Below are 57,671 nucleotides of genomic sequence, written 5' to 3'. Positions count from 1 at the left end.
CTCGCTTCATAGTTTGCAGGTTTCATCAGCCAACCATGTACGTCAAAGCCTCCAGCGCCTTCTAATTGAATGGCTTCTGGCTGTACTAATAGTGTGTCTGCTACATAGTTTTCATTGAATGTTGTATATGCTTTGCGTTCCCCCGTTAAAATGTCAAGACGATACAATTCGCCTGGGTTCACCGGAGTACTTACGGCTACGATTGCGAACTGTCCATTTTTAGCCACATCATAATCGTAGACATGCTCCGACTCAGGGGATGCAGGATACAAGCTGCCTTCCAAATCTGCGAAATACAGTCGGACATCCCCCATCGTCGTCACTTGGAAGTACAAGTAATTGCCTTCCGTCCAAACCGCTTCTGGTGGATTCGACCCTTGCTGATGATCCGCGACTACCGCATCCCCAAGAGGCGCATCGAGTGCTTCTGTTAGATTAAGTGTCGTCTTGTTTTCACAGTCATAGACATACAGGTCAGAGTGAGTCGCGTTCTCAAACGTCCGATCCGAACCGCCATAGGCAATATAGCGATCATCTTCTGAAAATGAAGCACCACCAAAATAGCCTTGTTCGTCGACAAGAACCGTTTCTTCTTTCGTTTCAACGTCAACAAGTATTAATGGCTGGCGGAAGTCGAAATCTTTGTTTTCCGCGCGATTCACGCCCACAACGAGTTTCTTTCCGCAATGCGACACCGCTTGCAAAGAATGATGGAATGGATCTTCTGTGAACGCTGTAATTTCTCCGCTTTCAAGATTGAGACAACCGATCTGCGAATGACGATCCTCTTTCACAAATCCTGCCCCGTCCGCTTTATATTTCATCGTTGTGACGCGAAGCGCTTCAGGTTGTTTCTTTTCGTCTTTCTCTTCTTTATCTGTAAACGTCTTTCCGTCTTCCAATGTGCTGGTTAGCCAGACTTTCGTTCCGCAGGGTGCCCATAAAAAGCTATTCACACCCGTCTCATAGTCCGTCAAACGGCGGGCTTCTCCTCCAGCAACTTGCATAACAAACAGCTGGTTCTTTTCATCACGCGTCGATAAAAATGCGACACGCTTCCCGTCAGGTGACCATTGTGGTTGAGAAACCCGCTCTTTCCCATACGTCCACTGCATCGCACTACCAGACTCCACATCAAGATGATGCAAATGCGCATGATACGCATTCTCTTCTTTATCGATCTGCGTCACAATAAACACCGCTTCAGAAGCATCCGGAGACAACACCGGATTCGTCACCGACTTCAATTCAAACAAATCCTCTTGCCGAACCATCTGTCTACCTGTCATCTTCATTCCTCCCTAATGCCATCTATTTCGACACCCGGAAGACTTTCCCTCTTAATCTAAAAACTTTTTCTGAGAGTTTTTCGGGTTTGGGTTTGGGTTTCTCTTTTTTCTTCCTCCCCACCTGTTTGAGTTGGAAACCCATTTCCAACAACAACCGTTGATTGAAACGCAATGCGGCGACTCCGGAGGGACAAGCGAAGATTGAAGACCCCGCAGGGAGCAAAGCGAACCGAGGAGGCTGAAATCGAGCCCCTCGGAAAGCGTCCGCATGAAGTTTAAATCAACATCTGTCTACTATCAACTATCTACTTTCCTATCTCCCAGTTTCCAACTCAAACACATCAATCATCGTCTTCAGCGACTCCGCCATATCACTCAACACATGCGCACTAGCCGAAATTTCCTCCATCGTCGCATTCTGTTCCTCAGCCGCTGCCACAATATTTTGCGCACTGCCCTCAGACCGCTCCGACAACTCCTCCACTTGACCAACAAGCGACTTCATCGAATGCGTACTTGCATTGATCTCCTCACTAATCGCAGACACTTCCTCCGTCTGGGCTGACACCTCACCAATCATCTTCGCGATCTCATGGAAACGCTCGCCTGAACGATTCGCCATCGACAACCCTTCTTCGACATTCGACTTTGTCACTGTCGTCGCCTGTTGTACGCTCTTCACTTCCATTTGGATTTCTCCGATCAGACGGTTGATTTCACTCGCCGCTTGCGCAGACTCCGACGCCAAATTCCCGACTTCCCCCGCAACAACAGCGAATCCCTTCCCATGCTCTCCTGCGCGAGCCGCTTCAATTGAAGCATTCAAAGCTAGCAAATTCGTCTGCCCCGCAATCTTTGTAATGAGTTCAACGATACTCCCAATCTTCTCAGATCTCTTGGAGAGTTCATGCACCACACTTGCCGTATGATTCGTGGATGCTTGAACTTCCTCAATTTTTCGAACGGTTTGCTCCATGAACGCTGTACCATTTTGCGTTTCTTCCGTTGTGGAAATTGCAAGGTCCGATACTGTATGAATCGCCGTTGCGGTTTGATCCATACCTTGAGTAATTTCAGAAACGATTGTCGTCGTTGAATGTGTGTATTCCAATTGTTCGGATGAACCTTCCGATATGCCGACAATCTCTTCCGTAATTTGTGTCGAAGCTTGCGCAGTTTCATCTGCACTTGCTGTTAATTCACTAGATGTCGAAGCTATTGTAGCAATCGTCGTCTGTAGTTCTGCAATGATTCGATATAAGTTGTCGGATAGCGTGTTGGCATCCCGTGTCAATTGTCCAATTTCGTCTGGATCTCCTACTTCCAGAGGTTCCGGCGTCAATTTACCTTCCGCCATTGCATTCATCCGATTCGTGATGCTTGTGATCGGTTTTTGGATTTTACTTTGCAAATAGCGAATGCCAAATCCTGCAATGACGATGCCTAGGATCGCACCGACAATCATTGTAATAAGAACACTTAAGTATAAAACTTGTCCTTCTTCTTCGATTGCTGTTAATTCATCTTTATGTGCCTGTTCAAGCGCAAGTAAGTCACTTCTCAAGGCATCGATAGTAGCGCCAGTTTCATAGGAGTTTTGGATAGCTTTCTGTTTATTTCCAGCTTTGCTTGTTTGCAATAATTCTTTGATTTGATTGTTATAGGTATCTAGTTGACCTTGCACCGCATTGTAAGTTTGTTGTTCGTTTGATGATAACGCTTTCTTATAAGCGGTTTCTGTCGCTTGCAATTGTTCTTGGTTGGATGCAATTTCTTCCTCATATTTCTCTTCAAAAGGTCGATCTTTCGACACGAGATGACGCTGCGTAGCACTTAGCATTTGTTGCACCGTTTGCTCGAGTTCGTTGTTGTATTGAATCTTCGGCAGAACCCCTTCATCGATAGCCTTTGTGTTCTCATTCAACCTGTACGAACTAACCACACCAATACTTCCAAGCACTAGGATCAAGACCAAAATAGTTCCGAAAACAGCATTCAATTTTCCTCTAACCGACTTTTTCATAAGGCACCCCCTTTTGATACTTTTAGTATATAGCGTATATATCGACCAAAGCTTATAGAGTTTCGACATACGTGTGAATTTTTAATATATTCGCAAGGGTGTGCGTGGAACCTTAAAATGAGGTTTGAAGTTCTGTTTAAAAACAGGTAAGTTGCATGGCGTAATGAGCGGGTTTCTCATGGGAACGGGCGGGTTTCGCGCCGAAACGATCGGGTTCATCACGAGAACGGGCGGGTCCCAAGCTGAAATGAGCGGGTTCACCATGGAAACGAGCGGGTTCATCTCGGGAACGGGCGGATAGCCCCAGTCTTTCTGAACACAAAAAAGAGGACGCAAATGCGCGCCCCTTGCATTTAACCAACTAGCCGTCAAACTTTCACGTAATCTTTCAAAGAACGGCGCAAGATTTTGCCGGTTGTATTCTTCGGTAGTTCATCCAAAAATTCGATATGCTTTGGCACTTTGTACTTTGCGAGACGTTTCTCGCAAAATGCGATCAGCTGCTCTTCAGTCACATCTGCACCTTCTTTTGCGACCACATATGCAAGAACTTCTTCACCGAAATCGGGATCTGGTACGCCGAGCACTGCTGCTTCGACGAGGTCACGATGGGTGAACAATACTTCTTCTACTTCGCGCGGATAGACATTATACCCACCAACAATGATCAAGTCTTTCTTGCGATCGACTATGTAAAAGTAGCCATTTTCGTCTTTCCGTGCGAGATCGCCTGTGTACAACCACCCGTCACGAAGGGCAGCTGCTGTTTCTTCAGGCATCTTGTAATAGCCTTTCATGACATTGTCACCTTGGACAATGAGTTCGCCCACTTGTCCAACAGGTACTTCATCTCCAAGCTCATCCACCACTTTGTTCTTCACATTCAAGATCGTTGTTCCGATTGAACCCGGAACGCGTTCACGATGTAGTGGATTAAAACATGTCACTGGCGACGCTTCCGACAAACCGTATCCTTCCGACACTTTCACTTGGAACTTCTCTTCGAAATTTTCAAGGAGTGCAACTGGAAGGGACGCCCCACCTGAAATTGCGAGTCGAATCGACGAAAAGTCTTCTCGCGTCGCTTCCGGATATTGCACCATGAAGTTGTACATCGTCGGCACACCCGCAAAGATTGTCGCTTGCTGTTCTTTCACTGCCTTGAACACTTCAGCCGGGCTGAATCTTGGCATCAGGACAATCGTTGCTCCTTTGACGAGAGGTGCATTGACAACAACAGTCAGTGCGAACACGTGAAACACTGGCAACGTTGCGATGACGCGGTCTTCAGACGAAAATCCGAGGTACTCTCCAACGTCACTAGCGTTTGAATACAAATTTTGGTGGGTCAACATAGCCCCTTTTGGACGCCCTGTCGTACCAGATGTATACAAAATGATAGCGGTTTCATTTTCATCGACAGCAACTGGCTCCATATCAGGATTTCCACTTCTAAGCACTTGGCTGAACAAGTGTGTTTTCGCTTTTGCTCCAGCAGATAATGCACTGACTTTTTCACTTGTCTCCCCAGTTGTCTCACACACAATATAATGTTCAATTGCTGGGAGGTGAACAGATGCTGCTTCAACGAGTGGAAGTAGTTGTTCAAGCGCAATGACTACTTTTGTATCGCTATCTTGCAGAATGTACGAGATTTCATCTGGTGAATAGATGGGATTTACCGGAATTGCTGTTGCGCCTAATCGCATGGTTGCATATAGCGATATAAGAAAATGTGGTGTATTGCCGAGTAACAAAGCGACGTGATCACCTTTGTTCACTCCTAGGTCTTTTAAAGCGGATGCAAATAGTGCGACCGATTGGTCAAATTCTGCGTACGATGTATCCTTACCTGTAAAGTGATAAGCTGTTTTTCCAGGCTGTGATTTAGCGGTTGCCCGGACTCTTTCTACTAAATTCATCGTAGTACCACCCTTCATAGTTGAATGAATAATCATTCATTATCATCAACTATTAGTATATAAGAAAAATTTAAATAATTCAATAGCCTATATTTTTAGATACTTTATCATCAAACTACTTTTTCACAATATTAAAAGACACCGGAAATTATTCCGGTGTCCGAATGTGAGATAGGTACCGCCATCGAATCAGGTAGAAATAAGAGATTTGTAAGACTGCAAATCCCCCCAATACAAGGGTCAGCTCTTTTACAATTGAAATTTCTGCGAGTGCATCCCAAATGACTTGAAGGGCCAAGAATGCGAACGCACTATGCACAAACGCCACTCCCCACGGTATGAAGAACTGTGGCAGCAACTGTCGATTCACAATCTTCTTTAACTCGTTATCCGTTATTCCCATACGTCGCAGCACATCAAACTGTCTGCGGTCACGGTCCAAGGTGGTATACAAACGGAAATAAACGAAACTACCTGCAGCAAGGAACAACACAGCCGCGAGCATTAATCCCAAAAACAGCAATAAGGAAAATGTTGTGCGGATGATGGAATAATTCAGTCCTGGATTGCCAAACGAAAATAGTGTTCCCGATTCGCCACCTAGTAAAATGGACTGCAATTCGTCTTCATGTAGCGCACGACCAACGTTTTTCGTCTCTTGCCAGTCTGCTATATTGAACGCGTAATAACGGAATAACGATGAATCCGAACCGCCCTCCCCTATAAGTACCCGCTCAAAGTCTGCGTCCGTCAATATGATGGCATTCGCACCAATTGCGTTCGGTGGAAATAGCTGATGCGAATACGCTCCAGAAATCTCAATATCGAGACCACTTTTTTCTAGTGATGTGTTGACTGTGCGATCTTTCAATTGGTGGTAGGATGATTCGGACTGTGGCAAGAAGAGCGCATTCCCATCCTCTATGTCAACAGCAGGATAGCCAAACGTGTAGCCGAGTGCGTTGATACTCGACAGTCGAACAATCGACACGCTCATATCAGTAAAGGATGACTTCTGTTCAAGCACTTGAAATTCAACGAGATTATAGTCGATTTTCTTCTCGTTCAACTCGTCCGTGAGCTCCCTGACATGAATCTGCTCCAGCACATTGCCTGGGTAGCTCTTGTAGACGAGTCCTAAGGGGTTAATTTCCCGGTATTGGTTGGCAAAAGAAGTGAGGGATGCGAGCAATCCGACAGACATGAACGCAAGCGTAGATACCATCGTGACGATGAAAAACATGCGCGCATTTTCTTTCAATCGGACAACACCTTCTGAGAGCGATAATAGCCAAAACGGCCGCCAATAAATGCGTTTTCGTGTCCGTAATAGCTGAATCAGATAAGGCAAGGAGTCGCTAAAGAAGAAATACGTTCCAATTACAGCCGCTGCCGGTAACATAAAAATAACCCGGATGACATACGTATGTGTTGCGTAGACAGCCATTACATACGTCAATACAAGCATTGCGATTCCAGCGAACGCACGCCATTTTGACGTCGAATACGCATCTTGCTCTGCTGCTTCTCCTTGCAGCAAATCGTACACTTCCCCCGTGCGGATGAACATCGGAGCAAGCAGTGAAATAATGATGAATAAACTCGCGAAACAACCGACTGTCAACACAAAGGGATGCCAAGTGAAATAAAGGGGCAGCTTCGGAACTTGGATGAGTTCTTTTACAATCATTAAGAAAAATTTCGAGAAGACAAATCCAAGAAACGTTCCGGCAACAATTGCAACACCTCCTATCAACATCGTTTCAAGGAAGATGAGTCGTTGGAGCTGCCGCCTTGCCATCCCGATCAATAACAAAATACCGAACTCTTTCGTCCGAGCTTGTAAAAACGCGCGCATCGAATAGAACAAGAAAAATAGTGTGAAGATGAATAACACAAATTCCGCAGTAATCATGCCACTCGTCGCAATTTCTTGAACAAAGCCCTCGTTCATCGCCGGATGGAACAACAGCATAGAGTACAGGAAAAACACCATCACCGAAAACGCACTCGCCATGAAGAAGGCTGCATAAATGCGTCGATTCCGGACGACGTTACGGTAGGCGAACTGACGAAAGGTCATTGACGTTCCCTCCGAGCAACGACAGCACGTTTAAAATCTGCTGGAAAAATGTCCGGCGCTGTTCATCTTTGTACAATTCATTGAAAAACTCACCATCTTTGATGAACAACACACGATCACAATAACTTGCTGCAAGCGGATCATGTGTCACCATAATAATCGTAGTGCCGGCGGTTTGGTTGATTTTCGATAGTAGTTCCAATACATCCCGAGCTGATTTCGAGTCGAGATTTCCTGTAGGTTCATCCGCCAGAATAAGTTCAGGCTCATGGATAAGCGCCCGTCCGACTGCTGTGCGTTGCGCTTGTCCACCAGATAATTCGTCTGGCCTTCTGGATAAAATCTCATTCAACGACAGCTTGTCGGCAAGAGCTGCAATTCTTTGTTTCATCTCCGGCACTGGCACGCGATCGAGTGTCAGCGGGAGGACCAAGTTTTCCTCAACAGTCAGCATTTGTAACAAGTTGATCGTCTGAAAGACAAATCCTAAGTGCCGTCTTCTGAATAACGCAAGGTCGTTCTGATTGAGGGTTTCGGGTTCAATCCCATTCACCGCAATCCTTCCATACGTTGGCAAGTCAATTGTTGAAATAAGATTGAGCAATGTCGTTTTACCGCTTCCAGATGGCCCCATAATCGCAATGAACTCGCCTTCTTCCGCTTCAAAATCGAGACGATTCAACGCTCGATGCATCACTTTGCCTTCATAGATTTTCGTCACTTCCGATAACTCGACGATTTTGCGTGCCATCGTTCTCTACCGCCTCTCCATTTGAAAACAACACAGACACCGCTGTCCCTTCGCCCAGTTTCGACTCAATTGTCAACGCGTGTCCAAGTCGTCCGCATACTTCAGATGCGATATACAATCCCATCCCTGTCGATTCTCCAGTTTTCCGACCGTTTTCTCCAGTGAAAAACGCACGAGTCACTCGCTTCACATCCGTTTCAGGTATACCAATTCCTTCATCCTTTACGGTCAACTGGATGCCTTGCTCCGTTCTATCAGCGGTCACGTACACTTTTTTCCCTTTTTCAAACGTATACTTCACCGAATTTGTTATAAATTGTCCAAGTATGACTTTTATCCATTTCGGGTCGGTGGCGACGACAAATTCCGGATCCACACGAATTTCAGGAAACACTCCATTTGTGATGAACAGCCGCTTATGCTCTGTCACCACTTGTCGAACTAGGTCCTCCAATACAATCCGCTCAATTCTCATATCATCTTCAAATGTCTCGAGTCTTGCATTGACGAGCACCGCATCTAGCCCATCCTGTAATCTGTCGAGCTCTTCATGGAAACTTTTCCGGTCGATTTCCTCTTCTTGCAAGAGCAAGCCAAGAACTGAAATCGGTGTTTTCATCTGATGGACCCATTGGTTAATGAAATGCAATTGCCGTTGTTGCGCAGCGTCAAGCTTTTGAACATCACTATGATAGAGTCTATACAATTTACGCATATATTGTGCCGTCAACCGGTGTTCCGGCGTTTGTGGTCGACCGATTAACGCATCTTCCATACGCCCCGGGTCTCGCTCAAACACTTCATAAAACGATCGTCGTGTAATGAATTTCGCGAGTAAGTAGCCAATGGACAACATAATCCCCATCAATATTGCATACACGGCTGTGCTCCAGTCGCGAGCACCATCGAGCCAAAAAAGGAGGACGATAAATAGCAGCAAGACAAGCTGAAACAATAAAAATGAGGCATGTTCTTTTATAAATAATTTGTACTTATTCATACATCGTCAGTCGCTAGTACAAATCGGTAACCAGCTCCGCGAACTGTATCGATTGTTGAAAGAATATCAAAATCCGCCAGTTTTTTTCGAACACGAGCAATGTTGACATTCAATGTATTTTCATCTACAAACGACTGATCGTCCCAAAGTTCTTCGAGTAAAGTCTCTCGGGATACCACTTTCGGTGCCGCCTCCATCAACAACTCCAGAATAATGCATTCCTTTTTCTGAAGTGGAACAATGGTGTCACCCGACTGGAGTTCCATTCTCTCTGCAAACAGCGTCAACGCCCCTGCTTTTACAATTCGTTCCGACTGCGCAGGAGCATATTCGCCGAACGATCGACGTAGGTGACTTCTGATTTTTGCTAAGACGACGTCATAGTGAAAAGGTTTAGTGATGAAATCGTCTCCGCCATTTTCAAGTGCAAACACTTGGTCCATATCACCCGAGCGCGCGGAAATAAAAAGAATTGGACATGTCGTTTGAGTCCGCAACTGACGGCACCAATAATAGCCGTCGTATGTTGGCAAGTTGATGTCGAGTAATATTAGGTGCGGATCGAACGACAGACACTCATCTGAGATTTGATCGAAATCCTCCGCAACGGCTACGTCATACTGGTATTTCCGCAGTGTGTCTGCAAGCAATTCGGCGATTTTACGATCATCTTCCACGATAAAAATACGATGTTTCTCCATAGATCCGCGCCCCCTTTACAAGTAGTTTCAGTATACCGTAAATCCTCTCCATTCGCCTTTCTCACACATATGAAAAACAGGCTCCTCTCCCCGATTGGGCAGAAGGAACCTGTTTGGATATCAGTAAATCAAATTCACGAATTCTTCTTGTGTAATACCACCGAGTAACTTCGGAATATCGAGATTGCTGACTGCAGTTGTAATCGACTCGCGATCATACTGACAATTGACGAGACGATCTTCAATCTCTGTGACACTGCCAATTCCGAAGAAGTCACCAAAAATATGTACTTCGTGGATTGTCCCTTTTTCAACTTGCAGTCGAACATCGATGCTACCTACCGGGAAGCGATGTGAGTGCTGTACGTTACATTTCGGAGAACGCCCATAGTTCCAATCCCAGTTGCCATAACGCTCTTTGGACAATTGGTGAATGTTCTTCCAGTCTTCTTCGGTTAATTCTTTGTACTGAATTTTTTCTTCCCCGCCAAAGATTGAATTTAAGATCTCCATACGGAATTGTTCAATGGTCATCGGCTTATCCATGTGCTCAGAAATATTCGTGACACGACTGCGAATCGATTTAATCCCCTTGGACTCGATCTTATCTTTCTTCACACGTAATGAATTGACGACTTCTTCGATTTCAGTGTCAAACATGAGCGTCCCATGGCTGAACATGCGGCCTTGAGTTGCAAACTGTGCATTTCCTGAAACCTTTTTACCGTCGACGAGTAAGTCGTTGCGACCAAGTAACTCTGCTTTCACACCCATTTTAGCGAGTGCTTCCACTACAGGCTCCGTAAACTTTTTAAAGTTACGGAACGATTGGCCATCATCTTTTGTGATGAAGCTAAAGTTCAAGTTCCCTTTGTCATGGTACACTGCGCCACCACCAGAAAGTCTGCGAACGACATGAATCCCGTTTGCATCGACGTACTCTGTATCAATTTCTTCAATTGTGTTTTGGTTTTTCCCGATAATGATGGAGGGTTCATTGATATAGAACAGAAGATAAGAATCCTCATCAGTATCCATTGTATTGAGTACGTATTCCTCAATCGCTAAGTTAATACGCGGATCCGTAATGCCTTGGTTATCTACAAAACGCATGCTAGTCTCTCCTTTTTATGAATCTTATAGTGCCATTTTAACATAACTTGTATTGTGAGAGACAGGAGTAGCCTACATCTGTTCGTGAATAAATAGACTGAGCAACACATGTGAAAATGGAACCATTTTTCTAAATTGTTCAAAAATTATTGACAGACCGACATCTGTTATAATACACTATTACTAACAAGTCGAAGTGCTAGTACAAAGGAGCTGAAGAGCAAATTTTTTTGTCGCCTCTGTTGCATAACACTCGTCACTGGACAAGGTAGTACTACTACAAATTGAATGGAGCGGATGAGAAATGATTGAAAACGTTGTGGAATTTTTTAAGAATTTGCCTCCGAAACAGTGTGTTACTTGCGGTGAACAGATGGAAGAACAACATGAGTGCTATCAAACAAAATGCCCATCGTGCTCAGAATAACGAGCTGCTGTTATAGGTGAGATTGATTGGCTGCTACAGAACGTCAGTACAGACTGGCTTCTGTAGCAGTTTTTTTGTGCGATTAGGCGTAGGAAAGATTAGACGGTGTTGATTTCTGCTTCGGATGGACGCTTTCCGAGGGGCTTGAACTCAGCCGCTTCCTTCGCTTTGCTCAGTCCAGGGTCTTCAATCTTCGCTGATCCCTCCGGAGTCGCCATCCTGCGCTGAAATCAACGTATCATTGTTAACTTTAGTTGTTCCCATTGTCATAATGAGTACATGAGGATACTCCCTCCATATCACTCCCTCACAAAAATCAAGCGAAGCGCTACCAATTAAATCCTTAAAGTCGGTGAATTGTGTCCCGTTATCGAGAAACTCTGCTAAGTGATGAAGAAACATGTTCTTATGTCGGAGAAACCACTCAAAGTGTCGGGGAATCACTACATACTGTCGGAGAATACAAAAAGGATGACGTGCGATGGAATAGCCTTCACTAAAACAAGCGAAGCGCTACCAATTAATCCCTTAAAGTCGGTGAATTGTGTCCCGTTATCGAGAAACTCTGCTAAGTGTCGGAGAAATTACTCGAAGTGTCGAAGAAGTTCATAACTTTGATCGAGAAATCCCCATAAGTGATCGACAACCACTGCTGAGTGTCCGACAACGTCCAAAACCTCCCTTTCTACCTGATGAGCAAACAAAAAATCCCTCACACATGCCAAAATCGGCTGTGTGAGGGGTTTCAAACAAATCAATTCAAGCGAGTCAATCGCTGCATGACGCTTTCTGCAGCTGATTTTCCTTGGTCGATGCAGTCTGGTAAGCCGACGCCTTCGTACGATGCGCCTGCTAGCTCAACATCTGGAAATTCTGCGCGTAATTGTTCTTTGGCGTCAGCGATGAGTTTTTTATGACCGACCCGGTATTGCGGTCGATCATCTTTCCAGCGTGTGACGATGGAGAACTCAGGGGCTTCATTAATTTCGAAGATTTTCCGCAAATCCGCAAGAACGATTTGTTCGATTTCATCGTCTGGCAAATCGACGATAGCTTCTTCACCGATTCGTCCAACAAATGCGCGCAACAGTACTTTTCCATCCGGTGTCGTTGTCGGCCATTTACGGTTCAACCACGTGCATGCGGTAATGGAATAGTCGCCACTGCGTGAGACAAGGAAGCCAGTTCCTTCCTTATCTTGGACAACAGCACTTTCCGGGAATGCGAGTGTAATCGTCGCAACGGATGACGTTTTAATCTCTTCCAGTTCCTGCAAAATGCCATGCGGCTCGAATAATTGACGAGCGACTGCATGCCCCGTAGTGAGGACAACTGCATCCGCTTCGATTACAGAACCTTCGTTGAGCGTAACGAAGGTCCGACCTTCTTCTTTTTCGATTTTCTCGATTCGGACACCTTTGATGAAATTCACTTCAGGCAATTGTTCCTCCAGCGCCTCCACAATTGTTTCAAGTCCATTACGGAATGTATGGAACGCCCCTTCTTTCTTTGCAGCATGCCCTTTGTTCGGCAACTGTTCAGGCTTCGGTTGCGTTTTCTTCATGCCTAGGATGAGACTTCTGTGTTTTTCTTCCACACTGACAAATTGCGGGAACGTTGACTCCATGCTCATGTGGTCAATGTCACCTGCATAGACTCCAGAGAGTAACGGTTCAATCAGGTTATTCACGACCTCATTTCCGAAACGACGGCGGAAAAAGGCACCTAGTGACTGATCGCCTTTAATATCGGAGCGCGGTAAGAAAATATCCCCCGCTGCACGCAGTTTACCTGTCAATGAAAACAGGTTACTTTTGAGAAAAGGTCCGATTTCTGTCGGAACACCCATTATCGAACCACCCGGAATCGGATGCAATTCATCGTTCAGTAATACATACGATTGTCCCGTTGCATTTTTTACGAGCTGATCAGCGATGCCGAGCTCTTGCGCAAGTCGGTCCATACTTTTTTTTCGTATCAAAAAGGAATCTGGACCGCGTTCTATAATATAGCCGTTGCGTCGGACAGTCTGGATCTTACCACCAAGTCGGTTGGTTGCTTCGACAAGAATAATATCGATGGGAAGATTCTGCTCCCGGATTTGTTGCTGCATGTAGAATGCCGCAGATAGACCCGTGATGCCGCCCCCCGCAATGACAACTTTTTTACGCTGTTCGTCCATTGCCTTCACACGTCCTTTTCAAAACTTACTTGTTACTTTTTCAATCACTGCGTCCGCAACTGCTCCGATAAAGAGTGGATCTGTATTTGGCATCGCAGGTCTGTGGTACGCTGCGCCGATTTCGTCACAAACCACTTTACATTCATAGTCATTATCAAAGAGTACTTCGAGGTGATCTGAAACAAAACCTACTGGTGTATAGACAAATGACGTATACCCTTTTTTCTCGTTTAATTCACGTGTTAAGTCTTGTACATCTGGCCCAAGCCATGGCTCGCCTGTCTGTCCTTCACTTTGCCAGCCGACAGCGTATTCTTTAACATCTGCTGCTTCTGCAAGGAGTTTAGCCGTTTCTTCCAGCTGATCGGGATATGGATCGCCAGCTTCACGGATTTTTTGTGGAAGTGAGTGTGCTGAGACTACAAGAACCGACTTTTCGCGTTCTGCATCGCTCATGCTGTCGAATGTTTCACGAATCTTCTCTTCCCAATACTTCAAGAACTTCGGCTGTTTGTACCAGCTTTCAACAGAAGTGACGGAAATTCCGTATTTGTCTGCTTCTTCTTTCGCACGTGTATTGTATGATTTCACAGAGAATGTTGAATAGTGAGGAGCTAGTACAACAGTTACCGCTTCTTTGATTCCGTCTTTATCCATCTGTGCCACGGCTTCTTCAATGAATGGCGTAATGTGTTTTAGACCAATATATAGTTTGAACTCAATCTCATCTTGAGCTTGGTTCAACGCATCACAAAGTGCTTGTGCCTGACCTTCTGTGATGTGAGCAAGTGGAGAAATTCCACCAATGGCTTCATAACGATTCTTCAAATCTTCAAGTTGCTCCGGTGCAGGTTTACGTCCGTGGCGGATATGTGTGTAGTATGGCTCGATATCCTCTTCCTTGTAAGGCGTTCCGTAAGCCATTACTAAAAGTCCCATTGTGCGTTTTCCCATGTCATTCACCTCAAGATTAGTTTTTATGTGCTCGTAGTTCTGCACTGTACGTGTGAACCAGTTCAGTTAGTTTCTTCAGCTTGGCAGGTTCGATTTCTGGGAATACTCCATGCCCCAAGTTAAAGATGTGGCTGCCGTGTGCAACCCCTTGTTCAATAATCGTTTTTGCACGTTCTTCAATGACGGACCAATCCGCGAGCAACAATGTAGGGTCAAGATTTCCTTGTAGTGGTTTTGTTAATCCGCGTTGACCCGCTTCTTCTATCGAGAGTCTCCAATCCAAACCTACGACATCGACAGGAAGGTCATGCCACTCGTTTGCTAGGTGACTTGCACCTACTCCAAACGTGATCAATGGAACATTTAATTTGCGTAGTTCTGTGAAAATACGCTCCATGACAGGCTTGATGAAAATACGGTAGTCCGATACATTCAGCGCACCTACCCAAGAATCGAACAGTTGAATCGCAGACGCACCTGCTTTAACTTGTGCAGTGACATAGGTAATCATTGTGTCCGCAAGTTTGTCCATGAGTGCGAACCAAGCTTGAGGCTCTGATACCATAAGTGCTTTTGTACGTGCATAGTTTCTTGAAGGACCGCCTTCAATCATGTAGCTCGCAAGTGTGAATGGTGCTCCTGCAAAACCGATGAGAGGTACATCCAATTGTTCTTCCGTTAGGATGCGAATCGTTTCAAGAACAAATGGAATATCATCTTCCGGATGCATTGCTGTCAATTTCTCGATATCTGCGACTGATTTAATCGGATTCGAGATAACAGGCCCTACTCCAGCTTTAATCTGAACGTCGACGCCCATTCCCGGAAGTGGTGTGACAATATCTTTATATAAAATTGCAGCGTCGACTCCATATTGGTCGACAGGTAATTTTGTAACGTAGGCACACAATTCAGGTTGGTGCGTAATCTCTTCAAGTGAGTACTTTTCCTTGATTTTCCGATATTCTGGCTGTGATCTTCCTGCCTGACGCATATACCAAACTGGTGTGTGATCAATATGTTCTCCACGGGCAGCTCTCAGAAGCGTATCATTTACTATAGACATGAACAAATTCCCCCATTCTCTGTTTACCGAACTGAATTATGCATTTCACGAGTAGCTTATCGTTTTCAATATAGACGTAAACTGTTGGGATGTATAGCAATACACACCCATTGTCATAAATTTGTGCCACATTCCGTCATTGTTTTGACATGGTTTGTTTTAGGAGCAGGATTCGGGGAAATAACTGAAGAAGAGTATAATTTGATTAGACTAGCCAAGGAGGGTATCAATAATGAAAAATTTATACATTACACGAGGTACTCCAGAATTCATGGAGAAGGTCAAAGAGAAATACGCCGGAGAAAACATGATTCTAATGCATGGTAATGGGTCTTCTCAACTCCTACACGAAACAACAGGAAAAACGGTTTTCCAAACACCACAGCGATATGAAGTCATTGAAGAAATGGGGCAGCTCCAGGAACATGGATTTTTTGCACTAAACAACATATCCGTTTCCGACGAAGGGAAACCCATTTTTGAAGAACGTTTCAAAAGAGATCATTTAGCTATGAAGGACACTTCAGGTTTTATCGCTTTTCGATTACTAAGATCTATCGATTCAGATACGTACATCATTTTAACAGAGTGGGAAGATAGCCAATCATTCGATTTGCATAAGAACACCCCTGCCTTTTCAGCTGCATATGATACTACAAAAAGGGATATCGTCGCTGGTCCTTCAGTTCATATCTTCTCAAGCGCACCTTATATTACATTATTTAGTTCACTCCAAACTCATGATACGGAATAATAATTCCAGAGAGGCCTTGTGCCTCTCTTTTTGTTATCAAACAATTGCGAGTTCTAAAACACACTGATATACTGGATACCATATTCGAAAAAGGAGATGTCTTTAATGAATGAAAAACTTTATACACTACTCGACAACTCTTTTGATGACATGGTCGACGTGCGACGTTATTTACACCAGCATCCAGAAGTGTCATTCCACGAAACAAATACAGCACAATATATCCAAGATTTCTATACGAAATTAGGGGTGGAGTTTAGGAGCAACGTTGGCGGAAACGGAGTTGTCGCTCGTATTGAAGGTGGAAAACCCGGTAAAACAGTTGCACTTCGAGCTGATTTTGACGCACTGCCAATCCAAGATCAAAAAGACGTATCTTACAAATCAACCGTTCCTGGTGTCATGCACGCTTGCGGTCATGATGGTCACACATCCACTTTGCTTCACCTTGCTAAAGCAATCAATGAACTCAAAGGTGAACTCGCCGGTACATACGTCTTCATCCACCAACACGCTGAAGAATATGCTCCAGGTGGCGCTATCTCGATGATTGAAGATGGTTGCTTGGACGGTGTCGATGTTATTTTCGGTACTCACTTATGGTCAATGATGGAACCGAACACAATTCAGTACGTAAGCGGTCCAATTATGGCAGCCGCAGACCGTATCGAAATTACAGTTCAAGGCGCTGGTGGTCATGGTGCTTCTCCTCACCAAACAAAAGATGCAATCGTGATTGCCTCCCAACTTGTAACTAACTTCCAACAGCTTGTCTCTCGTCGTGTCGATCCGATTGAGTCCGCCGTGCTTTCGATTGGCTCTTTCGTATCTGACAATGCGTTCAACATTATCGCCGATCAAGCCGAGCTCAAAGGAACCGTGCGAACGTTTTCTCCTGAAATTCGCGATCTCATGGAATCAGAGATCCAAAGAATCGCTGAAGGAACCGCTCATATGAACAACTGTGAAATCAATGTTACTTATACACGTGGCTACCCAGCTGTTGTAAATCACGAAAAAGAGACAGCATTTTTGCGTGATGTTGCCAAAGAAGTCCCGGGAGTAAAAGAGGTTGTTCAAACAATCCCTCAAATGGGCGGAGAAGACTTCGCGTACTACTTGGAAAAAGTTCCAGGAACGTTCTTTTTTACAGGTGCACAACCCGAAAACGCATTTCCTCATCATCACCCGCGATTCGACTTTGACGAATCCGCAATGCTAACTGCTGCCAAAACACTCGGTGCAGCCGCTCTTACTTATCAAAATTAAAAACTATCTACTCTGCAACTCTGCTGCATATCTTGATGCCTTTTTCGCCAAAGGTCCTCAAGAAGTGGCAAGTTCAGAGTTTTTTTATTTTTTTCTGATTATTTATTTTCAACTGATTGCTTTCCAATATTTATCCTTTATAATAGGAGTTATTACTTATTAAGTAGGAGTGACTTGGATGCATTCACGAAAAAATGCCGAAAATTACCTCATCAATTCAGATACGTTTGTGTTACAACCGATTCGAGAGGACTACAAATTATCGACTCGTGTAATTGAGCGTAATGCCGAATTTGAACTTCCTAAAAAACCGATTCAAATTGTCAAAAAAACGTGTGAACTTTATGGAGCTTCGTTAAAAACACGTACCTTGACTGCGCGCCATGCCCTGGGCAATCGCCATAAAACGCCTATTGTTGTTGCACATGCGTTTGACACTCCTTATATCTTTTTGCCTACCATGTCACCGAATTCAGAAGAGAACATTTGGATTTCCTACCAGGCAATTGTTGACTTTCAGGAAGAGAATGTCGGGTGTTCCATTTTACTGGAGAATGGTTATAAAGTGAGAGTAAACGTATCTACACCGACTATGTGGCGTCAGTTCGCTTTTGCTGCTTTACTTGAACGGGACTTTGCCAAAAAACAATTTTTGCTACACAGACCGAGAACGTACCTTGCACAAGAAGGCTCGTTTAGATACCCGGTTGCCGAAGATACTGAGTGAGCAACTCCTCCGTTCGATTACGTAAGCGTACATTCAAGTATCTTCGACAGTCCTGTTGGTGGTCGTGGACAAAAATATATTCTGTGAAAATATCATCCATTTTCCCCCTCACCACCGATAAATGATTCATACGCAAATATCCAGCCGTATTTCCAAGCTCTTTGTGTACGCGTTTTGCGACATCATCCACGAGCCCCAAGTACGGTTTTTTCAACTTGAATTCCCCTTGCTGTATTAACAATCGATCTCTCTCCAAAATCGTTAAAATCATCGGTAAGTAGATCATATTTTCTAGATAAGGGATAACTTCTGTTTTCAAGGCTGTCATTTCTCCACCTCCACATAACGAACATTTGTTCTTATTCATATCTTATGACACACGAAGAAAAAATGCAACTAAAAAACAGTGGATCAGAAGGCAATTTGCCATCGCTCTGATCCACTGCTTGAAATAGGATTTTATTCTTTTGGTTCCTGATCACCTATGTAGTGAACTGATTTTACTCTCCAATTGCCATCCTCGTTTGCCATTACAGTAACTTGGCGCCCTACGTTTACATCTTGTTCTTCGCTTTCCTTATCTTTTATTGCGGTTTCCATTGACGTGAATACTTGCGCTTCTGTATCGGAATACTTCACAATTGTAATGTCTTCTGGAGTTCGCGTCAGTACATGAGTAGCAAGCAATTCTTCAGTCGCTGCCCGCTCTTCATCCACATTATAGCCATCTTCAGAAAGCGTTTCAAGGTACGCATCCACGTCTCCTGCATTCAATGTATCGATATATCGATTAAAAGCTTCTACAATGGCTTCTTTTTGCTCTGTAGGAACGTTGGCAGCTTCTTCGATACTGCCTCCCTCTAGACTGAAGCCTACATCAATGCCATCTTCGCCTGATTCATCTTTCGACCCTTCTTTTTTACCATTTTCTGTAACTCTGTGGTCAATCGAACCATTTTCGTTAGTCTGTTCACCATCGTCAATCGAACCAGAATTCTTTTGAGTGTTGTCATCATCTCCACTGCAAGCGCTTAGCATAAGAGCTAACGTTGCCATTCCGACGAGTCCTGTAATTTTCTTCATAAGCCTTCTCCTTTCATAACAAAAGGACCACCAGATTGGAGGTCCCTTTATAAATGTTGCATTACTTCACTTCAACCCAACCATTTTTAATTGCTGTGACAACTGCTTGTGTTCGGTCGTTCACGTTCATTTTTTGTAAAATACTTGAGACGTGGTTTTTTACAGTCTTTTCTGAGATGAACAATGTCTCCCCAATTGCCCGGTTGCTTTGACCATCCGTCAACAATTGCAATACTTCGCATTCCCGCTTCGTTAACAAATGCAATGGCCGGCGGATTTCGTGCTGATGGAATGAGCCTTTATGTTCCCGTTCGCTCAATCTGCGATATTCTGTCACTAAGTTATGCGTTACTTTTGGATGTAAATAAGATCCGCCAGCTGCTACGACTTTAATAGCCTGGACAATCGCATCTGCATCCATTTCTTTCAACATGTATCCGAGTGCGCCCGTTTTAAGCGCCTGGGAAACGTATGACTCATCGTCATGAATGGACAATACGATGACTTTTGCATCGGGATATTTGGTCATGAGTTGTTCAGTCGCTTCAATCCCGTTCATCCGTGGCATATTAATATCCATAAGTACTACATCTGGATTATGTTCTTCGTACAAAGTGAATACTTCGCTACCGTCATCGCCTTCTGCTACAATTTCGAACGTATCTTCAAACGCTAAAATACGCTTGACTCCTTCGCGGAATAATTGATGATCATCTACTATTAAGATTTTTGTCATGTTCGTTCCCTCCAAAGCCTCTATTTGCCTATACTATCAGAATTAATTGGAATTTTAAAGAACACGCTTGTCCCTTTATCAACTTCTGAAGTGATTTTAAAATCACCTTTCAATAAGTCGATGCGTTCCTTCATCCCAATAATCCCAAATGATTTTTCTTTTACTTCATTTTGATCGAATCCTGCTCCGTTATCTTTTACAATAGCATTCATCGTCTCACGTAACCATTCAACTTTCACCCATATATCACGACTATTCCCGTGTTTAATGGCATTAGTTACGGATTCTTGAACTAAGCGGAAAACTGCAATTTCAAAGCTCGACTCGAAACGGCGGTCTTCTCCGATACTCTGAAAGTGAATACGAACATCAGGTTCATATTCCATAAGTGTGGATAAGTACTTTTTCAATGTTGGCACCACACCGAGATCATCGATTGCCATTGGACGAAGATCATAAATGATTCGTCGTACTTCATATAATGAACTTCGTACCATTTCTTTTAAATCCTTAAACTCCTCAAGTGCTTGTTTAGGACCTTTTTGCTCATACACTTTTTCAATGAGTCCAGAACGAATGAGCACGCTGGCCATCATTTGAGCAGGTCCATCGTGAATCTCTCTTGAAACTCGTTTACGTTCCTCTTCTTGTGCTTGAATGATCCGAATCGCAAAGTCCTGCTTATGTCTGGCGGTTTCAAGTGCTTCACCCACATCCTTCAAATCTGAAGTTAAATAAGTGACAACAGTGGATACTTGGTTGACGAGTTGATCTGCCCGTTCAATTGTCTCCAACAGTTCTGCCAAGCGACGATCCAAGTCATCGCGTTGAATACGTAATTGCTTTTCTTCCATTCTGTTTACAGACAACCTAACAAGAAGGTCATTTGCAACCTCGTACGCTTTTCGCACTTCTTGTTCCGAGTAATTCACAAAGTTCTTCGAGACATCAGCAAGCCTTCTGCGTGAGTGACGCGTCATTTCTTCAAGGTGATCACCCTCGGTTATTACCCGGGAAATATCTTCCTTAGCAAGGATAAGCTCGCGTTGCATGGATTCAAAACTTCGACGGCTTTGCTCACTGATCATAAAAATGTCATTCTTGGACTGATCCATTACATTCACCATGCTATCAAAGATACCTTCAAGCTTTTGAATATCTATTGCCGCCTTATCCATTGTTCACACTCCCACCAATGCTAAAATCTCATTGTAGAATCCATAGGCTATTGCGATTACATTGGATTCACTATACACTTTATTTAGTATAGCATCTTAATGCCCATAACATATTAAAATTGTATTACAGATTGAGGAGGTCTTGCAATGAGAATGGACTATAAGACCGTGAAACAACAAAGTGAAACAGAAATCGTCATCAATAAATCTCGATTCATCACATCCGTGAAACGTACGGAAACTGAACAAGAGGCTCTTGACTTCATCCAGGAAATAAAACAAGTGCACCCCTCGGCTAACCATAATTGTTCCGCTTATTTAATAGGTGAGCACGATCATATTCAAAAAGCGAATGATGACGGAGAGCCTTCAGGTACAGCAGGTGTCCCAATGCTGGAAGTGCTAAAAAAACAAGGTTTGAAAGATACGACTGTCGTTGTCACTCGTTATTTTGGCGGCATCAAACTGGGCGGTGGAGGACTCATACGTGCATATGGACGTTCAACTTCAGAAGGAGTTGCAGCATCCGGTACGGTTGAGCGAGTACTCCATAGAACTATGTGCGTTACAGTCGACTACACAGCGCTTGGAAAAGTGGAAAATGAAGTGCGACAATCAGAGTGGCCGCTTGAGCATATTGAGTACGGCGAACAAGTAACGTTATTCATATTGGTGCCGATCTCAGGCGTTGAAGTATTCCATACTTGGGTTGCAGATTTAACGAACGGCCAAGGTGAGATTGTTGAAGGTGAACAGAAGTTCTTGGAGTTTTCTGTCTGAAATGGTGTACGCGCTTCCGTAAAGATAGTATACTGTTGATAATTGCAAAAATTTGCAGGTAAAATGCCTATTCGACAGATATTGCCGTTGCTATCATTTGACAGCATCTACTCCACTATGATGGAGTTCGACATTAAGTACTGATTAACGGAGGCTAAATAAAATATGAAACGAAAAGAATATAAAAAAGCCAAAAGAAAATCTTCAAAAACGAGACTTGTTTTGAAGATAGGGCTTGTGTTGACGATTGCGGCTTTTTTGACAATTGCAGCCTACGGAGTCACGCTTCACAAGAAGGCTGAACTCGCTGCAGATAGAGCGTATGAGCCGATTCAAGACCGTGCGGGACGATCCACTGTAAAAGAGAGCAAAGTCCAACCCGCAAAAGACAATGTTTCGGTGTTATTAATCGGCGTGGATGACAGTGATGATCGACAACAGGGGGACAGCAACAGCCGAGCGGATGCATTACTTCTAGCTACGTTGAATCCTAAACAAAAAACGGTCAAACTGCTAAGTATCCCCCGTGATTCTTACGTTTACATTCCAGAAGTGGATTATAAAGATAAAATTACGCACGCGAATGCTTATGGTGGAACAAAGGCAACGATTGAAACTGTAGAAGAAATGTTGGACATTCCGATCGACTACTATTTGAAAGCCAACTTTAACGCGTTCATCGATGTAGTAGATGCACTAGGTGGAGTCGAAGTCGATGTTCCTTATGAAAGAATTGAAAAAGATGAAACAGATGCAGGGACGATTCACTTAATGCCGGGTCTTCAAGTATTAGATGGTCGTCATGCACTCGCACTTGCTCGAACACGTAAACTGGACAATGACATTGAGCGGGGTAAACGTCAACAAATGATTATTCAGGCGATGATGGACCAAGCGAAATCTCCTGCTGCCATTACGAAATTTGGTGATGTGATTGATGCGCTTGGAGATAACATTAAAACGGATATGCAGTATAAAGAGATGTTGTCGTTCTTAGAGTATGCAAAAGGCGGAATGCCATCCGTTGACACGCTGACACTTGAGGGTGATGACGATTGGTCGACTGGTGTGTACTATTGGAAGTTGAACGATGAAGATCTTCAACAGAAGCAGTTGATTCTACAATCTCACTTAGGCTTGATTTCTTCTCTAGCACCTAAAGTAGATGATGAAGCTTCTTCAGACTCTGAAGGAAGTACGAATCGTGTCGTTATTTCCCCTTCAGAAGGTACAGATGTTAATTAAAGTACGAACAAGCAAACGCGAAAGGAATCCATTCCTTTCGCGTTTAAATTTGATTGCATCATCAAAAAAGGCTGTCCCAGGTCTAATTCCTGGGACAGCCTTTTAAAATTATTTTCCAATCATGCGGACTAAATTTAATATTGGACGGTAATTTGTACCGGCAAGACCGATGATTTCTACAAACAATTCGATAGCAAGTAGGATGACGAAAAGTAACAAGATCGCTCCCCATACAGTTGCTTGCGAGAACAATACTGCTGCGATTCCGAAAAGAATGGCAATGCCGTAAATGACGAGCACAGTTTGTCGATGTGAAAAACCTGCGCGCAACAAGCAATGATGCAAGTGGGATTTATCCGGCGCGGTAATCGATTGTTTCATCCGAATGCGTCGAACAATCGCAAAGAATGTATCAGAAATCGGTACTCCTAGCATAATAATTGGGATGACAAGTGACACAACTGCTACGTTCTTAAATCCGAGTAGTGCCAGTACAGAAATCATAAATCCTAAGAACAACGACCCTGTGTCCCCCATGAAGATTTTTGCTGGGTGGAAGTTAAACAGTAAAAATCCAAGTGAACTTGCCGCAAGGATTGCTGCCGTAACAAGTACGAAGGTATTGCCCATGATAAGTGCCATGACTGAAATGGAAATGAGTGCAATTGTCGAAACGCCTGCAGCTAGTCCGTCCAGTCCGTCGATCAAGTTAATCGCGTTCGTCACTCCGACAATCCAGAGGATCGTAATTGGGATACTCAAGTATCCGAAGTCAATTTGTCCAAGAAAAGGTAAGTTAATGAAATCAATTTGTAGATCACCAACAGTCATTACTACAATCGCCGCAACTAACTGTCCTAATGCTTTTGCTTTCGCTGTAATTTCCAGCATATCATCGAAGAATCCAATTGCAATGATGATCACAGCACCAATCAAGATTCCTGCTGCATGCTCATCTTTAGGTAAAAGGATGGCATAGCCGATTAAAAACGCTCCAAATATCGCAAGGCCGCCGATACGCGGCATAACCGCAGCATGGACTTTGCGGTAATTTGGTCTATCAACCGCTCCAATACGGAACGCGAATTTTATGACAAGTGGAGTTAGTATGATGGCGCCGACAAATGCAGCTGCCATTGCAAGGAATAACATGTCCTTCCTCCCTGTGGTACTCAATTTTAGTTAAAGCCTACCGTATTATAACATGCCCACAGAAAGAAAGCACTCTGCGAAACAATTTTTCTATGAGAAAACAAACGGATTTGTTACCAATACCCTTTCTTGGCAAGGGTTAAGCCTATTTTTCAAAACGTTCTTTCAAGCGATTCTAGTCTTTTCTGCTCTAGTTTGATAAAATAGAGTCGTGTCCGTTGAATGGGCAATATAAAGGAGCGTTAACTATATGCTATCCATTTTTAGACGATCAAACCAGACCAGTGATCGACAGCTTAAGAAATATCGAAAAGTCGTTGATCTTATAAATAAATTAGAACAGAATTATGTCGACTTGTCAGATGAGCAACTTGCTGAAAAAACACTTGAATTCAAAGAACGCCTTGCAAATGGTGAAACTGTCCATGCCATTATTCCTGAAGCGTTTGCAGTTGTACGTGAAGCTTCAAAACGTGTTCTACACATGCGTCATTTCGACGTTCAGCTAATTGGTGGCATGGTGTTGACTGAAGGTAATATTGCAGAAATGCCGACGGGTGAAGGGAAAACACTTGTTGCCTCTCTCCCCTCTTATGTACGGGCGCTTGAAGGAAAAGGTGTTCACATCATCACAGTGAATGACTATCTAGCACGTCGTGACTTCGAACAGATGGGACAAATCCATCGATTTCTCGGTCTTACTGTAGGGCTGAACGTACCAATGATGCAAGGACTTGAAAAGAAAGAAGCCTATGATGCGGATATTACTTATGGAGTCGGAACTGAATTCGGCTTTGACTACTTGCGAGACAACATGGCACAGCACATCAGCCAAAAAGTACAACGCCCCTACCATTACGCGATTATTGACGAAGTCGACAGTGTGCTGATTGACGAAGCGAAAACTCCGTTGATTGTTGCTGGTAAGATGCAAGCAGACGCAGATCTGCATATGATTGCAGCTCGTCTAGCGAAACGCTTTAAACAAGGTGTCGACTTCGACTTTGATGATGAAACGAAGTCCACATCGTTAACTGAAACAGGTATTGAGAAGGTGGAAAAGGCGTTTGGTGTTGATAACTTATATGATCTTGAGCATCAGACACTCTACCATTATATGATTCAAGCAGTTCGTGCCTATGTTATCTTCAAACGTGATGTTGACTATATCGTTCGCGACCAAAAGATCGAATTGGTCGATATGTTTACCGGACGGATAATGGAAGGACGTACGTTGTCTGACGGTCTTCACCAGGCGATCGAAGCAAAAGAAGGTCTACCTATCACCGATGAAAACAAAGCACAAGCGCAAATTACGATTCAAAACTATTTCCGCATGTATCCTAGGCTTTGCGGGATGACTGGGACTGCGAAAACGCAGGAACGAGAATTCCGGGAAGTCTACAACATGCAAGTGATCCAAATTCCGACAAACCGACCTCGTCAACGTATGGATCAAGAAGACATTGTCTTTAAAACGATCGACCAAAAATACAAGGCAATGGCAAAAGAAGTAGCTGAGCGTCACAAAGTCGGACAGCCCGTACTGGTCGGAACAACTTCTATATTGCAATCAGAAAAAGTTGTGGAGTATTTAGATGAACACAAACTCGATTATAATTTGTTAAACGCAAAAAGTGTCGAGCAAGAAGTCGATTTAATCTCCAATGCTGGTCAAAAAGGACACATAACAGTTGCAACGAATATGGCCGGACGTGGAACAGATATTGTTCTTGGAGATGGAGTAGAAGATTTAGGCGGATTGTTTGTGCTCGGTACTGAAAAACACGAAAGCCGCCGTGTTGATAACCAGCTACGCGGACGTTCGGGTCGTCAAGGCGACAAAGGGGAATCACGATTCTTCCTATCTCTTGAAGATGATATGTTCAAGCGATTCGCAAAGGACGATATCGAAAAATTTGAAAAGAAAGTCGAAACTGATGAAAACGGCTTAGTACTAAACAAAGATGTCAATGAACTTACAGAACGTACCCAACGAATTGTCGAAGGTGCCCATTACTCGATGCGTGAGTATAACTTGAAGTTGGATGATGTCATCAACGATCAACGTAACGTGTTGTACGGATTACGAGATAATGTCTTGAAACGTAATGACGTGAATGGACTCTTACAAACGATGTTGAAAGAGACGACTGAATTCGTTGTATTCGATAGCTGTCCAGAAGGTGAAACTCCGGATCAATGGGATTTCGAGCAAATTGAGCGGACGATGAACTCATTGCTTCGTATGCCTGTTGAGCTTCCAAGAACATTCGAAAAACCAACGCAAATCGTCAAGTTCTATGCTGTTCCACTCGACGAATTAGTTGCATACATCCAGTCATTTGAGGATAATGAGCAAGTGAACCAAATTATTCCACAAGTGATGCTGAGTCATATCGACACTATGTGGGTCAAGCACCTTGAAGTGATGACACGGTTAAAAGAAGGAATTGGACTTCGATCATACGGGCAGGAAGATCCGATGCGTATTTATCAGCGCGAAGGATTGGAACTCTTCGGGAAACATTATCAAAAGCTGCGCCGCGATATTGCTTCAGAAGTCATTCAGTTCATGAAAATCCTGACAGAACAGCAGGAACTACAATCACAGGAGGTTAACTCATGAAATTTCTTTCATTGTTTAAAAAGACCGAAAAGACAGGTAGCGACAGCACAATCGGCTCTGAAGAACTAATGGCTGGCACTGGTGGTCCAGCTAGTGACGAGGATATCGAAACAGCTTTATCCCTTCATCCTTCATGGGAATTGCCGCAAGAACAGGAATACGTATTCCGTTTCCTCGCGAACGAACTAGAAACTCTCAAACCAAACCAAATTTCATTGTCTGGTATCGATATTGACATCGAACCAGCAACAGGTGATTTTTTGGTCAAAGCATTTTTCCGTTCATCTCTAGACCAGACGATTACGATTGGCGAGGTTGAATTAATGCTTATGGATGAAGAGGGTAAAACACTTGGTTCTCAACAATTCGACTTAAGCGAGCTTGGTGAAATTGCTCCACGAAGCGCCCGACCTTGGGTGTTCGTCTTCACAAAAGACAACCTGTTCGTTGAAGAGCCGCCTAAAGAAAACTGGAAACTTGCGTTCAACGTGCAATCCATGGTTCCTCACAAACTAGAACTGGAAGAATCTTGGGAGACTAGTCTTCCAGTTGAGCAAAAAGCAGCACTTGAAGAAGTTGTCGGCAATTTGCCGAAGTTGAAACCACGTGAAGTGAACATTGCTGGATTCCAAGTCGGGAAACAAGAAGATGGTAGCATTGCAGCGTCCGTATTCATCCGTAATGGACACTCCAAGCAGATTAACATCGAGAAGTTGCCTCTAGAACTAATCGATGCGACGGGTGAAGTCGTTGCGAGCGGTTCGTTCGACATCGGTTCACTTCCTGTCAATGCGAATACAACGAAGCCTTGGACATTCGTGTATCCACTTGAAATGGTTTCTAAAGAGGACCCGGATTTCTCTCGTTGGACAATCCGTGTTCCTCAGCAAAATGCATAAATAATCGATCTCCCGTACAATTTCGGTTGTGCGGGGGTTTTTTGTGTTCAATAAATCTACTCCCCTTCTACTCATCTCGTTGAATTGTGTCTTGTTATCGAGAAACTCTGTATAGTGTCGGAGAAATTCCTATATGTGATGAAGAAATCCTTTATTTGTCGGACAACTACCAAGTTCTGATTGAGAACCCACTCTCCCCCATAAAAAAAGGCTGCCCAAGTGGACAGCCTTCCCTCAAACGTCTTCTATTATAATTTCAAATCTGTAATAACAGTCACATCTGGGTGATCCAGTAAATACGTCACCGGCCACTCCGTTGACACAACACCTGCGAATAATTTTTCAAGCGCTGGGCGTTTCTTCTCTCCGAATGCCGCCACGATGAGCTTTTTAGCTTGCATGATTGAGGAAATCCCCATTGTTAAAGCTGTCACGGGCATTGTTTCATCTTCCGTAAAGTACTGGCTGTTCACAGCAATTGTCGATTCCGTAAGTTCGACAACGTGCGTCACAGATTCTGGAGATGTACCGGGTTCGTTGAATGCGATATGACCGTTCTCACCAATTCCAAGGAACTGGATATCAAGAGGGTTTTCCTTCAACAGTTTTTCGTAGCGTACGCATTCGGCGTCCAGATCTTCCGCCATACCGTTTTCAATATGAGTTTCTTTAAATGGCTTCTTTGAAAATAACAATTCGTTCATGTAATGCGCATAACTATTTTTGTGCGTTGATGGAATACCAATATATTCGTCTAGGTTAAATGCAGTTACGTTCGTGAAGTCAAGATCCGATTCCGTCATTTTTTCATATACCGGCTCCATCGTACTTCCTGTCGCCAGTCCAAGCACATGTAAGTGCCCTGCTACTAATTCTTCTCGTACCAATTCGCATATCTTTTCTGCACCTTGCTCTTTACTATCCACAACAATTGTTTGAATGTTTTCCATGACCATCTACCAACTTTCTTATAGAAGTTTACTTCATTAATTGTAAAGCGTTGTGCCACCTTGGTCAACAAACACACTATACTCAAGCCATTCCCTAATCTTTCTGTCCTACACATGAACTGTCTTGTTCCCATTTCATTTGTCAAAAATGTGGTGAGTCTATGAACAAAGTGTGAACTTCTTGTTCACTACGAAAGTATTAGGGAATTCCCTAGTATTTTAATTTCTCAGATTCAATATGATAAAAGTAGTTCTTATAGATTAAGCAAACACCTATTAAAGGCGGTGAGTGAAATGACAAAAAAGCACGCTAGCAACGATGGTCCTACAACAGAAGCATCTTCCGATTTAAAAGGAACGTTCATCATGGTTATGATTCTCGGTTTACTAATGGTTGGTTCTTGGTTTGGCGCTTATTGGCTTTTCATTTCAAGATAACGAGAGAAGAAGAAGGAGGCAGAGATTATGCATCTGCACAAGTACGAGAAGGTTTGGCTCACGTTTGGCATGGCATCATTAGTTATTTTTCTTTTAGTTATAGGATTTGCAGCTTTTTGGAAAGGAACTCATCCACAGAGTCACTTAGAAACAATCGATCAAAACAATGTGGAAGCACATGATTCGTTTAAACCTGAAAACTTAGGTCTGACAGAAGTCGCAGACGGTAAATATAAAGTCAACATGGTCGCATCTGCGTTCAACTATGATTTCGGTGTGGACAAAGATGAAAAACCAGTCAAAACAATTCGTGTCCCACAAGGTTCCACTGTTCTCTTTACAATTACTTCTAAAGACGTGGTCCACGGGTTCCAAGTAGCCGGAACGAATGTCAATATGATGGTTGAACCTGGTCATATTAGCCGCTACGAAGCGGTTATGAAAAATAAAGGCGAATTCACAATCGTCTGTAACGAATATTGCGGCATCGGTCACCACCAGATGTTCGGAAAGGTAGAGGTGTATTAATATGGACGGAACAGAAAATAACCTTCGCTTATTCCCTAAAAAAGATGCACGACTCTACATGTCATTCATGTATGTCACGTTTGTTTCATTGCTCGTCGGTGGACTTATGGGTCTCCTTCAGACATTTGTCCGGTCTGGAAAGTTCACACTTCCCTTCAACATTAACTACTACACGATACTAACGGTTCACGGTGTGATTCTTGGACTTGTCTTGACAACATTCTTCATCATCGGGTTCCAGTTTGCTCTCATGGGGAAAACAGTCGGAATTTCAGATAAGCAACGGAACGTCGGTTGGATTTCATTCTGGATGATGCTCGTCGGTACAGTCATGGCTGCAGTCACAATCCTAGTTGGCCAAGCTAACGTACTATATACATTCTATGCACCACTTGCTGCACATCCGGCATTTTATATAGGTCTTGCGCTCGTAATCGTCGGAAGCTGGATTTCCGCATTTACAAACTTCCGTCAGCTGTATGTATGGAAGAAAGCTCACAAAGGTGAGAAGTCACCGTTACTTGCATTCATGGTAATCATTAACATGCTTATGTGGGTAATTGCATCCCTCGGAGTCGCGGTTTCAGTAGTTATTCAGTTCATCCCTTGGTCACTCGGGTATACAGAAACCATCAACGTGCTCGTCAGCCGTACATTGTTCTGGTACTTCGGTCACCCACTTGTGTACTTCTGGTTGCTCCCTGCTTACATGGCGTGGTATGCAATCATCCCGAAAATCATCGGCGGAAAACTATTCAGTGATTCACTTGCCCGTCTAGCGTTCATCTTGCTGTTGTTGTTCTCGATTCCAGTCGGGTTCCACCACCAGTTGACAGAGCCAGGTATTGATCCGACTTGGAAGTTCATCCAAGTAGTACTTACAATGATGGTTGTTGTTCCTTCATTGATGACCGCATTCTCGATCTTTGCGACGTTTGAAATTACAGGACGCAAAAAAGGGTTCAGCAGTCTCTTCGGTTGGTTCAAGAAATTGCCATGGGGCGACGTACGATTCTTCGCACCATTTGTCGGAATGGTTGCTTTCATCCCTGGTGGCATTGGCGGTATCATCAACGCGTCTCACCAGATGAACGCACTTGTCCACAATACGATTTGGGTGACAGGTCACTTCCACTTGACAGTTGCGACAGCAGTTCTTTTGACATACTTCGGGATTGCGTATTGGCTCGTCCCTCACTTGACAGGACGTCGCTTAACGAAGCAAATAAACAAACTCGGAATCATCCAAACGATTATCTGGGCAGTAGGTATGACGATTATGTCGACAGCAATGCATATCCAAGGACTTCTTGGCGGCCCACGACGTTCTGCGTACTCAGAATACGCAGGTGGTGCACAGGTCGATACTTGGGTTGGCTATCAGCTTGCTCAGGCTGTCGGTGGAACAATTCTATTCATCGGTATCTTGCTCATGATCTATATCTTCATTAAGTTGACATTCTTCGCACCTCGTGGAGTAGAAGAATTCCCGATTGCTGCTGAAGATGAAAATGCCCAAGTTACACCTAAAATTCTTGAAAACTGGTATTTGTGGGTTGGCATTACGATTGCACTTATCGCGTTTGCGTACACGATACCTATGATCGATATTATCAAGCACTCTCCACCTGGATCCGTTCCATTCAAATGGCCAATTGGAAGAATGTAAAAAAGATCCGGATTGTAAGCGATTTTGCTTACAATCCGGATCTTTCATTTTACGCAAGTTGTATGGGTAGGTGTAGAAAAGGAAATCTTGGTGACGCGAGCAACCATCTATTCAACTCTTCGATAGGTACTGGTTTACTGAAATAGTATCCTTGAATTTCGAAACATCCTAGCTCCTCTAATCTTTTCATCTGACCAAGAGTTTCTACCCCTTCAGCTACCGTGTGCATGTGTAGGCTCTTCGCAAGTGTTAAAATCGCACGGACAATCGCACGGCTTTTCGGATCGGTTTCGATATTTGTAACAAATTGACGATCAATCTTGACTTCCTGTATTGAAAAACGTTGTAAGTAAAGGAATGCAGAATACCCCGTCCCAAAATCGTCAATCGAAATAGGAAAGCCCAATTCCTGGACTTTTTGTATTTGGAGTTCTACTAGCTTAGAATCTTCAATGGCGACATTCTCGGTGATTTCAATAATCAGTTTTGCAGGGGTGATGTTATATTCCTGTATACATCTGTATAAAAATTTAGGAAATTGATAATGTAGGAAGTGTCTAGGTGAAATGTTTACAGAAATCGTCAATGATCCCAGACCCTGCTGCTCCCAACTTTTCAATTGTTGGCACGCCTGACTCACTACCCATTCATCGATTTGTGTAATGAGGCCAGTCGTCTCTGCGATTTCTATGAACGCAGCAGGTGACAGCATTCCCTTATCAGGGTGTTGCCAACGAATGAGCGCTTCGACTCCCGTCACTTTGTGAGTCAAACTTTCAACTTGAGGTTGGTAAAACAGACGGAACTCATTCATGTCCAGCCCTTTTCCTAAATTCATCTCCGAATGCATTTCCTCTTCCCACTGTTCATACATAAGGGGTTCGTAGACCGCGCGCGTCTTTCGGTTCCCCATTTTCTGTGAAGAATCGAGTGCGATTTTAGCGGCCTGAATTCCTTCGTACGCATCGGTTACATGCTGCGGATAGAGAGACACCCCGTAACTAAATGTCAAAAATAACTTCTGGTCTTTAATCATAACAGGTTTGCGTAACTCAGAAAGAATGTGCTCCATGGTATTTTCATCTTTTTCATGATTATCGTTGTGTTCAGTGAATATGATGAAATGATCAAAAGCGATTCGCGCAAAAATGGAACCCTCCGGAAAAAGTGAACGCAATCGATTTGCTATTTTCTTCAAGGAAATCTTTGTTCCTTCAGGGCCAAGCACGCTTTGAATCGAAGTGAACTGATCAATTTTCATATACAAAAATGCTCCATAAAGCTCATTTCCTGTCTTATGTAACTTATCATTCACTTTTTCAATGAACGCATTCTCATTGTCGATGCCTGTTAATAAATCCGTATAGGCTAATTCGTGAACACGATTTTCCATTTCTATTCGATTTAGACGGTCGAAGACAAATGACAGCATATCTGCAATTGCTGCGATGAATACTTCGTCCAGTTTCGACCAGCAACGTCTCTTTACTGTTTCACAGCAAAGAATCCCTCCGATTCCTCGGCTCATAATGATGGATGCATCAAGTAAAGAAGTAATCGGAGTGCCTACGAGATAATTACTCGGTAGGGATCGAAAGGCTTCGTTTGTAGCGATGTCATCTACAGAATTGACCCGTTGACTAGTGATCGCTTCAAAGTATAACTTGGCATTATTGAAATTGAGTTCACGAACGATAGGAATAGCAATTGAATCAGTAGCATATGTCAAATGCTCGGTTAGGACCGTTTGATCGTCGTTAAACAACCAGATACTCACCCGATCAGCCTGCATAATCGTTGCAATATTTTCACAGAGCTCGTACAAAACATTTTTCATGGATTCGGGAGTAAGCTCCAATTGCTTTGCTTGCTTAAATAATTGCTGTTGTTGTTCCTGCATTCTCGCTATGAATTCTGTCAGGTCTTCCTTGGATCTTTCCATGCTTAAGCACCTCCTCAAAAGGATTTAATAGTAGTATCTATTGTGCTTTCATGATTGTTCTTACCATTTCTTACTATTATTATGTAATTCGACAAATTAACTAATTCACCTTCAAAGTTTTCAGTAAACTCTGTGCATTTTTCCAAATTAGTTTGCTATACTAGTAGTGAACCACTATTCATTTTTAGGAGGTTGGGAAATTTGGTAATCGACTACGAAAAAAATCTTCAACAAACATGGAAAGAAATTGAGCGGCAACTGAACGATAATTCCGCGCCTATACAAGGCTTGGATGTGAGTTATGGTTTTAATTTGTCTGGGGATGAAGCTAGAAATTATGTATTAGTATTTGCAGATAATAAGGCAAGCGTTCTTACAAAAGAGACCGACGAGGCGGATTGTACGTTGACGATGAAGGTCGAGGATTTCTACAAGTTACTTGCAGGTAAACTAAACACCACAACAGCTTTCATGATGGGGAAACTAAAAGTAAAAGGCAGCCTCGGTCTTGCGCTCAAACTGGAAAATATTTTGACACAATATCGTTTTTAATCACTTCTCATTATTATTATCCGAAGTACAAATGATGAATTTATTTAACGATACACCATTGATTGGAGCGGAAGGCGACTACTCCTGGGGGATAAGCGTAGATCGAAGACCCCCGACTGAGCAAAGCGTTAGGAGCACGAGGCTGCCTTATTTTCTGCAAAGAACGCAGAAATACGGCCAATCGAACTCTTCGTGGTTCGATTGGCTGAAACCAAGCCCCTCGGAAAGTGTCCGTCTGTAGCGAAAGCCGTAGCGTAGGGCGGCTTTTGCGAGCAAAAACAAAGCGTTGGGAGCATATCTTTGCAATAATCAACACCGTTTATCCTCCATCTACAAAGAAAAAGACGCCTCCTCAAAAATGAGAAGACGTCTTTTGTATTTTAAACACCAATTAGCGTGCTGAGAATCCACCGTCGATTACGAGTTCAGCGCCAGAGATGTAAGAAGCTTCATCAGAAGCTAAGAACATTACCGCGTTACCTACGTCTTCAGGTTGTCCAAGACGAGCAAGTGGTGTCATTCTGATAAGGCCTTCGAGTGCTGCTTTAGAAGACTCAAGGTTTGCGACCATTGGAGTTTGGATAACGCCTGGGAATACTGCGTTTACGCGGATTCCGTCTTTACCGAACTCAGCTGCAGCTGCACGAGAGATCGCACGAACTGAACCTTTAGAAGCTGCATATGGGTTGTAGCCCATACCAACTAGCGCTGTGTAAGAAGAGATGTTAACGATTGAACCTTGTCCAGCTTCCTTCATGTAAGGAACTACTGCGCGCATACCAGCGAATGTACCGAATCCGTTGATGTCGTGAAGACGCTGCCAGTCAGCAATTGTAATATCGTTCATACCTTTTTCAGTAGAGATACCTGCACAGTTGATAAGGATATCAAGTTTACCGAACTTGTCAGCAGCCGTTTTTACAGCTTCTGCCCAGTTGTCAGCATCTGTTACGTTAAGCTTTACGTAGTCAACGTTTTCAACGCCGTCCCATTTAGCTTTAAGTGCATCTGTGTTAATGTCTGCAGCGATGACTTTAGCGCCCTCAGCTGTGAACAATTTAACCATCATTTCGCCCATGCCTGAAGCTCCACCTGTAATAAATGCTACTTTATCTTGCATTCTACCCATTTTAACCGCTCCTTTGTATGTGTATAATAAGATTTAACATCTAAATAATACTCCTATATTTGACACATTGCAAACAACGACACTCCGCTAAAGGTGTTTATTTTTTCAAATAAATACCAACTTTCAATTACTAATTCCTCTTAAATATCCATGGCTTTCCGACAACATCTTATGCTTTAAAACTTGCACGTTTCAGCGTTTCTGCAAGAATTTTGGCGCCTGTTACGAGAGCATCCCGATTGAAGGTCATCGCTGGATGATGCAACCCTGGTCCTAAATCAGCCCCCAATCCTATCATCGTTGCTTTCAACTCTGGTTTGCGTATTGTATAGAAGTGGAAATCATCACTTCCTGAAGTGACAACGTCTGCTGCAAGCCCCTCTTCACCAAGCACCTCAAGAATCCCTTCTCGTGCGATTGCGACAGCTTCATCTGACACTTCGGCTGCCGGCGTATAGTCTGTCCATAATAAATCGATTTTAGTAGTGTAAAGTTCTGCAATCTGCTGAATGCCTGTGTCGACCCGTTCCTGTAATTGTTGTAACACATCGTTTGACTGCGCGCGGATATCTAATCCAAACTTCGCTGAGCCAGGAATAATGTTCAAACTTTCTCCACCGGCTTGAACGTGCGTCAATTTCACTGAATACGCTTCATATGGTGAAAACAGCACCGTCTTCAAAAATTGACCGATTGCAAGTAATGGATCAATGGCATTGATCCCTTGATGTGGACGCGCCCCATGTGCATCCACGCCACTAATCGTTCCTTCTACAAAGTAAGCAGCACCGTGACGAATCGCAGCGGAAGCTTTGCCTAACGGGAGCTCTTCTTGAGGTCTCAGATGAATGCCAAACATGTAACTCACTTCATCTACAGCTCCGCGGTCAATCATCGCATTTGAGCCATTCCCTTTTTCTTCTGCTGGTTGGAAGATGAAGCGAATTCTGCATCCCAAGTTTTCTTCCTTTAAATAAGTGAGTGCTCCTAACACCATTGCCATGTGACCATCATGACCGCAGGAATGATTCGCTTGGTAAACACCATCAACCTCTTGCCAAAGGGCATCGATATCTGCGCGTACCGCTATGACTGAGTCCCCTTCTCCGATTTCTGCAATAGCTCCAGTGACATCTTCAAATGTCTTATAAGGAACATCCATCTCAGTTAAAATGCGTGCAATTTCCTTTGTCGTTTCTTGTTCTTTCCAACTCACTTCCGGATTTGCATGGAAGTGTTCGAACCAATTTCTGATTTGTTCTGTGACAGCCATTCCCTTATCCCCCTTTACCGTGTACGTTCTGTTTCCCCATATATCTTCAACATTTTCTCCAAAATCATCTCATAGGAATGTTCATGAACGATTTCTTCTCTCTGAGCAACATTACTTGCTTCATCAGCAGAAAGTGCTTGAAGTAATCCTCCTGCAAGACTTTCCACATCACGTGGTGGCACCAGAATCCCAGCATCATCCGCTAACAAATACGACAATCCTCCAACGTCAGATGCAACTACAGGGGTGCCCGAAGCCATCGATTCAAGGGCAACAAGTCCAAATCCTTCATGGTAGGAAGGGAGCGCTAGAACATCCGCTGCTGCTAGCCACTTAGCAAGTTCATGCTGAGTTTTCGTGCCTTCAAAGTGTACACCTTCAATTTGGTGAGTCGTAATGTACTGTTTGACCTCTTCTACAAAAGTAGCTGACTTTGAAGAGCCTAATAGATGTAGCGAAACTTCTGGTAAGGAATTTTGTATAGACGCGAATGCCTGTACTAATTCAAGAACCCCTTTTTCCCGGATCAAGTTGCCTATAAATAAGATTACACGCTCACTCTTCGGTAAATTTAGTTCATCACGTACCGCATTTCTAGCTAAAGGATGAAATACTGTCCGGTCTACTCCCATACTCATCACTGTTACATTTGTTTCAGATACGCCGAAGTTTGTAACAACTTCTTGTTTCAGACGTTCCCCAACTGTAACTACATGAGATGCTTCCTGAAGAATTGTTTGAGTTAGCCCAGCAATTCGCGCGCTCTTTTTCGCCATTTTGTCGATATCCCCGCCATGAACCGTCACGACGTAAGGAAGTTTAAACAAACGTTTTCCTATTAATGAAAGAAGTCCTGTCGGAAACGCATAGTGAGCGTGCGTTAATGCGAGTTTCCGACGATTCCCCATTAGATAAAGAACCGAGCTAGCAAGCCATTTCCCATATTTTAATAGAGATTGCACTTTACCGCCTTTTGGATTATCAATTACTTTTACATCTACCATGACGCCTGATTTTTTAAGTAGTTCAACTTGGTTTCTAACAAAAATCCCGTACGTTGGGTGTTCCGCAGATGGATACATATTGCTAAATACTACAATTTTTTTCATGTCAGCTCCGTTCTGCCAGATTCCACATAATAGGTCCAGCATTTCAATACGTTTGGTTACAAAGATACAGTAATTTCGTGTTTTTTTCACGTTTCATAGCAATTTCGCACAAAAATAAAAACGCTTCCATCGGAATTATTATCCGATAAACAGCGTTAAATCAGTCTTTTATACATGAAGCGACCATTTGTAACATCATTGTAATATAACTGTAACGGAAATGAGGTTTATCCTATGCTAAGATATTCACAGATAAAGACACTGTCCTTGATACGGTGCGAAAGGGGAAACTGAGAACTTATGAAACTGAAACGTCTCTTGGCATTTGGAATCGCCAGTTTAGTAATTTCAACGTCCGTACCGTCTATGGCTTCTGCTGCAACACTTTCTGCAACTGACTTGGTAAGTACAGCTAAAAATTACATAGGTACACCTTATCGTTACGGGGGAACAACTACTTCCGGAATCGATTGTTCAGCATATACACAACTCGTTTTCAAAAAGAGTGGATCTTCTCTACCACGTACAACTGGACAACAATACCAAAAAGGTAAATCCGTTTCGAAAAGCAATTTGACTACTGGCGATCTTGTCTTCTTCAACACAAGCGGCCGCGGTGTCTCACACGTCGGAATCTATATCGGTTCTAGCAAATTCATTCACGCGTCAACTAGTAAGGGTGTTACAATTTCATCTCTTAACGATCCCTATTACTGGAAGAGCCGTTATGTAGGCGCAAAACGTCCTGCTACATTTGGTGAAACATCTGTTGCTTCAAAACCAACACCAACTGTAACTTATGCAACACGTGGACAAGTCGCTAACATCGTTGTTAAAACACTAGGTCTTCACAGAACTGGTAGTGATATGAGTTTCTCTGACGTTAACTCAAAAACACCTTACTATAACGAAATTATGGCTGCTGCTGAAGCAGGTATCTTTAGTGGAAGCAACAGTGGTAGATTTAATCCAAATGATCCGTTGACTCGTTCACAAATGGCGAAAGTACTTACGGATGCATTCGAACTTTCTACTTCAACTGAAGTTCCGTTTAAAGACGTCCCTTCTGATTACTGGGCATTGAAATATGTTGGTGCTCTCTATTCAAATCATGTAACGGCTGGTTACACAAATGGAAACTTCGGTGTTGACGATAAAGTTAAAATCCAGGACATGCAACGCTTTTTGGACAACCTTAAATAATATTAGCGAACGTGGAACTCTCTTACTATAGAGAATTCCACGTTTTTGTTTTATTAAACTTATTTTCGGAAATTATTTACTTTGTCTGATTTCATTGCATAGCAAAAGCGCATTCCCCTCATCATATGCGGGGAATGCGCTTTTTATGATTCTTTATACTTGAAATCTACTAACCTCTTGTTGGAGCTCGTCTGCGAGGCGTGTAAGGCTTTGTGCGCTCGCACTAATCTCTTGGCTTACTGCGAGCTGTTCTTCCGTTGCTGAGCTTGTTTCCGTCGCTGAAGCAGCAGCTTGTCCGATTAACCGTTGAACTTCACGTGCTCCGTCTGTTACTTCATCTGCCATAGCTTGGATCTCTTCAATTGCTGCAGAAACCGTTTCAACCTTTTCGGATACATCCCCTACTGCTTGTTGGATGTCTTTGAATACCGCGTTGGACTCCGCTGTTGCTTTCATGCCATTTTTAACTTTTTCACTTCCGGTTTCAATCGATTTCGTTGCTTTCTTTGAGTATACTTGAATGTCACTGACCATAGTTCCAATCTCTGATGCAGACTTCTTGGATTGCTCTGCAAGTTTTCGGACTTCATCTGCAACAACCGCGAATCCTTTTCCTGCATCTCCTGCACGAGCTGCTTCGATCGCTGCGTTAAGGGCCAACAAGTTCGTTTGCTCAGCGATTCCTGTAATAATAGCCGTCACTTTTTCAATTTCAGAAGAGTGATCTGCCATCTCTTTCATGATTGTCGCAGTTTCTTGTATCGTTTCCCGAATGGTTTTCATCTCTTCGACGACCTCATCCATAGATGCCGAGCCTTTACCAACAAGTTGTGTAACTGCTTCTGCAGACCGTAACATGTCCTCATTGCTTTCTGAGATTTCTCCAACCCCAACAGACAGCTCATTCATGGATTGTGTAGATTGGTCTGTTATCCGCTGCTGACGCTCACTGCCCTCGAGTTGTTTTTCTGCAGTACTTGCGATTAACTCCGACGACGCCAAGCTTTCTTCAGAGCTTGCGGATAACTCCTCGGATTGCATTGCCAACTGTTCCGCAGAGACGTTAATTTTGCGGATCATGTTTGCTACATCTGCACCCATTTTATTGAACGCGACCGCCATTTCTCCGATTTCGTCTTTGCTACGCACGACGAGTGGATCGATGGAGAAATTCCCATCCGCAATTTGGTGTAGCCCTTCCGTTACGATGCCAACAGGTTTCGTGATTGAGCGGCTAATGCGTTGAGAAATCAGGATACCTACCACTACTGCGATGATTATGATTGCCGCAATGATGATCGTCAGTTGCGTCATCATCTGATTGACTTCTTTTCGTTTCTTTTCTAGTTCTTTGTATTGGTTATCTTTAATCGTATCAGCACGTGTCATAACAACATTTCCAACATCCTTAGATGCTTCTGACATCCATTTTGCGATATCATCTTTCCCTTGTTCCAAGTTATCGACGATATTATTTTGAAGAGTCATCGACTTTTTGTTCGAGTCAACAAGCGCTTCGTATTCTTTCTTCATTTTAGCGCCTTTCATCATCTTCCCTAACTCTTGGATGAGTTGCTCAGAACGTTCGTAGTTTTCTTGACGTTCGTCAAGTAGCGTTTCATCCTGATAAAGCAAATATCCTCTAATTTTACTTTGCATTTGTTCTTGTTTCAGTACGAACTCGTCTACAATATCCACTTTATGCACTTCATTATCGAGCATATGCCTATAATCACTATTCAATTTTAAAAGTAACAGAATGCTAGCTACCCCAATTACAACTAGCAACGCAAGTAATAAGCCAAACCCTTTTCGTAACTTCCCAGCAATTGTTCGTTTCACCCATTCCACCCCGATTTTATCTCTTTTTTCAGAAACGACGAACTTTACCAATCGTCTGAATAATTATGACTAGTTCGATTATATCTGTTAATTAAGAATAAATCACTACTTTTCGACCACTTTTAAAAATTCATCATTCCCGTAATGCCCATTTTTTTATGAGAGCATGAAAAAACCACGCAAGCATAGCACTCGCGCGGTTTCCTAATCATCTGTTGACGATGAACCTACCGTTTCTAAAAAATGATACTATCTGCTAAGGTTTCGCAACTCTATTATTTTTTTACAATCTATTGTCTCTTCCGCTTTGCAATCATTTCCCGTACTGTATTAGGGTTGGGGCCTCCAGTGATACTTCGGCGTTCAACGAAAACTACAGGATCTATAATTGCCTGCCAGTCTGTTTCAGATAGAGCTACATCTTCTAACCATTCATTGACAAGCTCCACAGGTAATTCATATAACTCTTTCTGAAGCGTCATAGCACGTTTAGCAACAATAGCCGCTTTACCATGTGCTTGACGAAACGAAATGTCATAGTCTCTAGATAACATATCCGCGAGTTCAGTAATCGTAATCATATTCTCTCTCGCTTGTTGATGGGCATGTTCCTTATCGAATTCCATTGTGATCATGACAGCATTCAACAGCTTCAAAACTCGATCCGCTTTCTGAAACCCCTTATATAAATGTGGTTGTAAATCATCTTCAGTATCATTGATATCACCAAAAGGAGTGTTGTGAATCATGTGTAGCACGGCAAGCCCTTCGGCTAGAGCACTCGAAGCAAGGGAACGCGAGTGTTCAAGCGACACCGGATTGCGTTTCTGTGGCATAATACTACTGATTTGCACGTATGCATCGGAAACACGTAATAGCCCCACTTCTTTAGATGCCATCCGCAAGAGCTCTTGCACCCACCGACCGATGTTGGTCATCAAACTGATTAAACTTTGTGCAGCTTCCAGCAAATAGTCACCCGCACCAATCGCATCATAAGAATTCTCAACCAATCCTTCGAAATTTAGTAATTCTACCATTCGCTCTCGACTAATCGGGAATCCTGTTGTCGTTATTGCAGCTGCTCCCATAGGAGATTGGTTGACAACCGTCCTTGCTCGTTCCAGACGCTCAATATCCCGGTAGAGCCCGTCATAGATCGCTACAAGATAATGTCCGAATGTTGTAGGTTGGGCAGGTTGTGTATGCGTATGGGCAGGCATAACGGTTTCAACATGATACTCAGCTTGACTCAAAAGTGTGGACGCCAATGTTTCTGCTAAGTCAATCGTATCTTGCAAGTGCTCCCGTAACACAATGCGATACATGGCTTCTCCCATGTCATTACGACTTTTAGCAATGTGCATTTTCCCTGCTAAATCGTCACCGATCATGTCTCCGATTTTAGATTCTACTAGGAAGAATAGGTCTTCATATGCTGCTGTATAAATGAAATCAGCTTTATCCATATTAAAAATTTCTTCGATTGCCTCTAACACTCTTTCAGCCTCTGCCTCTTTTATAATGTTCTGTTCTGCAAGCATAATCGTATGTGCACGATGTACCGCAAGCATTGCGTGAAATAAATGCTTTTTTTGAAGTTCGAACAGCGGTTTTAGTAGGACTTCAGAATATGTTTGTCCAGGAAATGACTTCCCATCGTCTTCTTCAAATTTCTGCTTTTCTTCATTCATCTCCCCACCTCATTCAATTCATTTCCATGGCTATCTATGGGTAATATCCAACTATGTCCTCTAGTATATGGTTTATTGTCCGGTTGGAAATGGGAGATGCCTAGTGAACTAGAAAATAACCCTCTCTATTATGAGAGTTATAAATCTTAAAGCGCTAGATGGGCCAAATAACGAAAAAAGCATTGGAATCCACTTGTGGAATCCAATGCTTTCATTTTGTTTTTTAAATTTAAAACTTCTACATTAGACTAGGAGTTCTTCTCATTTCACAGACAATGAACTCAATGTTTCTTGCAGAACGGCCACTGCCTCTTCAACCACCACTTCATAACCACCATTTCGCAAAGCTTGGCCAATTTTTCGGATAGCAGTCTCCAGCATTTCTGGAGTCGTATTTCCCATATGACCGATCCTAAAAGCTTTTCCAGCGAGATGAGCAAGTGCACCGGATAAGATTACGCCTTCTTTCGCAAGCTCTGCACGGAACTTCGCGTCGTCTACTCCTTCTGGATAGTAGATGCAGCTAAGAGTTGGTGCAGCGTCTTTTTCTTCAGCCAGCGGCACCATCCCATAAATTCGTAATGCGGAACGGACCGCACGTCCATAAGCTTCATGCCGAACGTAACGTTCATTGAGACCTTCTTCTTCAACAATACGTAATCCTTCTTCAAGCGCGTAGATCATATTGACAGGTGGTGTTGCAAAGTATTTTGATGGATCATGCATGACAGGAATCCAGTTGTGGATATCACAATAGTAGGCAGATACCGATTCCATTTCGTTACGTGCTTTAAGTGCAGCATGGCTAAATGCTACGATGCCAACGCCTGGAGGGACTCCAATTGCTTTTTGCGAACCCGTTAAGACAATGTCAATCGCTGTGTCCGGACCTGCATAATTGTGTAGCATATCCTCCGGCATAGCCGTGGTTGCACATACCCCGTCAACGATAGCCAAGGCACCATGCTGTTTAATGAGGGGAATTAGTTCCACTAGGTTCGCTTGAACACCAGTTGACGTATCTGCGTGTGTCACAGTAACTGCTTTGTATTTGTTTTTCTCTAAATGCTCTTTGACATGCTTCAAATCCACTTGCTTGCCCCACTCTGCCTGCAGCAGATCAATTTGAATCCCGAATGCTTGCCCCAGTTTAATAAAGCGATCTCCGAAATAACCATGGCTGATGATCAAAAGCCGCTCACCAGGTGCAATCGTATTTACGAGCGCCATTTCCATTGCAAGTGTTCCAGATCCAGCGACGATAAATACTTCCCCATCCGTATTCAAAATTCGCTTTGTACGCTCAATGGCAGATTTAAACCGGCTTACAAATCGTGGATCTGTATGTGCACGAGTTTCCTCCCCCAATGCATCGTAAATGGAATCGACGACCGGCGTCGGTCCAGGTATGAGTAACAAATCTTCATTTCTCAATCAAATTCCCCCAATAATCAGATTGTTGTGCTTACAAAATTTCGACATGGTTCTAGGAATATCCTTTATTACGAAAAAAAGCCCGTTATCTCAACGGGCCATACGTTCTTCATACGCAGCAATTTGGTCTTCATATTGGAATGTGAGCGAAATTTCGTCCCAACCATTCAGCAACATCTGCCGGGAATACGGGTCGATGTTAAAGGGGAGAATCGCTCCCGTATCTTTCCGTGTAACCGTTTGTTTCTCCAAGTTCACAGTGAGCTCAACAGGAATCTTTTGGCCGTCTGCGAGTAAGGAATCGATTTCGTTTTGAGTAAGTCGTATCGGTAAGATGCCATTTTTGAAACAGTTATTATAGAAGATATCCGCAAATCCTGGTGCGATAACCACTCGGAATCCGTAGTCCAGAATGGCCCATGGAGCGTGTTCCCGGGAGGAGCCACAACCAAAGTTTTCATCCGCTACTAAGATCTGTGAACCTTCAAATCTAGAATCGTTGAGAACGAAATCAGTATTGGCTTTACCTTCGCTATCAAAACGCCAATGATAAAACAAATACTTCCCGAATCCTGTTCTTTCAATTCGCTTCAAAAACTCTTTGGAAATGATTTGGTCCGTATCGACGTTTTTTCGGTCTAACGGGGTCATGATACTTGTGACAACATTAATCGGTTCCATGAAATGCTCCTCCCTTCAGTCCTGCAGAACAGGTACTTTCCGAATATCTGTAAATCGCCCTGCAATCGCAGCAGCCGCCGCCATCGCTGGACTGACGAGATGCGTCCGTGCTCCTGCACCTTGTCGTCCTTCAAAGTTCCGATTCGATGTGGATGCACACCGTTCGCCCGCAGGTACAACATCATCATTCATCGCTAGACACATACTGCATCCCGACTCTCTCCATTCGAATCCGGCTGCTTTGAATACTTCATCAAGTCCTTCTTGTTCTGCAAGCCGTTTTACAGAACGGGATCCTGGTACGACAATCGCAGTTACACTCGGATGGACATGTTGACCTTCCACAATTGCTGCAGCTGCACGCAAGTCACTTAGACGAGCATTGGTACACGATCCGATAAAGACGTGCTGAATGGAAATATCGGATAGTGGCATGCCTTCTTCCAGTCCCATATAAGTTATCGCTTTTTTCAATGCTTCTTTGTCAGATGGTGATGCATAATCGGATGCGTATGGAACGTGTCCGCTAATTCCTGTTCCCATTGCAGGGTTCGTTCCCCATGTTACATACGGTTCAATGGCAGCTGCATCTAGTGTAAGTGTCGTGTCATAGACTGCACCTTCATCAGTCGCTAGTGATAGCCATTCTGCAGCAACCGCTTCAAATTCTTCTCCGTCGGGAACGTGACGACGGCCTCTTAAGTACTCAACAGTCGTTTCATCCGGGCTGATCAACCCCGCTTTCGCTCCAGCTTCGATCGACATATTACAAATGGTCATCCGCTCCTCCATTGAAAGGTTACGGATGGCTTCACCGGTGAATTCAATGATATGACCAGTACCAACGTCAATTCCAAATTTTGCAATGACGGCTAGGATGACATCTTTCGCAGTGACTCCCGTTCCTAATTTTCCGAAAATCTTCACTTCCATTGTTTTCGGTCGATTCTGCCAAAGGGTTTGTGTAGAAAGTACGTGCTCCACTTCACTCGTACCTATTCCAAAAGCAATCGCGCCAAACGCACCGTGTGTAGATGTATGACTGTCTCCACAAACAATTGTGCGGCCAGGTTGTGTAAGACCTAGTTCAGGCCCGATAATGTGGACAATCCCTTGGTCTGGATGCGTCATATGCGCAAGTTCAATCCCGAATTCTTCGCAGTTCTTTTCAAGTGTCGTCATTTGTTTCTGAGCGGTCGGATCGCTGACAGTTTCAATATTACGTGTCGGTACATTATGATCCATCGTCGCATAACACCGTTCCGGACGTCGCACTTTCCGCCCTGCAAGACGTAATCCTTCAAATGCTTGCGGAGATGTCACTTCATGGAGGAGATGGAGGTCGATGTAGAGTAAGTCCGGTTTCCCTTCTTCTTCTGTCACGACATGTCGATCCCAAACCTTTTCAATAATTGTTTTTACCATTTCAAATCCCCTTTCCACGAGTGGCAGCATGCAAACGCCGCGATTGGTTAGTTACACATATGAACACATGATGCTATTTGAAACCGATTGGACATCCACTTCTTCAGCAACTCGTGCGGCCCATTGCTCTGTCGACATCGGGCGGGCACCCGGCCCTCCGAGATCTGCGGTACAATGACCTTCTTCATAAACTGTCTGAACGGCTTGCTCAATCGCCGCTGCTTCTTCTTCCATTCCGAATGACTGCCGCAACATCATTGCTGCGGACAAAATTGTAGCAGCTGGATTCGCAAGCCCTTTTCCTGCTACGTCTGGTGCAGACCCATGGACCGGTTCGTATAGTCCGAAACCATCTGTGCGAACACTAGCAGAGGGCAATAGGCCAAGGGATCCTGTAATGACTGATGCTTCATCACTCAAAATATCACCAAACATATTCTCCGTTACGATGACGTCAAATGTTGCTGGATTAGTAATGAGCTTCATTGCAGCGGAATCGACTAGTTGATGCTCGACTTCAACATCCGGATAGCCAGCACGAACTTCTTCAACGACTTCTCGCCACAATCTACTAGACTGTAGGACGTTCGCTTTATCAACAGACGTCACTTTTCCGCGTCGCATTCGTGCAAGGTCAAAGGCAGATCGTACAATCCGTTCGATTTCCACACGCGTATAAACGAGTGTATCCACCGCAGCATCATGTGTTTTCCGGCTTGGTTTTCCGAAATACAGGCCCCCCGTCAGTTCACGTACAATTACAAGATCTACGTCCTTCACGAGTTCTTCTTTTAGAGGAGAACGATGGAGAATGGCCGGCACTGCCTTCACGGGGCGAATGTTCGCAAACAACCCAAAATGCTTACGAATTGCAAGCAAGCCTTTTTCAGGACGGGTTTCTGCAGGATTTTGATCCCATTTCGGACCTCCGACTGCGCCGAGTAACACAGCATCACTCTTCTCACAAAGTGCAATCGTTTCATCTGGAAGCGGTGTCCCATAGGCATCTACTGCAGCCCCACCGATAGAACCATGGACAAATTCGAACGTATGATGAAATCTTCTAGCAATCACTTCTAGCACCTTCAATGCGGAACCGATTACTTCCGGTCCAATCCCGTCACCGGGTAATACTGCGATACGTTTTTCCATCGTCGTCTCCTCCTTGTAGGATTAATTTACAGTTTCAACTGCAAGTTCTTTTTGTGTTTCCAATGACTCACGGACTAGTTGTCGATTAATCGCATTCAAGTATGCTTTCGCAGACGCTTCCAATACGTCTTGCGCAATCCCTCTACCTGTTAACTGAGTTCCATTGAAGTTCAAATTCACGACCGCCTGACCGAGTGCATCTCGTCCCTTGCCAATAGAAGAAACTTGGTAATCGAGAATGTGCACATCTCCTTTTACAAGCAGTTCCAACGTATTAAAGATTGCTTCTACAGAGCCTGCACCAGTCGTTGCAACGCTAACCATTTCTCCTTCAGGAGTTGTGCTCGTCGCAGTAGCAGTCGGTACGTTATTCGTTCCATACTGCACTTGGATACTTTCCAAGTCATAAATTGGCGTTTCAGTTTTTTCAAGTTGTTGTCTCGTAAAGAGGACGAATAAGTCATCTTCCGTAATCTCTTTCTTTTTATCCGCTAACTCCTTGAACTCTGTAAACACTTCATTTAACTGATCGTCACTTAATGTGAAGCCCATCGTGATGGCACGATCTTTAAATGCTGCGCGTCCTGAGTGCTTCCCGAGAGCAAGTGGCTCTTTCGTTGCACCAATAAGTTCGGGTGTAATAATTTCGTAAGTCTCTGGATTTTTCAACATACCATCTTGATGGATTCCGGACTCATGCGCAAATGCGTTTTTCCCGACAACCGCTTTATTCGGTTGGATTATGACTCCCGTCAATCGGCTAACCAATTCGCTAGTTCGTTTAATTTCATTAAGATGAATACCCGTTTCTAGATTATAAAAGTCTTTTCGAATATGAAGTGCAACGGCGATTTCTTCAAGCGCTGCGTTCCCTGCGCGCTCACCGATACCGTTGATAGTACCTTCTACTTGATCGGCGCCATTTTCGATTGCAGCGATAGAATTTGCGACGGCCATTCCTAAATCGTCATGACAATGCGCAGAAAGTTTCACACGATCTATCCCGCGCACATTCTCTTTCAAGAAACGGAAAAGCGCTCCGTATTCTTGTGGCGATGCATATCCGACCGTATCTGGAATGTTTACCGTTGTTGCACCTGCTGCGATGACTTCGTTCAGAATCCGGACGAGAAACTCTGGGTCTGAACGAAATGCATCTTCAGCAGACCATTGCACGAGTGGAAATTTCGAGCGGGCATATTTAACCGCTTCTACTGCTATTTCGACGACCTGATTCGGTGTCTTTTTCAATTTATATTCCATATGAATCGGTGAAGTTGCGAGGAACACGTGTAAGTGAGGCTGTTCTGCGCCTTTTAACGCTTCCCAAGAAGTGTCGATATCACTCTTTACAGCACGGGCAAGGCCCGTCACTGTAGAGTTTCTTACGGTTGTTGCGATGCGCTCGACTGCTTCGAAGTCGCCGGGGGATGAAGCGGGAAAGCCCGCTTCAATCACCGATGCGCCAAGACGTTCAAGTTGGCGTGCGATTTCAAGCTTTTCCGCCGTATTTAAGTTAATGCCTGCTGACTGTTCGCCATCCCTCAGTGTCGTATCGAAAAAGTCAATTCGTCGCACCAGCTGTCACCTCTTCCTCTTTTTTCAATCCTTTCGCAACAAACGGCATCATTGCGCGTAGTTTTTCACCGACTTCTTCAAGTTGATGTCCGGCTTCTTCTTTTTCAATGCGGTTGAAGTTCGGACGGCCATCTTCGTTTTCCTGAATCCATTCTTTTGCGAACTTGCCAGACTGGATATCCTCCAAGATCGACTTCATACGAGCTTTCGTATCTGCATCAATGACGCGTGGTCCTGAAACGAAATCGCCCCATTCTGCTGTATCAGAAACTGAGTAACGCATGCCTGCCATTCCGCCTTCATACATCAAGTCTACGATGAGTTTCGTTTCGTGGAGTGTTTCGAAATACGCTAGTTCCGGCTGGTAGCCAGCTTCCACAAGCGTTTCGAATCCTGCTTTGATGAGTGAAGTTAATCCACCACAAAGTACCGCTTGCTCCCCGAATAGATCAGTTACTGTCTCTTCTTCAAATGAGGTTTCTAGAACTCCGCCTCGTGCTGATCCAATCCCTTTTGAATAAGCAAGTGCTGTTTCGCGAGCTGTACCTGAAGCATCTTGATACACTCCGAATAGTGCTGGTACGCCTGCACCTGCAACGAAAGTCCGTCGTACGAGATGTCCTGGACCTTTTGGAGCAACTAGGAATACATCAACTTCTGCTGGTGGTTTGATCTGACCGAAGTGGATGTTGAACCCGTGTGCGAATGCGAGTGCTTTTCCTGCTTTCAGAGCAGGTGCAATTTCTTCTTCATATACTTTCTTTTGGCGCTCATCTGGAAGCAATACCATGATTACGTCTGCTTGTTCTGCAGCTTCAGCAACAGTCGTTACCTCAAGTCCATCCTCTTTTGCCTTATCGAATGACTTCCCTGGACGAATTCCTACAACAACGTCGAATCCGGAATCTTTCAAGTTTTGTGCGTGTGCATGACCTTGTGAACCATAGCCGATCACCGCGATTTTCTTGCCGTCCAATACTTTCTCGTTGATGTCCTGGTTATAATACATGTTTGTCATAATGAATTCCTCCTAGGGTTTGTGGGTTTTATTTTCACTTTCATTTTTCCAAAAGAATAAGTATTGCCAACTAGCTCCGTTGATTGTAACGGAAGGCGGCGACTCCTGCGGAATCAGCGAAGATCGAAGACCTCGCAGAAGCGAAGCGCTGAGGAGGCTGAGATCGAGCCCGCGGAAAGCGTCCGCCTGCAGTGTAAATCAACCCCGTCCATCAAGTTATTTCAAAATTGATAACAATGGAGATGGGGCTTTTTGGACTTCTCGTACGAATGCTGCCGTGCCTGTTCGTGTGAGCTCCTTGATGCCATATGGCTTCAGCAAGTCGATGAACGCGTCGATTTTTTCCGGATCTCCCGTCACTTGATACGTCACGATGTTCTTTCCGGAATCTACGACCGTTGCCCGGAACGGTTCTACTAGGCTGTTCATCTCCCCCCTTGCATGTGGCGGAGACGTCACTTTCACTAACGCCAACTCCCGCAACACAATCGACTTGTCGGTAATATCATTCACCTTAATGACATCGATTTGCTTTTGCAGCTGTTTCACGAGTTGCTCGATTTTGCGTTCATCCTCCACATGGACGATGAACGTCATCTTCGACATCCCCGTTTGTTCCGTGTGGCCAACTGTAATACTTTCAATGTTGAATTGTCGTTTCATGAGCAACCCAGTGACCCGATTCAGCACGCCACTTTGGTTGATAACGGTTACTGTGATGACTCGTTTCATGGCGCACTCACTCCAATCATTTCTTGAATTCCTTTCCCCGGCGCCACCATCGGATTGACGTTTTCCATACGTTTCACTCGACAGTCGATCAAAACGGGTTCATCTGATAACAAAGCTTCCATAAATACTGCTTCCGCTTCTGAAGCATTTTTAATGCGGTAGCCTTTCAAATCATAAGCTTCAGCGAGTTTCACAAAATCCGGTTGAACAGGAATTAATGACTGTGAATAGCGTTCTTCGAAAAATGTCTGCTGCCACTGCCTCACCATTCCGAGTGCTTCGTTGTTCAAAATCACAACCTTCACTGGAATTCGTAGTTCTTGCAGTAGCGACAATTCTTGTGCAGTCATTTGGAAGCCACCGTCACCAACAACTGCAATTACTCGTGCATCCGGTTTCGCGAGTTGCGCACCGATTGCTGCCGGGAATCCGAACCCCATTGTTCCAAGTCCACCTGAAGTGACCCATCGATCTGCATGATTCAGTCGATAATACTGGGCGGTCCACATTTGGTGCTGTCCGACATCCGTTGTCACAATCGCATTTCCTTCGGTTATTTTATGGATCAGCTCCAATGCTTGTTGCGGAAGGAGATGATCCGGATCTTCCTCATACCAAAGTGGGAAGTTTTTTGTCAGACTTTCGAGTTTTGTTAACCAAACTTCCGTGTCTGGCTTGCATGCTGGATGCTTCAATAGTGCAAGTAACGCTTCCTTTGCATCAGCAACAATTGGAATTTCCGTTGGGACGTTCTTTCCGATTTCCGCTGGATCGATATCGATGTGAACGACAGTAGCATTCTGTGCAAAGCATTTTAGATTACCTGTCAATCGATCATCAAACCTAGCGCCGATATTGATGAGTACATCACATTCACTTATCGCCATATTTGAGGTGTACGTACCGTGCATACCCGCCATACCAAGGAAGAGTTCGTGATCTCCCGAAATACTGCCTAACCCAAGTAGTGTATTGACAATTGGAATCCGATTCACTTCAGCAAATTCCTTCAATTCTTCAGTCGCTTTAGCGTGTAAGACACCAGCTCCTGCTAAAATTACGGGCTTTTTCGCTTGTTTAACTAACGAAATTGTTTTTTGAATCTGCAGGTAATTCGGATGAACAGTAGGCTGATAACCAGGCAAATAAAGTTCAGTTGGAGCTTCTGGGACGTTTTCTGCAGAAGCTGTGGCGATATCTTTTGGAATGTCCACGACGACAGGTCCCGGTCTACCAGTCGATGCAATATGAAAGGCTTCTTTAATGATACGTGGCAGATCTTCCACACAACTTACTTGGTAGTTATGTTTCGTGATTGGTTGCGTGATCCCAATGATATCCGCTTCTTGGAATGCATCTGTACCTATGACGCTACTTGCGACTTGGCCAGTAAACACAACGAGTGGGATGGAATCCATCATGGCATCTGTAATGCCTGTGACAAGGTTGGTTGCACCTGGACCTGATGTAGCAATTACGACTCCTGGATTACCAGAAACTCGAGCATACCCTTCAGCAGCATGAATCGCTCCTTGTTCGTGGCGGGCTAAAATGTGCTGAATCGGATTTTGATACAGTGCATCGTAAATTGGGAGCACTGCACCACCTGGATATCCAAAAATGATTTCCACTTGTTGTTCTTTCAAGGATCTGATCAGAACATCCGATCCATTAGCTGGCCGCATTGGAGCGGCATCGTTCTTACTAGCTTCAGGTGCCGTTTTCAACTGCAATTCTGTACTCATTTGCATCTCTCCTTGTCATCATCCATCTCTATAATGGCTTTATAGGAAATCCATTTTTCTTCATAATAAAAAGCCTTTTCTCCCCGCGCAAAAAATTATTGCGCAAGGGATGAAAAAGCTTTCATGGTACCACCCTTGTTCACGGTAACGTTCTACCGCCTCATGGACGCGAAAGAATCGCATCCTTTGTCATAACGGGCACAACTGCCCGAAATAGCCTACTTAGTTCAGCTATTCACTCCGAGGCGATATCGCGTTGGCTGCATTACCGGTTTTCAGCACCACCGGCTCTCTGGGAATGCAGGATCCAAACACTTTTACCTCATCATCGAGTTCGTCTATTAAATTTTCATAACACCGCCTGTACTTGCGGATGTCACTAATTTGGAATAACGGGCAAGATACCCTTTTTTGATTTTTGGTTCAAATGGTTTCAATTGGCTTTTGCGTTTGGCAAGTTCAGCTTCATCGACTTCCAATTCGATTGTCCGATTGGTTAAGTCTATTTCTATGATATCTCCATTTTCCACAAGTGCGATTGGACCACCTTCAGCTGCTTCTGGAGAAATGTGCCCGATGGAAATGCCTCGGGATGCTCCTGAGAAACGACCATCCGTGATGAGCGCTACTTTTGTTCCAAGTCCACGACCTGCAATCGCTGCAGTTGGTGCAAGCATTTCAGGCATTCCAGGACCGCCTTTTGGACCTTCGTAGCGAATGACCACTACGTGACCTGCTTGCACAGTACCATCGTCAATACCTTCTTGAGCTGCTTCCTGAGATTCAAAGACGATTGCTTCACCTCTGAACTCTTTGATAGAAGGATCGACCGCTCCGACTTTAATGACGCCGCCGTCGGGTGCAATATTTCCAAATAGTACGGAAAGACCTCCGACTGGACTATAAGCATTTTCTTTATGACGAATTACTTGATCGTTCTTGATTGGCCGGTCTTTCACATTTTCATAGAGTGACTTTCCTGTGATTGTCATCCGATCTGGATGTACCGCGCCTTCAATTTCACATAGCTCTTTTATAATGGCGCTGACGCCACCTGCCAGATGGACGTCGTGCATTGTATAATCGGATGCCGGACTAATTTTTGATAAATACGGAATCCGTTTAGCGACTTCATTGATATCACGGACGTCGTACTCGATTTCCGCTTCGTGTGCGATTGCGAGTGTATGAAGGACCGTGTTTGTAGATCCGCCCATTGCCATATCAAGTGCAAACGCATCGTCAATCGTTTCTTTTGTAATAATGTCCCTTGGTTTAATGTCTTCTTTCACCATTCTCACGAGATGCTGGGCCGCTTCTTTAATGAGCCGATGACGTTCATCCGAAGTTGCAATGATTGTGCCATTATCCGGCACGGTAACGCCAAGCATTTCCATGAGTGAGTTCATCGAATTAGCTGTAAACATTCCTGAACAGCTGCCGCATGTTGGACACGCGCTTTGTTCAATATCGAGCAGCTCTTCAGCTGTCATGGTCCCCTGTTTGTAAGAACCGACTCCTTCAAACACAGATACGAGGGACAGCGGCTTACCATCAGCTGAAGTTCCACCTTCCATAGGACCTCCTGAGACGAAAACGGAAGGGACATTCGTACGAACCGCCGCCATCAGCATCCCTGGTGTGATTTTGTCACAGTTCGGAATGTAGAACACACCATCAAACCAGTGTGCGTTAATAACTGTTTCTGCTGAATCGGCTATGAGTTCACGACTTGGCAATGAATACCGCATACCGATATGCCCCATCGCTATTCCGTCATCAACACCGATTGTATTAAACTCGAAAGGAATGCCTCCTGCTTCACGTATCGCTTCTTTCACGACTTCCGCAAATTTGTTTAAGTGCATATGACCGGGAATGATATCAATGTATGAGTTACATACTCCAATGAATGGTTTCTCCATATCTCTCGATCGCACGCCTGTCGCATACAGTAGACTTCGATGCGGTGCACGATCGACACCTTTCTTTATCATGTCACTTCTCATGAAACTCACTCCTCACAATGGCACCAACGGGTGAACGATAATTTCAGCAACCAGGTAGTTGAAACAACCTTTCGCTGAAGTAGATTGTTGTTATCATATAGCGAAAGAAATAAAGAGTCAACCGTGTTTTTTAAATTATTTTTCAATTTAGAATATATAGTGAAAATGTATACGCTTACAATGCCTCAACCACGCGATATATTGCACATCGCACTTTTTTATAAATTTTTTTGATCAACTGCTTGCAATAAATCAAAAAATCTTTCGACAAAATTCGCACAGTCCACAAGTGTGCATAACTTTTTCCACGTTATCCCCTTGACTGCGATAGTCCTAACAACCCCTATGAACAGCTTGTCCACACTTTATCCACTAACGAATGTGGATAACCGAACGGTTGTTCTTTTTTTAGTTATCTGATAAGTTAGAACCAAGCCGCTTTCCTCGTACTTGGGGAAATTGAATAATACAATGCTGGAAGAAGGTGTCGTGTTTGTGAACAAACTCCCCGATGATCTGCTCATCCTATCGTATGTAAAAGCCATGGAACTAGAACTAAGTGCTGAGTTTATTAACTTACTGAAGTGTGAAGTGAATAAACGTAGTTTACTTTGTTTCATTCATTAACTTGTCGCAATAGCCAAACCATTTAAGGAAAGCGGCGTTCTCCTGTCCCTATACTAACGTAAGATCAGCTGTTCAAACCGGGCAGCTGATTTTTTTTGTATGAGGACAGTAGCATGAATGTGTTAGATTACTTATGCACGTATCAAGTGAATTCCTACATCCGCTAGCACTAAAAAAAGTCCTCTCGTCAGCTAATGCTGACAAAAGGACTTCCATTTGCTAATTATACTGTAAACTGATGAATCATTTCCTGTAAATCCACAGCTTTGTTGCTAAGGTCTTGAGCCACTGCATTGATTTCTTCAATAGTTGCCAATTGCTCTTCCATCGCAACTGCGTTCTGTTCGGTTTGTGCAGAAGCACTTGTAGCTTGACCTGAAATTTCATTCACAGAAGCTGATACTTCTTCAGCACTTGCAGAAATCTGCTCAGTTGCAGCGGAGATTTCTGCAATCTGACCGGACATGACCTGAACAGCTTTCACAATCTCCAAGAACGTACGCCCCGCATTTTCAATGACGTGAACACCTTGTTCCACATTCACCATACTTTCTGAGACCGATTGTTCCACGTTCTTAGTATCAGTCTGAATCGCCATCGTCAACTCGACAATCTGACTCGCGGACTTTTTCGATTCCTCTGCCAGTTTGCGTACTTCATCTGCGACGACGGCAAATCCTTTTCCGTGCTCACCGGCGCGTGCTGCTTCAATTGCAGCATTGAGTGCTAGCAAGTTGGTTTGTTCCGTAATGCTAGTAATGACATTCGTAATGTTCTCAATTTCTTCAGTCTGACGGCTCAACCGTTGGATCAGCTCAGAAGTCTGATTTGACGAGCTATAAATAATGTCCATTTGCTCTTTTGCGGTTTCAATCGTTTGACCACTTTCAGTCGCGATATGCATGGTTTGTTCAGCACTGTCGTTAAGTTGTGTTGCTGATTCTGCAATTCGTTGGACACCTACAGCCGTTTCTTCCATTACAATAGAACTTTCGCTTGCAGCAGAAGCTGAAAGTTGTGCCCCTTTCGCAACAGCGTCAATCGATTTCGCCATCTCTTCAGAGGATTGAGATACCTCATACGTACTTGCAGACAGCTCTTCTGCAGAAGCTGTCAAATGCAGGGCATTGTCATTCACCCCACCAATTAGGGTTCGAAGACTTTGTTTCATACCATTAAATGAATTCGCAAGATCTTTCAGTTCGTCTTTGGATTTCAGATGAATGTCCTCATCTGACAAGTCTCCAGATGCAACAACAGATACCGCTTTAGATAGCCGAATCACAGGTTTAGAAATACTGCGAGTAATGGTTGTTGAAATGAGTGCAGCTAGAACTAATGAGATAATGCTTGCCAGAAGCAAACCAAGTTTTGCATTGTTAGCAGTATTGAGTGCGTTCTTATTTCCGATCTCTAAATGCTCATTTTGATACGTTGTCATTTCTGTTAAGGTTTCTCTTATACCATCATTTATCTGGCTCATTTGTGAATCCATCAATTGAATTGCACTTTCTACATCATTAGATTTTTTCAATTTAATGACATCTTGTGATACTGCGTAAAACTCTGCATTTAATTTTTCTATTTCTTCTATCAATCCTTTCATTTTATCAGATTGGGCAAGTTGACGAATCCCTGCGATAGATTGGGTGATTCTTTCATAATGCTCGTCGAATTTATCCAAATCATCCTGTTTCCCCAGCAACAAATACGAGCGTATGTATACACCTTCTAGACCGCTCTCTGCCTGTATATTTTTTGCGAGTATGGTTTGTGCAACACGACTTTCTAACAAAAAGTTATATTCATCTTCAATTTTAGCAATTTGATTAAAGCTATATAACGATGAAAGTAGAATAACAACGATAAGTACACCAAATCCTCCATACAACTTTTTCCCAATTGACATAGGCCATCTCTCATTTCTAGTAAGTAGTAAAAGCATACTTATACTTTCGGCTCATGATTTAGATTATTTATATTTAAAGTAATAGATTTTCAAATTAATTTTCATTTTAAAATTATTTCAGAATAACTTACCGCTGGATCGCTTATTTTTTTGCTAAATTACGCAAAAAAAGAGACGCAATGAATGCGTCTCCCAGACTGTAGACAAAAGGGGTGGAAATCAAAATGATTTTCACCCCTTTTGTCTTTGAGCGTATAAATCTGCAACTGGTCAAGAGCCGTTGATCTCCGTTCTGGGCGGACGCTTTCCGGGGGGCTTGCCCTCAGCCTCCTCGTCGCTTCGAAAGCAAAGATGTGCTCCCAACGTTGCACTTATGCTCGCAAAATCCGTTCTTCGTTACGGCTTTTTCTGCGGGGTCTTCAAAAACACGTGCTCCTAACGCTTCGCTTTTACTCGCAAAAGCTGTTCTTCGTAACAGCTTTCGCTGATCCCCCAGGAGTCGCCGCCCTGCACTTCAATCAACTGAATTTCTCATGAGACATTCACATCATTCAATCAAAGAACGCAATCGGAGTGCTCCATGTCCAGCTGGTCAGAATAACTAGATGCAGCAGAAGACTTGAGACACCGATATGAAAACAAAGAAGTCTATGGAAATGTAAAGAGACCGTTGAACGCGTTTTTGCCGATGCCAAGGAGAAGCAGGGTATGCGATAGACAACCATAAGAGGATTTAGGGCATTGAACAAATTACATATTATAGAAAACAGCGGAATCTATGCATAATCTCCCGAGTAGTGAATATTAATCTACAACCAATTGATAAATGAAGGAAAAATCAATTGCTGCCTCTAATTTACGGACCCGATGGTCTTGCGGAACTAACTGTTAGATTGTAAGCATCTTCATCTGTTCCCGTTCTTTGATTTGATTCTTCATCATCATTTCCTTTACTTCATTTGATAGTTGGTAGATCCTGTTGATTGTAGCGGAGAGCGGCGACTCCGGAGGAATCAGCGAAGCTCGAAGACCCTGGACTGAGCAAAGTGAGGGAAGCGGCTGAGAGCAA

48 protein-coding genes, 1 pseudogene and 1 other annotated feature (1 of these 50 running past the window's edge) are annotated in these 57,671 nt (G+C 43.7%); of the genes and pseudogenes, 15 read left to right on the top strand and 34 right to left on the bottom strand.

Annotated features, from left to right (window positions below; all coding sequences use genetic code 11):
- Positions 1-1,289: the 5' portion of a S9 family peptidase gene (locus tag N693_RS0116825; RefSeq protein ID WP_025785994.1), read on the bottom strand. The gene continues 691 nt to the left of window position 1, outside the view; the window shows 1,289 of its 1,980 coding nt (coding positions 1-1,289); it begins with the start codon at positions 1,287-1,289; the stop codon falls past the left edge of the window.
- A gap of 313 nt (positions 1,290-1,602) precedes the next feature.
- On the bottom strand, positions 1,603-3,312 hold the full coding sequence (locus N693_RS19465; RefSeq protein WP_025785993.1) for a methyl-accepting chemotaxis protein: 1,710 nt from the start codon (positions 3,310-3,312) through the stop codon (positions 1,603-1,605).
- Between the two features lie 124 nt (positions 3,313-3,436).
- Between N693_RS19465 and N693_RS20320 the strand changes: the two genes are divergently transcribed.
- Complete coding sequence (locus tag N693_RS20320; RefSeq protein WP_156028958.1) at positions 3,437-3,613, top strand: hypothetical protein; 177 nt, start codon at positions 3,437-3,439, stop codon at positions 3,611-3,613.
- A gap of 67 nt (positions 3,614-3,680) precedes the next feature.
- On the opposite strand, the gene N693_RS0116805 is transcribed toward N693_RS20320, so the two are convergent.
- The 6 genes from N693_RS0116805 to N693_RS0116780 form a co-directional block, all read right to left on the bottom strand.
- Positions 3,681-5,234, bottom strand: coding sequence for a fatty acid--CoA ligase family protein (locus tag N693_RS0116805; RefSeq protein WP_025785992.1), 1,554 nt, complete (start codon positions 5,232-5,234; stop codon positions 3,681-3,683).
- Positions 5,235-5,382: 148 nt separating this feature from the next.
- A complete protein-coding gene (locus N693_RS0116800; protein ID WP_025785991.1) occupies positions 5,383-7,317 on the bottom strand; it encodes an FtsX-like permease family protein in 1,935 nt (644 codons plus the stop codon).
- Positions 7,289-8,068 (bottom strand): ABC transporter ATP-binding protein, encoded by a 780-nt coding sequence (locus N693_RS0116795; protein ID WP_025785990.1) that lies wholly within the window; start codon positions 8,066-8,068, stop codon positions 7,289-7,291. The genes N693_RS0116800 and N693_RS0116795 overlap by 29 nt, the downstream gene beginning before the upstream one ends.
- Positions 8,022-9,068 (bottom strand): HAMP domain-containing sensor histidine kinase, encoded by a 1,047-nt coding sequence (locus N693_RS0116790; protein WP_025785989.1) that lies wholly within the window; start codon positions 9,066-9,068, stop codon positions 8,022-8,024. The genes N693_RS0116795 and N693_RS0116790 overlap by 47 nt, the downstream gene beginning before the upstream one ends.
- Positions 9,065-9,769 (bottom strand): response regulator transcription factor, encoded by a 705-nt coding sequence (locus N693_RS0116785; RefSeq protein WP_025785988.1) that lies wholly within the window; start codon positions 9,767-9,769, stop codon positions 9,065-9,067. The genes N693_RS0116790 and N693_RS0116785 overlap by 4 nt, the downstream gene beginning before the upstream one ends.
- A gap of 120 nt (positions 9,770-9,889) precedes the next feature.
- Positions 9,890-10,882 carry a lipoate--protein ligase gene (locus tag N693_RS0116780; protein WP_025785987.1) on the bottom strand — a complete coding sequence of 331 codons (993 nt, stop codon included), beginning with the start codon at positions 10,880-10,882 and terminating at the stop codon, positions 9,890-9,892.
- Between the two features lie 304 nt (positions 10,883-11,186).
- Between N693_RS0116780 and yhfH the strand changes: the two genes are divergently transcribed.
- The gene (gene yhfH, locus N693_RS20045) at positions 11,187-11,309 is read left to right on the top strand and encodes a protein YhfH (protein WP_081760271.1); all 123 of its coding nucleotides are present in this window, start codon (positions 11,187-11,189) and stop codon (positions 11,307-11,309) included.
- Positions 11,310-12,063: 754 nt separating this feature from the next.
- Here the strand turns inward: yhfH and hemY are convergent.
- Genes hemY through hemE form a run of 3 tightly spaced genes read right to left on the bottom strand, consistent with a single transcriptional unit; the run spans position 12,064 to position 15,511 of the window.
- Complete coding sequence (hemY, locus tag N693_RS0116770) at positions 12,064-13,491, bottom strand: protoporphyrinogen oxidase (protein ID WP_025785985.1); 1,428 nt, start codon at positions 13,489-13,491, stop codon at positions 12,064-12,066.
- A gap of 18 nt (positions 13,492-13,509) precedes the next feature.
- Complete coding sequence (gene hemH / locus N693_RS0116765) at positions 13,510-14,445, bottom strand: ferrochelatase (protein WP_025785984.1); 936 nt, start codon at positions 14,443-14,445, stop codon at positions 13,510-13,512.
- Positions 14,446-14,461: 16 nt separating this feature from the next.
- A complete protein-coding gene (gene hemE / locus N693_RS0116760) occupies positions 14,462-15,511 on the bottom strand; it encodes a uroporphyrinogen decarboxylase (protein ID WP_025785983.1) in 1,050 nt (349 codons plus the stop codon).
- A gap of 232 nt (positions 15,512-15,743) precedes the next feature.
- On the opposite strand from hemE, the gene N693_RS0116755 reads away from it, so the two are divergent.
- The 3 genes from N693_RS0116755 to N693_RS0116745 all read left to right on the top strand — a co-directional run bounded on the left by N693_RS0116755 (position 15,744) and on the right by N693_RS0116745 (position 18,261).
- Positions 15,744-16,265 (top strand): antibiotic biosynthesis monooxygenase, encoded by a 522-nt coding sequence (locus tag N693_RS0116755; RefSeq protein ID WP_025785982.1) that lies wholly within the window; start codon positions 15,744-15,746, stop codon positions 16,263-16,265.
- 105 nt (positions 16,266-16,370) lie between these two features.
- Positions 16,371-17,534 (top strand): M20 family metallopeptidase, encoded by a 1,164-nt coding sequence (locus N693_RS0116750; RefSeq protein ID WP_025785981.1) that lies wholly within the window; start codon positions 16,371-16,373, stop codon positions 17,532-17,534.
- 178 nt (positions 17,535-17,712) lie between these two features.
- Positions 17,713-18,261: a competence protein ComK gene (locus N693_RS0116745; protein ID WP_025785980.1), complete on the top strand. Its 549-nt coding sequence runs from the start codon at positions 17,713-17,715 to the stop codon at positions 18,259-18,261.
- Here the strand turns inward: N693_RS0116745 and N693_RS0116740 are convergent.
- The 4 genes from N693_RS0116740 to N693_RS0116725 all read right to left on the bottom strand — a co-directional run bounded on the left by N693_RS0116740 (position 18,230) and on the right by N693_RS0116725 (position 21,258).
- Positions 18,230-18,589, bottom strand: a complete 360-nt coding sequence (locus N693_RS0116740; RefSeq protein WP_025785979.1) for a hypothetical protein — start codon at positions 18,587-18,589, stop codon at positions 18,230-18,232. The two genes, N693_RS0116745 and N693_RS0116740, sit on opposite strands and share 32 nt — an antisense overlap.
- A 131-nt stretch (positions 18,590-18,720) precedes the next feature.
- Positions 18,721-19,344 (bottom strand): nuclear transport factor 2 family protein, encoded by a 624-nt coding sequence (locus tag N693_RS19460; RefSeq protein WP_025785978.1) that lies wholly within the window; start codon positions 19,342-19,344, stop codon positions 18,721-18,723.
- Positions 19,345-19,405: 61 nt separating this feature from the next.
- On the bottom strand, positions 19,406-20,080 hold the full coding sequence (locus N693_RS0116730) for a response regulator transcription factor (protein ID WP_025785977.1): 675 nt from the start codon (positions 20,078-20,080) through the stop codon (positions 19,406-19,408).
- Positions 20,081-20,100: 20 nt separating this feature from the next.
- Positions 20,101-21,258: a sensor histidine kinase gene (locus N693_RS0116725; RefSeq protein WP_025785976.1), complete on the bottom strand. Its 1,158-nt coding sequence runs from the start codon at positions 21,256-21,258 to the stop codon at positions 20,101-20,103.
- Between the two features lie 147 nt (positions 21,259-21,405).
- Here N693_RS0116725 and N693_RS0116720 point away from each other — a divergent pair, with 147 nt between their 5' ends.
- Both N693_RS0116720 and N693_RS0116715 read left to right on the top strand, forming a co-directional pair.
- Positions 21,406-22,038 (top strand): YigZ family protein, encoded by a 633-nt coding sequence (locus N693_RS0116720; protein WP_025785975.1) that lies wholly within the window; start codon positions 21,406-21,408, stop codon positions 22,036-22,038.
- Positions 22,039-22,203: 165 nt separating this feature from the next.
- The gene (locus N693_RS0116715; protein WP_025785974.1) at positions 22,204-23,283 is read left to right on the top strand and encodes an LCP family protein; all 1,080 of its coding nucleotides are present in this window, start codon (positions 22,204-22,206) and stop codon (positions 23,281-23,283) included.
- A 108-nt stretch (positions 23,284-23,391) separates the two neighbouring features.
- Here N693_RS0116715 and N693_RS0116705 read toward each other — a convergent pair whose 3' ends face one another.
- Positions 23,392-24,435, bottom strand: a complete 1,044-nt coding sequence (locus N693_RS0116705; protein WP_025785973.1) for a glycosyltransferase family 4 protein — start codon at positions 24,433-24,435, stop codon at positions 23,392-23,394.
- Positions 24,436-24,685: 250 nt separating this feature from the next.
- Here N693_RS0116705 and secA2 point away from each other — a divergent pair, with 250 nt between their 5' ends.
- Both secA2 and N693_RS0116695 read left to right on the top strand, forming a co-directional pair.
- The gene (gene secA2 / locus N693_RS0116700) at positions 24,686-27,064 is read left to right on the top strand and encodes an accessory Sec system translocase SecA2 (protein ID WP_025785972.1); all 2,379 of its coding nucleotides are present in this window, start codon (positions 24,686-24,688) and stop codon (positions 27,062-27,064) included.
- The gene (locus tag N693_RS0116695; RefSeq protein ID WP_025785971.1) at positions 27,061-27,963 is read left to right on the top strand and encodes an accessory Sec system S-layer assembly protein; all 903 of its coding nucleotides are present in this window, start codon (positions 27,061-27,063) and stop codon (positions 27,961-27,963) included. The genes secA2 and N693_RS0116695 overlap by 4 nt, the downstream gene beginning before the upstream one ends.
- A gap of 248 nt (positions 27,964-28,211) precedes the next feature.
- On the opposite strand, the gene N693_RS0116690 is transcribed toward N693_RS0116695, so the two are convergent.
- On the bottom strand, positions 28,212-28,904 hold the full coding sequence (locus tag N693_RS0116690; RefSeq protein ID WP_025785970.1) for a glucosamine-6-phosphate deaminase: 693 nt from the start codon (positions 28,902-28,904) through the stop codon (positions 28,212-28,214).
- A gap of 303 nt (positions 28,905-29,207) precedes the next feature.
- Here N693_RS0116690 and N693_RS20315 point away from each other — a divergent pair, with 303 nt between their 5' ends.
- From N693_RS20315 to N693_RS0116675, 3 genes are read left to right on the top strand one after another with little or no spacing between them, the layout of a single operon-like run.
- Positions 29,208-29,351 carry a cytochrome c oxidase subunit 2A gene (locus N693_RS20315; protein ID WP_156028957.1) on the top strand — a complete coding sequence of 48 codons (144 nt, stop codon included), beginning with the start codon at positions 29,208-29,210 and terminating at the stop codon, positions 29,349-29,351.
- A gap of 27 nt (positions 29,352-29,378) precedes the next feature.
- Complete coding sequence (locus N693_RS0116680) at positions 29,379-29,879, top strand: cytochrome c oxidase subunit II (protein WP_025785969.1); 501 nt, start codon at positions 29,379-29,381, stop codon at positions 29,877-29,879.
- Position 29,880: 1 nt separating this feature from the next.
- Positions 29,881-31,548 carry a b(o/a)3-type cytochrome-c oxidase subunit 1 gene (locus N693_RS0116675; protein ID WP_025785968.1) on the top strand — a complete coding sequence of 556 codons (1,668 nt, stop codon included), beginning with the start codon at positions 29,881-29,883 and terminating at the stop codon, positions 31,546-31,548.
- 49 nt (positions 31,549-31,597) lie between these two features.
- On the opposite strand, the gene N693_RS0116670 is transcribed toward N693_RS0116675, so the two are convergent.
- Positions 31,598-33,490, bottom strand: coding sequence for a bifunctional diguanylate cyclase/phosphodiesterase (locus N693_RS0116670; RefSeq protein WP_025785967.1), 1,893 nt, complete (start codon positions 33,488-33,490; stop codon positions 31,598-31,600).
- A gap of 201 nt (positions 33,491-33,691) precedes the next feature.
- On the opposite strand from N693_RS0116670, the gene N693_RS0116665 reads away from it, so the two are divergent.
- Entirely contained in the window at positions 33,692-34,042 is a 351-nt protein-coding gene (locus tag N693_RS0116665; protein WP_025785966.1) for an SCP2 sterol-binding domain-containing protein, read from the top strand.
- 391 nt (positions 34,043-34,433) lie between these two features.
- Here N693_RS0116665 and N693_RS0116660 read toward each other — a convergent pair whose 3' ends face one another.
- The 3 genes from N693_RS0116660 to N693_RS0116650 form a co-directional block, all read right to left on the bottom strand.
- A complete protein-coding gene (locus N693_RS0116660; RefSeq protein WP_025785965.1) occupies positions 34,434-35,171 on the bottom strand; it encodes an SDR family NAD(P)-dependent oxidoreductase in 738 nt (245 codons plus the stop codon).
- 169 nt (positions 35,172-35,340) lie between these two features.
- On the bottom strand, positions 35,341-36,444 hold the full coding sequence (locus N693_RS0116655; protein WP_025785964.1) for an amidohydrolase: 1,104 nt from the start codon (positions 36,442-36,444) through the stop codon (positions 35,341-35,343).
- Positions 36,445-36,458: 14 nt separating this feature from the next.
- Positions 36,459-37,553 (bottom strand): glycosyltransferase, encoded by a 1,095-nt coding sequence (locus N693_RS0116650; RefSeq protein ID WP_025785963.1) that lies wholly within the window; start codon positions 37,551-37,553, stop codon positions 36,459-36,461.
- Positions 37,554-37,853: 300 nt separating this feature from the next.
- Here N693_RS0116650 and N693_RS0116645 point away from each other — a divergent pair, with 300 nt between their 5' ends.
- Positions 37,854-38,756: a C40 family peptidase gene (locus N693_RS0116645; RefSeq protein WP_025785962.1), complete on the top strand. Its 903-nt coding sequence runs from the start codon at positions 37,854-37,856 to the stop codon at positions 38,754-38,756.
- A gap of 153 nt (positions 38,757-38,909) precedes the next feature.
- Here N693_RS0116645 and N693_RS0116640 read toward each other — a convergent pair whose 3' ends face one another.
- From N693_RS0116640 to ilvD, 11 genes are all read right to left on the bottom strand, one after another.
- Positions 38,910-40,598, bottom strand: coding sequence for a methyl-accepting chemotaxis protein (locus N693_RS0116640; protein WP_156028956.1), 1,689 nt, complete (start codon positions 40,596-40,598; stop codon positions 38,910-38,912).
- A gap of 290 nt (positions 40,599-40,888) precedes the next feature.
- Positions 40,889-42,292, bottom strand: coding sequence for an argininosuccinate lyase (gene argH, locus N693_RS0116635; RefSeq protein WP_025785960.1), 1,404 nt, complete (start codon positions 42,290-42,292; stop codon positions 40,889-40,891).
- Between the two features lie 261 nt (positions 42,293-42,553).
- Entirely contained in the window at positions 42,554-43,726 is a 1,173-nt protein-coding gene (locus N693_RS0116630; protein WP_025785959.1) for an alanine--glyoxylate aminotransferase family protein, read from the bottom strand.
- Positions 43,727-43,816: 90 nt separating this feature from the next.
- On the bottom strand, positions 43,817-44,407 hold the full coding sequence (gene leuD / locus N693_RS0116625) for a 3-isopropylmalate dehydratase small subunit (protein ID WP_025785958.1): 591 nt from the start codon (positions 44,405-44,407) through the stop codon (positions 43,817-43,819).
- 15 nt (positions 44,408-44,422) lie between these two features.
- Complete coding sequence (gene leuC / locus N693_RS0116620; protein WP_025785957.1) at positions 44,423-45,832, bottom strand: 3-isopropylmalate dehydratase large subunit; 1,410 nt, start codon at positions 45,830-45,832, stop codon at positions 44,423-44,425.
- 51 nt (positions 45,833-45,883) lie between these two features.
- Positions 45,884-46,984: a 3-isopropylmalate dehydrogenase gene (gene leuB / locus N693_RS0116615; RefSeq protein ID WP_025785956.1), complete on the bottom strand. Its 1,101-nt coding sequence runs from the start codon at positions 46,982-46,984 to the stop codon at positions 45,884-45,886.
- A 21-nt stretch (positions 46,985-47,005) separates the two neighbouring features.
- A complete protein-coding gene (locus N693_RS0116610) occupies positions 47,006-48,562 on the bottom strand; it encodes a 2-isopropylmalate synthase (RefSeq protein WP_025785955.1) in 1,557 nt (518 codons plus the stop codon).
- Positions 48,549-49,580, bottom strand: a complete 1,032-nt coding sequence (gene ilvC, locus N693_RS0116605; RefSeq protein WP_025785954.1) for a ketol-acid reductoisomerase — start codon at positions 49,578-49,580, stop codon at positions 48,549-48,551. Before ilvC ends, N693_RS0116610 begins: the two co-directional genes overlap by 14 nt.
- 216 nt (positions 49,581-49,796) lie before the next feature.
- The gene (gene ilvN / locus N693_RS0116600; RefSeq protein WP_025785953.1) at positions 49,797-50,312 is read right to left on the bottom strand and encodes an acetolactate synthase small subunit; all 516 of its coding nucleotides are present in this window, start codon (positions 50,310-50,312) and stop codon (positions 49,797-49,799) included.
- On the bottom strand, positions 50,309-51,997 hold the full coding sequence (gene ilvB, locus N693_RS0116595) for an acetolactate synthase large subunit (RefSeq protein ID WP_253271219.1): 1,689 nt from the start codon (positions 51,995-51,997) through the stop codon (positions 50,309-50,311). Before ilvB ends, ilvN begins: the two co-directional genes overlap by 4 nt.
- 162 nt (positions 51,998-52,159) lie before the next feature.
- Positions 52,160-52,395 (bottom strand) — a binding site (T-box leader).
- Positions 52,396-52,398: 3 nt separating this feature from the next.
- The gene (ilvD, locus tag N693_RS0116590) at positions 52,399-54,066 is read right to left on the bottom strand and encodes a dihydroxy-acid dehydratase (RefSeq protein WP_025785951.1); all 1,668 of its coding nucleotides are present in this window, start codon (positions 54,064-54,066) and stop codon (positions 52,399-52,401) included.
- 471 nt (positions 54,067-54,537) lie between these two features.
- Between ilvD and sda the strand changes: the two genes are divergently transcribed.
- Positions 54,538-54,693, top strand: a complete 156-nt coding sequence (sda, locus tag N693_RS20730; protein ID WP_081760270.1) for a sporulation histidine kinase inhibitor Sda — start codon at positions 54,538-54,540, stop codon at positions 54,691-54,693.
- 223 nt (positions 54,694-54,916) lie between these two features.
- Here the strand turns inward: sda and N693_RS0116580 are convergent, their stop codons facing one another.
- Both N693_RS0116580 and N693_RS20680 read right to left on the bottom strand, forming a co-directional pair.
- Positions 54,917-56,602, bottom strand: coding sequence for a methyl-accepting chemotaxis protein (locus N693_RS0116580; protein ID WP_025785950.1), 1,686 nt, complete (start codon positions 56,600-56,602; stop codon positions 54,917-54,919).
- 807 nt (positions 56,603-57,409) lie between these two features.
- Positions 57,410-57,547 (bottom strand): annotated as a pseudogene (locus N693_RS20680) (IS5/IS1182 family transposase); the annotation flags it as partial.
- Positions 57,548-57,671: the final 124 nt, after the last annotated feature.

Origin of the sequence: Sporosarcina sp. D27 (assembly GCF_000586555.1) — a bacterium.
Classification (GTDB): Bacteria; Bacillota; Bacilli; order Bacillales_A; family Planococcaceae; genus Sporosarcina.
The sequence above is the reverse complement of the archived record's forward strand: the minus strand, read 5'-3'. Positions and strand labels throughout refer to the sequence as shown.

Coding starts and splice junctions, on each gene's coding strand:
- N693_RS0116720 (WP_025785975.1), top strand. CDS start 21,406: ATGAGAATGGACTATAAGACCGTGAAACAACAAAGTGAAACAGAAATC.
- sda (WP_081760270.1), top strand. CDS start 54,538: ATGCTGGAAGAAGGTGTCGTGTTTGTGAACAAACTCCCCGATGATCTG.
- N693_RS0116740 (WP_025785979.1), bottom strand. CDS start 18,589: ATGACAGCCTTGAAAACAGAAGTTATCCCTTATCTAGAAAATATGATC.
- N693_RS0116780 (WP_025785987.1), bottom strand. CDS start 10,882: ATGCGTTTTGTAGATAACCAAGGCATTACGGATCCGCGTATTAACTTA.
- ilvN (WP_025785953.1), bottom strand. CDS start 50,312: ATGAAACGAGTCATCACAGTAACCGTTATCAACCAAAGTGGCGTGCTG.
- hemE (WP_025785983.1), bottom strand. CDS start 15,511: ATGTCTATAGTAAATGATACGCTTCTGAGAGCTGCCCGTGGAGAACAT.
- N693_RS0116655 (WP_025785964.1), bottom strand. CDS start 36,444: ATGGCTGTCACAGAACAAATCAGAAATTGGTTCGAACACTTCCATGCA.
- N693_RS0116670 (WP_025785967.1), bottom strand. CDS start 33,490: ATGGAAAGATCCAAGGAAGACCTGACAGAATTCATAGCGAGAATGCAG.
- N693_RS0116725 (WP_025785976.1), bottom strand. CDS start 21,258: ATGGATAAGGCGGCAATAGATATTCAAAAGCTTGAAGGTATCTTTGAT.
- N693_RS0116680 (WP_025785969.1), top strand. CDS start 29,379: ATGCATCTGCACAAGTACGAGAAGGTTTGGCTCACGTTTGGCATGGCA.
- hemH (WP_025785984.1), bottom strand. CDS start 14,445: ATGGGAAAACGCACAATGGGACTTTTAGTAATGGCTTACGGAACGCCT.
- N693_RS0116785 (WP_025785988.1), bottom strand. CDS start 9,769: ATGGAGAAACATCGTATTTTTATCGTGGAAGATGATCGTAAAATCGCC.
- secA2 (WP_025785972.1), top strand. CDS start 24,686: ATGCTATCCATTTTTAGACGATCAAACCAGACCAGTGATCGACAGCTT.
- N693_RS0116750 (WP_025785981.1), top strand. CDS start 16,371: ATGAATGAAAAACTTTATACACTACTCGACAACTCTTTTGATGACATG.
- N693_RS19460 (WP_025785978.1), bottom strand. CDS start 19,344: ATGAAGAAAATTACAGGACTCGTCGGAATGGCAACGTTAGCTCTTATG.
- N693_RS0116705 (WP_025785973.1), bottom strand. CDS start 24,435: ATGTTATTCCTTGCAATGGCAGCTGCATTTGTCGGCGCCATCATACTA.
- leuC (WP_025785957.1), bottom strand. CDS start 45,832: ATGGTAAAAACAATTATTGAAAAGGTTTGGGATCGACATGTCGTGACA.
- leuB (WP_025785956.1), bottom strand. CDS start 46,984: ATGGAAAAACGTATCGCAGTATTACCCGGTGACGGGATTGGACCGGAA.
- N693_RS19465 (WP_025785993.1), bottom strand. CDS start 3,312: ATGAAAAAGTCGGTTAGAGGAAAATTGAATGCTGTTTTCGGAACTATT.
- N693_RS0116695 (WP_025785971.1), top strand. CDS start 27,061: ATGAAATTTCTTTCATTGTTTAAAAAGACCGAAAAGACAGGTAGCGAC.
- N693_RS0116795 (WP_025785990.1), bottom strand. CDS start 8,068: ATGGCACGCAAAATCGTCGAGTTATCGGAAGTGACGAAAATCTATGAA.
- hemY (WP_025785985.1), bottom strand. CDS start 13,491: ATGGACGAACAGCGTAAAAAAGTTGTCATTGCGGGGGGCGGCATCACG.
- N693_RS0116650 (WP_025785963.1), bottom strand. CDS start 37,553: ATGAAAAAAATTGTAGTATTTAGCAATATGTATCCATCTGCGGAACAC.
- N693_RS0116660 (WP_025785965.1), bottom strand. CDS start 35,171: ATGGGTAGAATGCAAGATAAAGTAGCATTTATTACAGGTGGAGCTTCA.
- N693_RS0116745 (WP_025785980.1), top strand. CDS start 17,713: ATGCATTCACGAAAAAATGCCGAAAATTACCTCATCAATTCAGATACG.
- N693_RS0116800 (WP_025785991.1), bottom strand. CDS start 7,317: ATGACCTTTCGTCAGTTCGCCTACCGTAACGTCGTCCGGAATCGACGC.
- N693_RS0116755 (WP_025785982.1), top strand. CDS start 15,744: ATGAAAAATTTATACATTACACGAGGTACTCCAGAATTCATGGAGAAG.
- N693_RS0116675 (WP_025785968.1), top strand. CDS start 29,881: ATGGACGGAACAGAAAATAACCTTCGCTTATTCCCTAAAAAAGATGCA.
- N693_RS0116645 (WP_025785962.1), top strand. CDS start 37,854: ATGAAACTGAAACGTCTCTTGGCATTTGGAATCGCCAGTTTAGTAATT.
- argH (WP_025785960.1), bottom strand. CDS start 42,292: ATGAATGAAGAAAAGCAGAAATTTGAAGAAGACGATGGGAAGTCATTT.
- N693_RS0116715 (WP_025785974.1), top strand. CDS start 22,204: ATGAAACGAAAAGAATATAAAAAAGCCAAAAGAAAATCTTCAAAAACG.
- ilvB (WP_253271219.1), bottom strand. CDS start 51,997: ATGCGGCCAGCTAATGGATCGGATGTTCTGATCAGATCCTTGAAAGAA.
- leuD (WP_025785958.1), bottom strand. CDS start 44,407: ATGGAACCGATTAATGTTGTCACAAGTATCATGACCCCGTTAGACCGA.
- N693_RS0116580 (WP_025785950.1), bottom strand. CDS start 56,602: ATGTCAATTGGGAAAAAGTTGTATGGAGGATTTGGTGTACTTATCGTT.
- ilvD (WP_025785951.1), bottom strand. CDS start 54,066: ATGAGAAGTGACATGATAAAGAAAGGTGTCGATCGTGCACCGCATCGA.
- yhfH (WP_081760271.1), top strand. CDS start 11,187: ATGATTGAAAACGTTGTGGAATTTTTTAAGAATTTGCCTCCGAAACAG.
- ilvC (WP_025785954.1), bottom strand. CDS start 49,580: ATGACAAACATGTATTATAACCAGGACATCAACGAGAAAGTATTGGAC.
- N693_RS0116805 (WP_025785992.1), bottom strand. CDS start 5,234: ATGAATTTAGTAGAAAGAGTCCGGGCAACCGCTAAATCACAGCCTGGA.
- N693_RS20315 (WP_156028957.1), top strand. CDS start 29,208: ATGACAAAAAAGCACGCTAGCAACGATGGTCCTACAACAGAAGCATCT.
- N693_RS0116730 (WP_025785977.1), bottom strand. CDS start 20,080: ATGACAAAAATCTTAATAGTAGATGATCATCAATTATTCCGCGAAGGA.
- N693_RS0116790 (WP_025785989.1), bottom strand. CDS start 9,068: ATGAATAAGTACAAATTATTTATAAAAGAACATGCCTCATTTTTATTG.